The organism is Spirosoma koreense (assembly GCF_054777875.1).
In genome coordinates this window covers 518,521-576,191 of record NZ_BAAHAC010000002.1, presented here as the reverse complement: position 1 = coordinate 576,191, position 57,671 = coordinate 518,521, and the positions used below count along the sequence as shown (strand labels likewise).

General features: G+C 50.9%; 47 protein-coding genes (2 of these 47 only partly in view). 14 read left to right on the top strand and 33 right to left on the bottom strand.

Annotation, left to right across the window (positions count from 1 at the left end):
- On the top strand, positions 1-121 hold the end of the coding sequence (locus tag ACYVC2_RS02975; protein WP_461100790.1) for a M16 family metallopeptidase. Its footprint begins 2,720 nt before the window's first position; only the last 121 of its 2,841 coding nucleotides appear in the window; the start codon falls outside the window, past its left edge; its stop codon occupies positions 119-121.
- Between the two features lie 177 nt (positions 122-298).
- Here the strand turns inward: ACYVC2_RS02975 and ACYVC2_RS02970 are convergent, their stop codons facing one another.
- The 5 genes from ACYVC2_RS02970 to ACYVC2_RS02950 all read right to left on the bottom strand — a co-directional run bounded on the left by ACYVC2_RS02970 (position 299) and on the right by ACYVC2_RS02950 (position 7,862).
- Entirely contained in the window at positions 299-1,702 is a 1,404-nt protein-coding gene (locus ACYVC2_RS02970) for an MBL fold metallo-hydrolase (protein ID WP_461100789.1), read from the bottom strand.
- 42 nt (positions 1,703-1,744) lie between these two features.
- Entirely contained in the window at positions 1,745-2,551 is an 807-nt protein-coding gene (locus ACYVC2_RS02965; RefSeq protein ID WP_461100788.1) for a sulfite exporter TauE/SafE family protein, read from the bottom strand.
- 110 nt (positions 2,552-2,661) lie between these two features.
- On the bottom strand, positions 2,662-4,164 hold the full coding sequence (locus ACYVC2_RS02960) for an APC family permease (protein ID WP_461100787.1): 1,503 nt from the start codon (positions 4,162-4,164) through the stop codon (positions 2,662-2,664).
- A 142-nt stretch (positions 4,165-4,306) separates the two neighbouring features.
- A complete protein-coding gene (secDF, locus tag ACYVC2_RS02955) occupies positions 4,307-7,387 on the bottom strand; it encodes a protein translocase subunit SecDF (protein WP_461100786.1) in 3,081 nt (1,026 codons plus the stop codon).
- Between the two features lie 94 nt (positions 7,388-7,481).
- On the bottom strand, positions 7,482-7,862 hold the full coding sequence (locus ACYVC2_RS02950) for a hypothetical protein (protein WP_461100785.1): 381 nt from the start codon (positions 7,860-7,862) through the stop codon (positions 7,482-7,484).
- Between the two features lie 185 nt (positions 7,863-8,047).
- Between ACYVC2_RS02950 and nadC the strand changes: the two genes are divergently transcribed.
- Positions 8,048-8,881: a carboxylating nicotinate-nucleotide diphosphorylase gene (nadC, locus tag ACYVC2_RS02945; RefSeq protein ID WP_461100784.1), complete on the top strand. Its 834-nt coding sequence runs from the start codon at positions 8,048-8,050 to the stop codon at positions 8,879-8,881.
- 46 nt (positions 8,882-8,927) lie between these two features.
- On the opposite strand, the gene ACYVC2_RS02940 is transcribed toward nadC, so the two are convergent.
- The 4 genes from ACYVC2_RS02940 to ACYVC2_RS02925 all read right to left on the bottom strand — a co-directional run bounded on the left by ACYVC2_RS02940 (position 8,928) and on the right by ACYVC2_RS02925 (position 13,600).
- A complete protein-coding gene (locus ACYVC2_RS02940; RefSeq protein WP_461100783.1) occupies positions 8,928-9,266 on the bottom strand; it encodes a hypothetical protein in 339 nt (112 codons plus the stop codon).
- 236 nt (positions 9,267-9,502) lie between these two features.
- Positions 9,503-10,483, bottom strand: a complete 981-nt coding sequence (locus tag ACYVC2_RS02935) for a pyruvate dehydrogenase complex E1 component subunit beta (RefSeq protein WP_461100782.1) — start codon at positions 10,481-10,483, stop codon at positions 9,503-9,505.
- 194 nt (positions 10,484-10,677) lie between these two features.
- Entirely contained in the window at positions 10,678-12,942 is a 2,265-nt protein-coding gene (gene porZ, locus ACYVC2_RS02930; RefSeq protein ID WP_461100781.1) for a type IX secretion system anionic LPS delivery protein PorZ, read from the bottom strand.
- A 31-nt stretch (positions 12,943-12,973) separates the two neighbouring features.
- A complete protein-coding gene (locus ACYVC2_RS02925) occupies positions 12,974-13,600 on the bottom strand; it encodes a thymidine kinase (RefSeq protein ID WP_461100780.1) in 627 nt (208 codons plus the stop codon).
- 440 nt (positions 13,601-14,040) lie between these two features.
- Here ACYVC2_RS02925 and ACYVC2_RS02920 point away from each other — a divergent pair, with 440 nt between their 5' ends.
- The 3 genes from ACYVC2_RS02920 (at position 14,041) to ACYVC2_RS02910 (ending at position 19,308) form a co-directional block, all read left to right on the top strand.
- On the top strand, positions 14,041-15,375 hold the full coding sequence (locus ACYVC2_RS02920) for a hypothetical protein (RefSeq protein WP_461100779.1): 1,335 nt from the start codon (positions 14,041-14,043) through the stop codon (positions 15,373-15,375).
- 149 nt (positions 15,376-15,524) lie between these two features.
- Entirely contained in the window at positions 15,525-17,621 is a 2,097-nt protein-coding gene (locus ACYVC2_RS02915; protein ID WP_461100778.1) for a ComEA family DNA-binding protein, read from the top strand.
- A 100-nt stretch (positions 17,622-17,721) separates the two neighbouring features.
- A complete protein-coding gene (locus ACYVC2_RS02910) occupies positions 17,722-19,308 on the top strand; it encodes a hypothetical protein (RefSeq protein WP_461100777.1) in 1,587 nt (528 codons plus the stop codon).
- On the opposite strand, the gene ACYVC2_RS02905 is transcribed toward ACYVC2_RS02910, so the two are convergent.
- Together ACYVC2_RS02905 and ACYVC2_RS02900 are read right to left on the bottom strand one after the other, a co-directional pair.
- Entirely contained in the window at positions 19,286-20,032 is a 747-nt protein-coding gene (locus tag ACYVC2_RS02905) for an ABC transporter ATP-binding protein (protein WP_461100776.1), read from the bottom strand. The genes ACYVC2_RS02910 and ACYVC2_RS02905 overlap by 23 nt on opposite strands.
- Before the next feature lie 80 nt (positions 20,033-20,112).
- Entirely contained in the window at positions 20,113-20,844 is a 732-nt protein-coding gene (locus ACYVC2_RS02900; RefSeq protein WP_461100775.1) for an MlaE family ABC transporter permease, read from the bottom strand.
- Positions 20,845-21,004: 160 nt separating this feature from the next.
- On the opposite strand from ACYVC2_RS02900, the gene ACYVC2_RS02895 reads away from it, so the two are divergent.
- Together ACYVC2_RS02895 and ACYVC2_RS02890 are read left to right on the top strand one after the other, a co-directional pair.
- Positions 21,005-21,679: an SDR family oxidoreductase gene (locus tag ACYVC2_RS02895; protein ID WP_461100774.1), complete on the top strand. Its 675-nt coding sequence runs from the start codon at positions 21,005-21,007 to the stop codon at positions 21,677-21,679.
- Positions 21,680-21,798: 119 nt separating this feature from the next.
- Positions 21,799-22,713 carry an ROK family protein gene (locus ACYVC2_RS02890; protein ID WP_461100773.1) on the top strand — a complete coding sequence of 305 codons (915 nt, stop codon included), beginning with the start codon at positions 21,799-21,801 and terminating at the stop codon, positions 22,711-22,713.
- Positions 22,714-22,824: 111 nt separating this feature from the next.
- Here ACYVC2_RS02890 and murB read toward each other — a convergent pair whose 3' ends face one another.
- The gene (gene murB, locus ACYVC2_RS02885; protein WP_461100772.1) at positions 22,825-23,850 is read right to left on the bottom strand and encodes a UDP-N-acetylmuramate dehydrogenase; all 1,026 of its coding nucleotides are present in this window, start codon (positions 23,848-23,850) and stop codon (positions 22,825-22,827) included.
- A 121-nt stretch (positions 23,851-23,971) separates the two neighbouring features.
- Between murB and ACYVC2_RS02880 the strand changes: the two genes are divergently transcribed.
- A complete protein-coding gene (locus ACYVC2_RS02880; protein WP_461100771.1) occupies positions 23,972-24,565 on the top strand; it encodes an SPOR domain-containing protein in 594 nt (197 codons plus the stop codon).
- A 96-nt stretch (positions 24,566-24,661) separates the two neighbouring features.
- Complete coding sequence (gene gmd, locus ACYVC2_RS02875; RefSeq protein ID WP_461100770.1) at positions 24,662-25,774, top strand: GDP-mannose 4,6-dehydratase; 1,113 nt, start codon at positions 24,662-24,664, stop codon at positions 25,772-25,774.
- Positions 25,775-25,872: 98 nt separating this feature from the next.
- Here the strand turns inward: gmd and ACYVC2_RS02870 are convergent, their stop codons facing one another.
- From ACYVC2_RS02870 to nadA, 9 genes are all read right to left on the bottom strand, one after another.
- Positions 25,873-27,393 (bottom strand): Do family serine endopeptidase, encoded by a 1,521-nt coding sequence (locus ACYVC2_RS02870; RefSeq protein ID WP_461100769.1) that lies wholly within the window; start codon positions 27,391-27,393, stop codon positions 25,873-25,875.
- Between the two features lie 345 nt (positions 27,394-27,738).
- Positions 27,739-28,500 carry a ribonuclease III gene (gene rnc / locus ACYVC2_RS02865; RefSeq protein ID WP_461100768.1) on the bottom strand — a complete coding sequence of 254 codons (762 nt, stop codon included), beginning with the start codon at positions 28,498-28,500 and terminating at the stop codon, positions 27,739-27,741.
- A 6-nt stretch (positions 28,501-28,506) separates the two neighbouring features.
- Positions 28,507-29,757 carry a beta-ketoacyl-ACP synthase II gene (gene fabF / locus ACYVC2_RS02860; protein ID WP_461100767.1) on the bottom strand — a complete coding sequence of 417 codons (1,251 nt, stop codon included), beginning with the start codon at positions 29,755-29,757 and terminating at the stop codon, positions 28,507-28,509.
- 149 nt (positions 29,758-29,906) lie between these two features.
- On the bottom strand, positions 29,907-30,146 hold the full coding sequence (locus ACYVC2_RS02855) for an acyl carrier protein (protein WP_018617787.1): 240 nt from the start codon (positions 30,144-30,146) through the stop codon (positions 29,907-29,909).
- A 263-nt stretch (positions 30,147-30,409) separates the two neighbouring features.
- Complete coding sequence (locus tag ACYVC2_RS02850; protein WP_461100766.1) at positions 30,410-31,258, bottom strand: TIGR01459 family HAD-type hydrolase; 849 nt, start codon at positions 31,256-31,258, stop codon at positions 30,410-30,412.
- A 231-nt stretch (positions 31,259-31,489) separates the two neighbouring features.
- A complete protein-coding gene (locus tag ACYVC2_RS02845) occupies positions 31,490-32,530 on the bottom strand; it encodes an aminoglycoside phosphotransferase/kinase family protein (protein WP_461100765.1) in 1,041 nt (346 codons plus the stop codon).
- A gap of 44 nt (positions 32,531-32,574) precedes the next feature.
- The gene (locus ACYVC2_RS02840; protein WP_461100764.1) at positions 32,575-33,948 is read right to left on the bottom strand and encodes a glutamine synthetase family protein; all 1,374 of its coding nucleotides are present in this window, start codon (positions 33,946-33,948) and stop codon (positions 32,575-32,577) included.
- A 189-nt stretch (positions 33,949-34,137) separates the two neighbouring features.
- Positions 34,138-35,733, bottom strand: coding sequence for an L-aspartate oxidase (gene nadB, locus ACYVC2_RS02835; RefSeq protein WP_461100763.1), 1,596 nt, complete (start codon positions 35,731-35,733; stop codon positions 34,138-34,140).
- A gap of 547 nt (positions 35,734-36,280) precedes the next feature.
- Positions 36,281-37,270 carry a quinolinate synthase NadA gene (nadA, locus tag ACYVC2_RS02830; RefSeq protein ID WP_461100762.1) on the bottom strand — a complete coding sequence of 330 codons (990 nt, stop codon included), beginning with the start codon at positions 37,268-37,270 and terminating at the stop codon, positions 36,281-36,283.
- A gap of 182 nt (positions 37,271-37,452) precedes the next feature.
- Here nadA and ACYVC2_RS02825 point away from each other — a divergent pair, with 182 nt between their 5' ends.
- Entirely contained in the window at positions 37,453-38,493 is a 1,041-nt protein-coding gene (locus ACYVC2_RS02825; protein WP_461100761.1) for a 2Fe-2S iron-sulfur cluster-binding protein, read from the top strand.
- A 4-nt stretch (positions 38,494-38,497) separates the two neighbouring features.
- Here the strand turns inward: ACYVC2_RS02825 and udk are convergent, their stop codons facing one another.
- From udk to atpD, 4 genes are all read right to left on the bottom strand, one after another.
- A complete protein-coding gene (gene udk / locus ACYVC2_RS02820; protein ID WP_461100760.1) occupies positions 38,498-39,124 on the bottom strand; it encodes a uridine kinase in 627 nt (208 codons plus the stop codon).
- 124 nt (positions 39,125-39,248) lie between these two features.
- A complete protein-coding gene (gene atpC, locus ACYVC2_RS02815; protein WP_461100759.1) occupies positions 39,249-39,494 on the bottom strand; it encodes an ATP synthase F1 subunit epsilon in 246 nt (81 codons plus the stop codon).
- Positions 39,495-39,564: 70 nt separating this feature from the next.
- A complete protein-coding gene (locus ACYVC2_RS02810) occupies positions 39,565-40,227 on the bottom strand; it encodes a hypothetical protein (protein ID WP_461100758.1) in 663 nt (220 codons plus the stop codon).
- 116 nt (positions 40,228-40,343) lie between these two features.
- The gene (atpD, locus tag ACYVC2_RS02805) at positions 40,344-41,870 is read right to left on the bottom strand and encodes a F0F1 ATP synthase subunit beta (RefSeq protein ID WP_461100757.1); all 1,527 of its coding nucleotides are present in this window, start codon (positions 41,868-41,870) and stop codon (positions 40,344-40,346) included.
- A gap of 290 nt (positions 41,871-42,160) precedes the next feature.
- On the opposite strand from atpD, the gene malQ reads away from it, so the two are divergent.
- Positions 42,161-43,744, top strand: coding sequence for a 4-alpha-glucanotransferase (malQ, locus tag ACYVC2_RS02800; protein WP_461100756.1), 1,584 nt, complete (start codon positions 42,161-42,163; stop codon positions 43,742-43,744).
- Positions 43,745-43,813: 69 nt separating this feature from the next.
- On the opposite strand, the gene ACYVC2_RS02795 is transcribed toward malQ, so the two are convergent.
- Entirely contained in the window at positions 43,814-44,806 is a 993-nt protein-coding gene (locus ACYVC2_RS02795; RefSeq protein ID WP_461100755.1) for an aldo/keto reductase, read from the bottom strand.
- 149 nt (positions 44,807-44,955) lie between these two features.
- Between ACYVC2_RS02795 and ACYVC2_RS02790 the strand changes: the two genes are divergently transcribed.
- Genes ACYVC2_RS02790 through ACYVC2_RS02780 form a run of 3 tightly spaced genes read left to right on the top strand, consistent with a single transcriptional unit; the run spans position 44,956 to position 49,276 of the window.
- A complete protein-coding gene (locus tag ACYVC2_RS02790) occupies positions 44,956-47,976 on the top strand; it encodes a tetratricopeptide repeat protein (protein WP_461100754.1) in 3,021 nt (1,006 codons plus the stop codon).
- 34 nt (positions 47,977-48,010) lie between these two features.
- Positions 48,011-48,541: a hypothetical protein gene (locus ACYVC2_RS02785; RefSeq protein WP_461100753.1), complete on the top strand. Its 531-nt coding sequence runs from the start codon at positions 48,011-48,013 to the stop codon at positions 48,539-48,541.
- 12 nt (positions 48,542-48,553) lie between these two features.
- Positions 48,554-49,276, top strand: a complete 723-nt coding sequence (locus ACYVC2_RS02780; protein WP_461100752.1) for an ABC transporter ATP-binding protein — start codon at positions 48,554-48,556, stop codon at positions 49,274-49,276.
- A 67-nt stretch (positions 49,277-49,343) separates the two neighbouring features.
- On the opposite strand, the gene ACYVC2_RS02775 is transcribed toward ACYVC2_RS02780, so the two are convergent.
- The 7 genes from ACYVC2_RS02775 to ACYVC2_RS02745 all read right to left on the bottom strand — a co-directional run.
- Positions 49,344-50,372 (bottom strand): hemin-degrading factor, encoded by a 1,029-nt coding sequence (locus ACYVC2_RS02775; protein WP_461100751.1) that lies wholly within the window; start codon positions 50,370-50,372, stop codon positions 49,344-49,346.
- Entirely contained in the window at positions 50,369-51,190 is an 822-nt protein-coding gene (locus ACYVC2_RS02770) for a heme ABC transporter ATP-binding protein (RefSeq protein ID WP_461100750.1), read from the bottom strand. The genes ACYVC2_RS02775 and ACYVC2_RS02770 overlap by 4 nt, the downstream gene beginning before the upstream one ends.
- An 11-nt stretch (positions 51,191-51,201) precedes the next feature.
- Positions 51,202-52,305: a FecCD family ABC transporter permease gene (locus tag ACYVC2_RS02765; protein ID WP_461100749.1), complete on the bottom strand. Its 1,104-nt coding sequence runs from the start codon at positions 52,303-52,305 to the stop codon at positions 51,202-51,204.
- A gap of 5 nt (positions 52,306-52,310) precedes the next feature.
- Positions 52,311-53,189, bottom strand: coding sequence for a heme/hemin ABC transporter substrate-binding protein (locus tag ACYVC2_RS02760; protein WP_461100748.1), 879 nt, complete (start codon positions 53,187-53,189; stop codon positions 52,311-52,313).
- Positions 53,190-53,249: 60 nt separating this feature from the next.
- On the bottom strand, positions 53,250-54,632 hold the full coding sequence (locus ACYVC2_RS02755) for an HmuY family protein (RefSeq protein WP_461100747.1): 1,383 nt from the start codon (positions 54,630-54,632) through the stop codon (positions 53,250-53,252).
- A gap of 83 nt (positions 54,633-54,715) precedes the next feature.
- Complete coding sequence (locus ACYVC2_RS02750; protein ID WP_461100746.1) at positions 54,716-57,019, bottom strand: TonB-dependent receptor; 2,304 nt, start codon at positions 57,017-57,019, stop codon at positions 54,716-54,718.
- A gap of 231 nt (positions 57,020-57,250) precedes the next feature.
- Positions 57,251-57,671, bottom strand: partial view of a Gfo/Idh/MocA family protein gene (locus ACYVC2_RS02745; RefSeq protein WP_461100745.1) — the final stretch only. It continues 737 nt past the right edge of the window; the window shows 421 of its 1,158 coding nt (coding positions 738-1,158); the start codon falls outside the window, past its right edge; the stop codon is at positions 57,251-57,253.

The window sequence follows — 57,671 nt, the reverse complement described above, 5'->3', positions numbered from 1 at the left end:
AGTATTACACGAAAATGAACACCTGCAGAAAGTGACTGTCGAAAGTACCAAAGCCGCTGCCAATCAGTATTTCGGACCGAATCTGATTCGGCTTGTGCTGATGCCGGAAAAGAAACAGTAGATGAATGCTCAGGCAATCCCGTTCAACTAAACGGGATTGCCTGAAGATGTAGGCGATTAGTTTATTTCCGTATATTTAGCCAAATCCTCAAAAGCTATGGAAAGTACAGTGCTGCTCCGGCTATACCCGATTTGCAAATGACTGTTCCTGAATTATTTTCGCTTTAGAAATACAGTTTTAGTGAGAAGCGGGCGTATCGGCGGAGATCGGTACGCTCGTTTTTTTGATCGCAGCCATCCCACCGTCTATATTCACGACGCTATCGAAGCCGCGCGCTTTCAGGATGGAGTTGGCTACCATCGAACGGTATCCGCCTGCGCAATGCACATAGACAGGTTCGTTTCGTGGAATTTGGGCCATATGGTCGTTGAGGTTATCCAGAGGAATGTTTTCAGCGCCTTCGATGTGTTCTTCGGCAAACTCAACCGGTTTGCGAACATCGATTACAGCCATATTTGAATGCTGTTGCCAGCGCTCGGCAAACTCCTCCGCCGAAATCGATGCGATCGTGTCGACTTCTTTGCCGGCTTGTTGCCAGGCTTGGAATCCTCCTTCCAGGAACCCGATGCATTGGTCATAACCTACCCGCGCCAGGCGCAACACGGTTTCGCCCTCCTGACCCACAGGAGTAACCAGCGCGATTGGTTGGGCCAAATCCGGAACCAGCGCCCCAACCCAGGGAGCAAACTGACCGTTCAGACCGATATTAATTGAATTGGGGATGAACCCCTGCGCAAAGTCGGCCGCCGACCGAACATCCAGAACCAGCGCCCCGGTTTCGTTGACGGCCGCTTCGAATGCGTTAGGAGATAGGGCCTGGCTACCCCGCTGCAAGACTCGATCGATGGATTCGTACCCTTCTTTGTTCAGGCGGGCATTTTCGGCGAAATAAGCTGGAGCGGTCGTCAGGCCGTCCAGCACTTGGTCAATAAATTCGGCTTTCGATTTTGCCCGTAGCGCATAGTTGAATCGCTTCTGATTGCCAAGGGTGTCCGTCGTCTCTTTGCTCATGTTCTTTCCACAGGCCGATCCGGCACCATGAGCGGGGTACACAATCACGTTATCGGCCAGCGGCATAATTTTGGTATGCAGACTGTCGTAGAGCATCCCGGCTAAATCACGCTCGGTGAGATTGCCCTTGATCGCCAGATCGGGCCGGCCGACGTCGCCGATGAAAAGCGTATCGCCGGTAAAAATGGCGTGATCTTTTCCGGTTTCATCGAGTAGTAGATAAGTCGTCGATTCGGGCGTATGACCGGGCGTGTGCAGCGCTTTTATGGTAACGTTTCCCAGCCGAAAGGCTTCGCCGTCTTTGGCCCGATAGGCAGCGAATTTTGTATCGGCACCAGGGCCATACACAATGGTAGCACCGGTTTTTTGGGCTACGTCCAGATGCCCGGAAACAAAATCAGCGTGAAAGTGAGTTTCGAAAACGTACTTTATTTTCGCCCCATCTTTTTCTGCTTTTCGAAGATAAGGAGCCGTTTCCCGAAGCGGGTCGATAATGGCGGCTTCACCAGCGCTTTCGATATAATAAGCACCTTGGGCCAGGCAACCCGTATACAATTGTTCGATCGTCATAGGATATCGCGGACTGTGGTCCGAATTTCAAGCAGATGCGGACTATAGTCCGTGGTATAATTCCCGGCCGATCATATAAAAGGCGATTACGAGTACAAACCAGCCAAACCCTTTCTTGAGTTTGTTCGGTGCTACAAAACGCGCAAAATACATGCCCACAAAAATGCCGATGATAGATAAACCCGTAAAGGGCAGCAGAAAATTCCAGTTCAGGTCGGTATGGTGAATATCACCCAGGAAACCAACGAACGAATTGACGGCTATAATGACCACCGAAGTGGCGACCGCTCGGTGAACCGTTAGTCCTGCCAGTAATACCAGCATCGGCACAATCAGAAAACCGCCCCCTGCTCCAATGGTACCGGTCAACAAACCCACCGACAAGCCATCGAGCGCCAGGTTTCCGTAACGTGGCCGCCCATCGGCCGCTTCGCCTTCTTCCGGCCGATCGTTGCGAATCATGGCATGGGCCGCTATGATCATAACAATGGCGAAGAAATACAGGATCGCATTGCTTTTCGGCAGAATGAAATTCTCGAACTGAAAAAGCGGATCGGGAAGCGCCGGTAAAAGAAACCGTCGGCTTAAATAGACCGATACAAAGGAGGGGAGGGCAAATGCCAGCGTAATGGGTAAGCTGACCCGTTTCTTCCAGACATGATTGATCGATCCGACCAGCGAAGTAGAGCCGACGACGAACAGTGAATAAGTAGTTGCGAGGACCGTTGGGATATGAAATACATAGACAAAAATAGGAACCGTCAGAATAGACCCGCCACCGCCAGCCAATCCAATCACTAAGCCTACAACAATCGCCGACGCATATCCGAATAGTTCCTCTCCACTCATGAAAAGCAAAACTACAGTTCAAGCACGATAAGTTTACAAGCTCATAAAAAACGCCCTCTACTTTGGCAAGCGGAGGGCGTTTTTGGATTATGCAGGATATCGTGGTCGAATTATTCTTCGGGTTTATTCAAGTGACTATGCTGACGGCTATAGGCGAAATAAACGACTAAGCCTATGGCACACCAGATTAGAAATGAAATTTTAGTGTCGGTGCGCAGATTGTACATCAGATACAGATTGGCACCGATTCCCAGCGTAGCAATGAGTGGTAACACCGGAGTACGGTAAGGGCGCTCCAGATTGGGTTCCCGAATTCGTAAAAGCCAAACTGCTCCGCAAATCATGGCAAAGGCCAGCAAGGTTCCTGAGCTGGTCAGTTCCGATACCTTATCGATGGGCGTCAGAGCGGCTACAATCGAGACAATAAAGCCTACCAGGATGGTGCTTTTCCAGGGGGTTTTAAACCGGGGGTGAATCGAGGCAAACAGGCCCGGTGGAATCAGGCCATCTTTAGCCATACCCAGGAAGACCCGGGTTTGGCCAAGCATCATCACCAGCATTACCGATGTTAGCCCACCCAGAGCCGCGATGGTAATGATGTAAACTGCCCAGGTCAGGCCCTTATCAGCGAACGCCTGCGCCACGGGCGCTTTCAGGTCAAGGGCTTTGAAAGGCACCATACCGGTCAGTACCAGCGAGACTAAAATATAAAGGACTGTGCAAATGATCAGTGAGGCAATAATGGCAAAAGGAACGTCTTTCTTAGGATTGATGGCTTCGCCTGCCTGCGTCGAAACGGCATCGAACCCAATATAGGCGAAAAACACGATGCTGGCCGCTGTAACAATCCCATTGAAGCCATAATGCTGCTGCCCTGTTTTATCGACAATCGTTTCGGGAATAAATGGCGTCCAGTTGGTCGTATCGACATAAAAGGCTCCTACGATGATAACGAAAATAACGACCGCGACCTTCACAATGACGATAATGTTGTTTGTGCTGGCGGCTTCTTTTATACCCCGTACCAGAATATAAGTCACGACCAGCACAATGAGAAACGCGGGCAAATTGATGGCAAACGAAAAATCGGGAACTGCTACACCGGTAGCCCGCAGCGCAGCGGCTTTTTCCTGGGCCGTAATAGGATCGTTCATCAGCCAGATCGGCGGATCGATATGAAAGAGATGAAGGAGCTTCTCAAAATAACCCGACCAGCTCACAGCTACCGTTGTGGCCCCCATCATATACTCAAGAATCAGGTTCCAGCCGATGAGCCAGGCGAAAATTTCACCAACGGTTCCGTACGAATACGCATAGGCTGATCCTTCGACGGGAAGAATGGAGGCAAACTCAGCATAGCAAAGAGCTGCGAATGTACAGGCTACACCGGCCAGCACAAACGACAGGGCCAGCGCTGGGCCTGCCCAATCATGAGCGGCAATCCCCGTCAGTACGAAAATCCCTCCCCCGATGACGGCTCCAATGCCTAATGAGGTTAGTCCCCAGCGTGTCAGTACGCGCTTGAGTTCACTCTTCTTCATGTCGGCTTCATAAGCCGCAAGGGGCTTTTTACGCCAGACACTGGTATCAACTGGTTTCAATTTAGTTTCCATGTAGGAAAATACAGTTTGGTGATTGTGTCGTTTGGAAAAATATTCTTAGGTGAAAACGCCGGGAAAGATACTAAATTCCGTGACATGAACCAGAAAAAGCCGGGTAGTTTTCAGGCTACCCGGCTTTTTGGAACTTGTTGATCTAGGATTGAGAAGGACGAATCAGCGGTTTTTTATCTTTCTTTTCCTTCTTCGCCGTAAACTCTTCGGGCGTGGCCGCTGCTTTCGTGGTGAAATCAGCGGGTATCGCATCATAACCCGTTTTCTTTTCGGTTACAGGCGTGGCTAGCAGCGCCGAATCTTTTTCCTGATCGCGGCTCAGCGCATCGACAACGATCGGCGTTGCCACGAACAGCGACGAATACGTTCCGACAATAACCCCGATCAGCATCGCGAACGAGAAGCCCCGGATGGTTTCACCACCGAAGATGAACAAGACCAGCAGAACCAGAATCGTCGAGAAACCCGTTACGGCCGTACGGCTCAGGGTGCTGTTCAGCGCGTTGTTGATAATCGTCGGGATGCTTTCTTTCTTGCCGCGGTTCTCGTTCAGGTACTCACGCACCCGGTCGAAGACAACCACGGTATCGTTCATGGAATACCCCATAATGGTCAGTAAGGCACCGACAAAAGCTTGGTCGACGTCCAGCGAGAAGGGTAGCCAGCCGTTGAAGAAAGTGAAAATAGCCAGAATGATCAGAACGTCGTGGAACATAGCCACCACCGCGCCATAACCAAACGCCAGTTTCTTGAACCGGATCAGAATGTAAGCAAAGACGACGGCTACCGCCAGCAGGATCGACCATAAGGCCGACGTCAGAATGTCGTAAGCGATGGTCGGTCCAACTTTCTGAGAGCTTTCAATCTTTGCCGGATTACCACTGAGGCTGCTCAGGCCTTTGTAAATAGTGGCTTCGGCTTTCTTATCGGCACCCTGCGAATTGTCGTCGACCAGATAAGGAGTCGTTACTTTTACCTGGTTGGAACCGATACCGGTGCCACCATAGGTTTTCACTTCTGGCGAAGCCCCCAATACGCCTTCCAGCGAGTTCCGAACTTCGTCTGTGCTAACAGCTTTTTCGAACCGGATCACATACGAGCGGCCGCCTTTGAAGTCGACACCCAGGCCGAATCCTTTGAATACAGCCGAGATGATACCCGCAGCAATGATTACCGAAGAAACCGTGTAATACAGTTTCCGTCGGGATACGAAATCGAAGTTCGAATCAGCAAACAGATTTTTAGCCCATGTCGAGCTGAAAGTCAGCGTTTTGCCATTGCGGATATAGTATTCCAGCAGCAGTCGTGTGATGAAAATAGCCGCAAACAGCGAGGTCAGGATACCGATGATCAGCGTGGTAGCAAAGCCCAGGATCAGACCCGTACCGAAGATGAACAAAACAACACCGGTGAGGAAAGTCGTTACGTTCGAGTCGATGATCGACGACATGGCGTTTTTAAACCCGTCGCTAACAGCGGTTTTGAAGGTTTTTCCTTCGGCCAGCTCTTCTTTGATCCGCTCAAATATCAGTACGTTCGCATCCACGGCCATCCCAATCGACAAGACGATACCCGCGATACCTGGCATGGTCAGCACGGCGCCCAGCGAGGCCATAACGCCCAGCAGGAAGAACAGGTTAACCAGCAGTGCAATGTCGGCAATGAACCCGGCGCGGTTGTAATAGAATACCACAAAAGCCAGTACCAGCAAAATGCCGACAAGCGACGAAATAACCCCAGCCGTAACCGCTTCCGAACCCAGAGTCGCTCCCACAACGCTTTCTTCGACGATGTTGGTCGGTGCCGGCAGTTTACCCGCTTTCAGTACGTTGGCCATATCTTTGGTTTCTTCAACCGTGAAATTGCCCGAGATGCTCGACCGTCCGTTCGGAATTTCGTTCTGTACGTTTGGAGCAGTATACACCAGGTTGTCCAGCAGAATGGCTACCGGTCGGCCAACGTTAGCCGCGGTCAGGTTTTTCCATTTACGGCCACCTTCGGCGTTCATATTCATGGTTACTTCCGGCCGGCCCCGGTCATCGTAATCGTTAGCTGCGTCGGTAATCACATCGCCTTCGAGCGGAGCCCGGCCACCTGGTTTTTTCAGGAAATAAAGCGGCAGAATTTCTTTACCATCGGTAGCTTTGAAGGTTTTCCGATCCCAGGCGAAAATGGCATCCGATGGGAAGAGGCTACGTACTTCAGGTGCGTTCAGCACCGCGTTGGCGCGAGCCGTATCTTTCAGGTAAACACCCAGTTGATCCTGGCCAACCGGCAGGAATAATTGCGTTAGCGCCGTACCCTGAGCGGCTGCGGCTGCGGTGTCATTCTTAGCCGTCGAATCTTTCTTTGCGCCTTTCGCCAGCTGCGATTCCAGGCTGGAGGTACCTTGGGCTGCCGAGCCAGCAGATGGGTTCGTGGTTTTCAAAGCCGCTTTCCGAGCGGTTTCTTCGCGCAATAGATAAGCGCCCATGCCTTCGAGGGCAGGAGCCAACTCGTTCAGCCGGTAGACTTCCGTGAATTCGAGTTTGGCTGCGCCGGTCAGCAGTCGGCGGATACGCTCTGGGTTATCGACACCCGGTAATTCGATCTGAATACGGCCCGAGCCCGGTAACCGCTGAATGTTTGGATTGGCAACCCCAAATTTATCGACCCGCGCCTGGATGATCTGGAACGCCCGCGTAGTGGCTCCGTTGACCTCATCATTCAGTAGCTTCCGTACTTCGGTATCCGACGACTGGAAGTTGATTTTACTACGGTTGGCGCTGGTGGCGAATACAGTAGCCAATTTGGTGTCTGGAGCCAGTTTCTTAAACTCATCGGCGAACAAATCCACGAAGCTGGCATTGCTCGTTTTCTGCGCTTCAGCCGCCTGTTTCAGCGCCTGGTTGAATTTCGGATCCCGGTTGTTACCCGACAAGCTCCGCAGAATATCGGCAGGCGACACTTCGAGTACGACGTGCATACCGCCCTGTAGGTCAAGGCCCAGGCCCAGTTCGCGTTCCGTAACTTCCTGAAGGGTGCTACCCAGGTAAACAGGCTCTTTCCAGAGCGAGTCCAGGTAATGTTGTTTTTTGTCACGGTCGACCTGGCCTTGTTTGTTGGTCGCATAAGCCTCCGCGTCGGCCTTGATACCGCGCGAAACGAATGTAAAGGACAGGAAATAGATGCAGATGGCTGCAATGACACCTGTCAGAATGAGAATTCCGGTTCTGTTTTGCATGGGTTATAACGGGCCTGTGGTCCGTTAAGAAAAAATAATAAGGTAAGTACAAAATTAAGATAGGCGGGTACCGGGCCGGAAGCTCGGCAAAACACTAGGGCGCATTCGTAGCTATATGATGCCCAAAAACGTGCTTGAAATAAGAAAAATAGAAATGCGGAAAGGTAAAATGCCGAAGCAGCGGGATGCTTAGCAGCATTAGAATCACGAGCGTGGGCTCGGGAAGCAGAATAGCGGTCTGACCCGAACCGCCTAATTGTATGGCAGGGGTAACAACAGCTTCGAACTGGGCCGCGCTCAGTTGGGCATCCGTTGGGTTGGTCGACTTGCCCGATTTAGTTTGTTCGGTTGCCGGCTTTTTTTTCGTCAGCGTCTTATGCTGCGCCGTGCTGCCATATCCCCACATCGCTGAAAACAGCAATAAGGTGGCCAGCATTAAGCTCGAAAGACGTTGTATGACGCGCGGTTGCTTCATAAATTCCCTTAGCGGATTACAAATTTCGCACCAATTTCGGTGGAATACAAGCGTTTGCCGACACGATTATCCGGATACACAGAATTTTTTCTAAATCAGATGCACGCCACTCCAAATGCGACGCCAGGACGAAATCGCACACATTCTATTAATCCTGTCGAGAAAAAATCTGCTACCTTGCACGCATGAATTTGCATGAATTTATCCAGTTAGCCCTCGCCGAAGATGTTGGCGACGGCGACCATACATCTCGCTCTACCATTCCGGCCGATGCCCAGAAGCGCGCCCGGTTGCTGGTCAAAGAATCAGGAATTTTAGCCGGGGTGGAGGTCGCTCAGGCGATCTTTGCCGAAGTCGACCCCTCGTTTGTGGTCGATGTGCTGCTGCACGACGGAGCCCGCATTAAGCCCGGCGATGTCGTACTGACGGTCAGTGGAAATGCCCGCAACATACTGACCGCCGAGCGGCTGGTGCTGAACTGTATGCAACGCATGAGCGGCATTGCCACCCATACCCACGAACTGGTTCGTCTGCTCGAAGGTACACGGGCCAGATTGCTGGATACGCGCAAGACTACTCCAAATTTTCGTATTTGTGAGAAAATGGCCACCAAAATCGGAGGAGCGGTCAATCACCGCTTCGGATTGTACGATATGATTCTGATCAAAGACAATCACATCGATTACGCAGGAGGCATTGAAGCGGCTATAACCAAAGCGGTTGCTTACCTGAAAGAAACGGGCCGAAACCTGCGTATTGAGGTCGAAACGCGCAACCGTGCCGAAGTAGAAGAGGTCATGCGGGTCGGTCAGGTCGATGTGATTTTGCTGGATAATTTTTCGCCTGATGGCATCCGTGATATGGTCAGGCTTATCAACGGTCGGTTCGTCACCGAAGCGTCGGGTGGTATCGATGAAACCAACCTGCGGGCTTATGCCGAAACGGGCGTAGATTATATTTCCTCCGGCGCGTTGACGCACCAAATCAAAAGCCTGGATTTGAGCCTGAAAGCGTATTGATCGATACCGAGTCAGGTCCTTTGTGGGGTGGTGCGAATAGTCTTTATCAGACCGTCGGATTTTCGTCGATACCTAATCTGGGTAGGGCCGGGTTCAGCACGCGGGGAACGACTTTAATTCGGAAAACGCGCGTTCCGGCAACATCGAAGTCGCAGCCATAAAAGCCGCGTTGTTTTACGCCCCGGTAAACGGCTGTATAATTTACTTTAGGCGGCCAGTTATTCAGGGCAAGTTCGGCGGTAATGGCGTCGACGGCCTTGCGTAAATTCGAAAAAAAAGTGATGGTCGGTTCGCGCTGTCGGATGGTAGTGAGCGATCCGACCGACTGAATAGAAACTTCATAAATAATGCGGCCGGTGGGCTTCAATACTGGGTTTTGTGTCAATGTGTTATTCAGGTTTATGCAATTTTACCCATAAATGGAGATTAGAGAAAAATAATTCTACTATTTTTCTTGTTGTAAACTAAAAGCGATCGTCAGGCGTTTTAACTACAATTGCGTCAATCAACGCCCATCTGTCAGAAGCAGGTGGGCGTTGTTGGTTTACAAAGAAAGCGTCGGCCCAACAGACCGACGCTTTCTTTGTCACTATAGGCTCCATTCGGCACTAGCGAGAGCCCTTATTTTTTATACATCACCGTTTCGACAGCCTGTAACGTACGCTTCACGTTCGGCAGAATGGCTTCGATCAGCGTCGGCGCGTAGGGCAGCGGTAAATCCATGCTGTTGACCCGAACGACGGGTGCATCCAGATAATCAAAAGCGTTGCGCTGGATGTTATAGGTCAGCTCCGAAGAAATAGCCGCCAACGGCCAGGCTTCTTCGACAATGACGCACCGGTTCGTTTTCTTCACCGAATTGATGATCGTTGCGTAATCGATCGGGCGAACCGAGCGCAGATCGATCACTTCGGCCGAAATTCCATTTTTGGTCAGTTCATCGGCAGCGGCAAGTGCCACCTTCATAATCTTACCGAACGACACGATCGTGACGTCGTTGCCTTCCCGCACCACATTGGCCTGGCCAATCGGAATCAGGTATTCTTCTTCCGGAACCTGGCCTTTGTCGCCATACATCAGTTCCGATTCCATAAAGATAACCGGGTCATTATCGCGAATGCAGGATTTGAGCAGACCTTTGGCATCATAAGGATTCGATGGCACGACTACTTTGAGCCCCGAGGTGTTGGCGAACCAGTTCTCAAAGTTCTGCGAGTGTTGGGACGACAGCATGCCGGCGTTACCAGTAGGCCCCCGAAACACAATCGGGCAGGAATATTGCCCGCCCGACATCGACATAATTTTTGCCGCTGAGTTGATGACCTGATCGATCGCTACCAGCGAAAAATTGAACGTCATAAACTCAATAATTGGGCGCAGGCCGTTTATGGCTGAGCCAACGCCAATACCGGCAAAGCCCAACTCGGCGATCGGTGTGTCGATCACCCGCTCGGAGCCGAATTCGTCCAGCATGCCCTGACTGACTTTATAGGCTCCGTTGTATTCAGCCACTTCTTCGCCCATCAGATAGACCAGTGGGTCCCGGCGCATTTCTTCCGACATGGCCTCCCGTAGGGCTTCGCGGAACTGTATTTCTCTCATGCTGAGTGTATTAAATTTCAATTAATGACTTTTTCTATTCACTGGTCATACCAGGTGAAATAGCGAAAAACGGTCAAAATTAGGCAAAATGACCTAATTCGTCAAATCAATCATACGACCTTATTGCTCAATCGATTCGCGGCTTTTAACCTGTAAACCGAATTGGTATAAAAAGAGCCTTGACCAGATAAGTTTTATCGGACAACGGCCAGCTTGCCGGCCAGGCCTGCCGACCCATCGGCGGCCACAACGACGACCAAATAAATGCCGGTCTGAGCTTGGCGACCCCGGTAATCCCGAAGATTCCAGGTGGCAGTTCCCCCCTGCGATTTAGCTTCGAATACCAATTGACCACCCGCGTCCAGGATTTTGACCGTTGCATTTTCGGTCAGACCATTGATGCCAACCGTACCCGTAAAATCAGGGCGGACGGGGTTAGGAAAAATGGTCAGGTTATTCAACACCTGGCTGGGCTCAGTAGCCGGGCCGCGGTACGAACTAAGTCCGTAGGGACGACTGAGCGATCCGGTTTCAAAGAATACCGTTCCGCTAATCGGTTCGATAGCCAGCGCCTGAATTAAGTCGCTGGGCAGAGGGCTACTGTCGGCTGTGAACGTATCGAGCAGTTGCGACCCGTCAGGAGCCACATGATAAAGCCCGCTTTGGGTACCCAGCCACTTGCGATTCCCGCCATCCACAGCGATGGCTGTGACTGCTTCGTTGGCCAGCAACCGACGCCGATTAATAATGGGCGATTGCGCGTCGATTTTACCGTCGATGGCATCGTAAGTGTTATCGATCACCATGGGGCCAGCGTCTGTACCGATCCAAATCGAACCCGTCCGGTCTTTAGCCAAAGCCAGCACCGTCGAACTTAGTAAGCCTCCCTGTCCGGTAGCCGTACCCAGAGATCGGCTTCGATTGGTTTGTGGATCAATCACAAGAATACCACCAGACCCGTTTCGACGAATCCACAAAAAGCCGTTATCGTCAGGAACGATCTGGAGGATAGTCCCCTGATAAATGCCTGTTAAAGACTGCATTTGCCCATCCGCCCGTCGGACGTGTAGGGTCGCCTGCTTCGCAGTTGGATTGGCTGCGGCTATCCATACGTTGCCTACAGCATCGGCGGCCAGGCTGGTGATAAACGAGCCAATGGCAGCAGGCAGTGTCACGACCGTGATTGGTTGCCCTGCGGTCTGGCGCCACAAGCCCTGGCCGAAACTGCCCAGGTAAAGCGTTTGTTCGCTGGGCAGGTAAGCCGCGGAATTGAAACCGCGCGTAATACCTGAATTAGTATTCCCGCTCCACCGCTGATCCGGTACCGAAAAGATCTCAACAGGTGACTGGGCGGGTGTGATGACTGTTGTGTCTGCAGGGCTGTTCGTGAGCGCGACGAGGCTTCCGGGAAAAGCATATAGGTTGGCAAATCGATCCTGTTGTGGGCCTTCAGGCACAATTTGCTCGAACGTACCGGCATTGCCCAGTAGTAAACCGTTCTGCGCATCGGCAACCCACACGCGGTTACCATCAGCTGCTACTTCGCGCGGATCCGTCAGCAATGGCCCTGTAAAAGAACCTGACCCCGGCAGGCTGACTACCTGCTCCGTCGCCAGAATCTGCCCATTGGTTGTTGGAAACTGCCGGATAATGGCATTGGCCAGCGACTGGACTAAAATCCAGCTGCCGTTTCGCCGTTCGTACACTCCTACTTTGCTGGCCGAAACCAGTAATTTATTCTGATCCGACGTAATCGACACGGTTGTACTGATTGGCAGGTTCACTGTACGCCAGTTGGCCGGATCGGCAATGTTGACGGATGAGGACAGGCGGCTGGCGATCAGCCGGAAACTGGTTACCGACGGACCAGCAACCAGTATGAGCGCATATAAGCTGTCAGCCGTAGTGGCCGTGGCATAAACCGGTACCGACGAATTGCTGGTGCTTGTAAAATATGTATCCCGAATCTCGTCTTTGCTAACATCGAGGACAACCAGGCCAAAATCGGTGCTCAAATAGGCATTGTTGCCCAGGCGATTGATATGATTGATCGAACGGGAAGCTGGTAATGAAGTAGAAGACCGAATTGTATTCAGATTCTTTACAGAAACCGGTGTGCCCGTCTCCGATAGGGTAAGGAAGTCCAGATTGCCGTTCTGATAAGAGATGAGTAGCCGCTTCTGGTCTGCCAGATAACACAATCGGCTGATGCCCGCGTCGCTCAATCCCGACGACTTATCGAGTGTGAGAGTTTCGTTACTGGATTTGTTATACTGGAACAAGCCGTTGCGGCTGGCCGCATACACGTAATTCCCCACTACGGCAACCGACTGTCCTGAGCGGTAACTCACGTGCGATTGCCAGGAACCGATTTGAGCGAACGAGCCGTGGACAATGAATAATGTATAATGAACAATGCATAATAAACGGAAAAATTTTCCTGAGAGTCCAGTATTCATTATCCATTGTCCATTATTCATTCCCGAGCTTTCATTGTTCATCGGTGTCCTCGTAAACCCACTCTTTATGTCCCGCTTTTTCTCCGAGCGAAAAACAACGGCGGCACCGGGCTTCATAGCTATCGGTTTCGCCCAGCAAAACCCGTTCGTTGGACGGCACCAGCCGGTAAGAGTAGTGAGCGATATCACCACAGACCACGCAAATAGCATGAACCTTAGTCACATACTCGGCAATACTCATCAGTTGGGGCATACAGCCAAATGGTTTTCCGGAGAAATCCATATCCAGACCGGCGATGATAACCCGTTTACCATCGTTAGCCAGCAGGTTACAAACATCGACGATATCATTGTCGAAAAATTGTGCCTCGTCGATACCGACAACGTCGCAGTTGCCGGCGAGTACCGGAATCTGGCTCGCTGTTTCAACGGGGGTAGAATGAATCGTGAGCGATGAGTGAGACACGATGTTCTGTTCGTCGTAGCGGGTGTCTAAGGCAGGTTTAAAAATTCTGACGTTCAGCTTGGCGATCCGGGCGCGCGTCAACCGGCGAATTAATTCTTCGGTTTTACCTGAAAACATCGAGCCACAGATTACTTCGATCCAGCCGGTGCGAAGATGGGGTGGTTCACGTCGGCGGTTGGGTTCTATAAACATCAGACGTCAGTCGTGGTAAAGGCCGATAAGTTGTTTAAAACCAATTCGCCACCGGCTCATAAACCGAGCCTGTACGACCTGTTGCGCAAATTTAAAGCGGTTGGCAGGCCGTCAGGACGTATGAACGAGCGTAATTGGTATATACAAAAGTAATTTTTTTCGGGCACCGGCTGATTATTCGACCGTCATTTTATCGCGGCCTTCAGTTCTCCAGCGCCTACTATCCCGAAACAGCTTCATCCGATTAGGAATGGAAAAGGGCTTAGCTTCTTTCTGCAACCATGCGTTTTCAGTTGAGTTTATCCAGAAAAATATTCCTGAGCCGAATAGCGCAGGGAAGTAGTTCAAATTGATTTACCCGAATTATCTTTGTTTTGATTGAAAAGAATGAGGGCTCATTTCGTTTCACTGATAACTCATATAAACAACGGCTATTCCTGATGTCGAATAAGTTTAATGCTAACGCCCTGACTGAGTATAGTAAGTCGTATGCGCGTCGTATTGCCACGGATTTTTATCACCAGCATGCAACCATCAATGGGGAGCAGATTTTGTCGCTTACGCCCATTGCTCAGATTAATTTGTTCGTTATCAGTAGCTTGTCGGATAAGTGGAAAGCGGATGCGGAGAAGTTTCGCAGCCATTATTTCGATTTTGCGGATGCCGATGTGCAGGAAGCGTTGCAGAATTTTATGAATGTCGTGTCGCAGCATATTTCGGTTCGGCGCGAACACCTCGAACCGCTGCTGGCCGAAGCTACGCGCCGGACTATCATTCTGCTCTTCGACCCCCGGGCGTATTTCGATGAGATCATACGGGCGCAACCCGAATTTATGCTGACGGCAGCTGCATTGAAGCAAATCACCCGGTTCACGAAGATTAATCAGTTTATTCCGGCCTATATTACCCAACGGACGAAGGATAAGCCGTTCGTGTACGTCAATCAGGCCATCGGCTATCTGGACGAAGCCCTGGCCCAGCGCGGTCACGAGCTGGAACATTATGATAAGTACGTCGCGCTGTTTTCGGAGAAGCTACCGATGGATGTGCCAGCCCTATTGCGGAGCCATGTTCCCGACAGTATCCCGAATGCGCCGTCCCGGTCATTTTTCGATACGGTTGCCGAACCGGCTGTTCCGCCCGCGCCCCTCGTTCCTACCGAAGCGACGCCCACAACCGTTGCCCCGGCAATCCCCCCCCAGGCCGAATCGGCTGTGACTGACAGCGAACCGGAAACCGACAGGCGAGATGCCATTCAGGAAATTTCGGACCATCCCAAACCAGAATCGACCGATTCGGCCGGATCGAATGGGCCGATGTTTCTGGGTGGTAGCCCCGGCCCGGAGCCCGTTGCGCCCATAAGTCAGCCGTCGCAGCTACCAACCGGAGCCATTTCGCAGCCCGCCATATCCGAAGCCAGTCAGCCGCTTATTTCCGTAGAATCAGCACCAACGCTTAACGACGCCTTGCGGGAAACCGTATCGACCGAGTCTGCAGCAGGTCAGGTAACGACGGTGGCCGAAACGTTTCACCGGGCACCCATCGAAAGCGTTGCCCGCAGCATTTCATTAAATCAGAAGTTTCGGTTTATCAATCAACTCTTCAATGGTAACGCCAGTGCTTATAATCAGGCAGTTGAGGAAATTGATACACTCAGCAGCTATGGGCAGGCGCTCGACCTGATTTCCGATCAATATGCATCGCAATATGTCTGGGATATGAACAGCGATGAAGTCAGTGAGCTGATCGAGATCCTGAAACGGCGATTCGCCTGATGTATTTCTCCCTAAAGCCGGTTTGATCACCGAACGTTTATGTAGCCGTTTAGTTGGTAGATGTGTCTTTCTGAATAGGCTTCCGTCTTATAGCGGCCAACTTTATTTAAAGGTTGGCATATCTATCGGACCTTTGACCAAAGAAGACCGTGCAACGGCTTTATCGGCTGATCGTAGCTAGCTGGCTGGGAATTGTTCCCGCATTGGCGCAGACGGGCATCATACCTCGGCCCGAGGGGGATCGGGCTGCGGATATAAGCCGTTCGCTGCAGGATCTGTTTCCGATACAAACCGAGGGTGTCGATTATCAGGGAATCTACGACGCGCTGGCTCAACTGTACGCCAATCCGCTAGATCTGAACCGGGCCACACGCGATGAACTGGAAGCTACCTATCTACTGACGGAGCGACAGCTAAGCAGTTTAGCCGCTTACCGGGCCAGCGCCGGCGATTTATTATCCATCTATGAACTTCAGGCAGTGCCCGATTTCGATCTGCCGACGATTCGGCGACTCCTGCCTTTTGTGACCGTATCGGGTGAAGCCGGCTTATTGGGGCCATTTCCTACCCCGACCGATAATTACCTGATCGTTCGCTTCGAACAGCTACTGGAGCAGCAAAAAGGATTTTCGGAAGCTATACCGGATAAGAAAGGAACCTTGCCGACGCGGTATCTGGGAAACGCTCAGCAATGGTATCTGCGGTATCGGTATAGCCGTCCGAGGGCGTTCAGCATCGGCCTGACCCTGGAAAAAGATCCTGGCGAGCAAATCAGCTGGCAACCGGCGGCACACCAGTATGGGGCTGATTATGTGTCGTTTCACGCACAGCTACAGAATCGGGGGAAATGGAAAAATATACTGCTGGGTGATTATCAGGTGCAGATAGGGCAGGGGTTAATCCTGTCGGCGGGGTTTGTATTGGGTAAGAGTGCCGAAACGGTACAAACGATCCGACGGCCAATGCTGGGGGCACGGCCGTATACATCCCTGACCGAATCGGGCTATTTTCGGGGCGTAACGGCTACCTATGCCTTCCGCCCGACCCTGGACCTGACCATCCTGGCAGCCTGTAACCGGCGTGATGCGAATATAACCACCGATGGGCCTGGGCCGCTTCGAATGGCTACCTCCCTGCAAACTTCAGGGCTACACCGTACCCAATCGGAGATCGACGACCGGGGAAGTCTGCTCGAAACCAACCTGGGGGTTCATTTACTCTACCATAGCCGGCGGCAACTACAACTCGGACTGACCGTATTGCACACGAATTTCGACACTTTCTTCCAGAAGCGTGATCTGGCTTACAATCAATTTGAATTTACTGGCCAGCACAATCTGGTTGTGGGGATTCATGGGGGGTACGTCCGGCGAAACTGGAATCTGTTTGGCGAAATGGCCCGGAGTAGCGGCTCTACAACTAATTCGGGGGGTATCGGGGCAGTTGGAGGAACTTTGGCCAGCCTGACCAAAAGGCTGGATATGGGCCTGGTGATTCGGCATTACGATCGCAATTTCCACAGCTATTACAGCAACGCCTTCAGCGAAGGCACGCGAAGCATCAATGAGTCCGGCGCTTACTTCGGATTAAAATATACCGTCTATCGCACGTTTACCCTGGGCGGCTTTGTCGATTATTTTCACTTCCCCTGGCTAAAGTACCTGGTCGATAAACCGTCGAGTGGATTCGACTTTCTGCTACAGGCCCGCTACACGCCCAACCGGCAAACGATTTTTTATGGTGTATACCACGAGGAACACAAACAAAAGAACCTAACAACTGGCAAACAGACCGATGTGGTCAACACCACGCGTCGGAGTTACGTGCTGAGTGCCGACTATAAACTGATGCGAAATGTATCGTTGCGGTCGCGAGTGCAACTGGGGTCGTTCGGATATGCAAAGCAAAGCCCTTCCCGCGGATTCGCCCTGATACAGGATGCTACACTGGACTTCCGCCCGCTGAGCGTAAGCGGACGGGTTGCTTTCTTCAATACCGACGATTATGATAGTCGGCAGTACGCATACGAGCGCGACGTGTTGTATGCTTTTTCATTTCCGGCTTACTTCTACCAGGGTCTCCGCCAGTTTTTATTGGTTCAATACAGCCTGAATCGCCATCTGGATATCTGGGTGCGTTGGGCGCGCACGAGTCTGCTGAACCGGGATGTAGTTGGTTCGGATCTGGACCAGGTCGACTCCTCCCATAAGACCGAAGTGAAAGTACAGGCGCGGTGGAGATTTTAAGCAGCTTACGGACCGGATAGTAAGGCGATTGCCAGGAGCGGCCTATGCGCTTGGTTTTAGGCTATCTTTGCCTTTGCCTCTTACTACTCAGCATCATCGAATGTTTACCTTTTTACGTGGTGTATACCAGTTTATAGTTCAGCACACCTATGGATTCCTCTGGTCAATTATCGGATTCTTAGGAATAGTAACGGTCTACATCCGGATCAAAGTCATTTATCTGGTAAACCCCGACATCGGCGGGATTGAAAGCAATGTTATCTACAGTGTCCTGCGTCTGATGGCTGGCTACCCACTTTATGAAAACCCTGAACAAGCCCCCTATGCAGTCACTCAATATAGCCCCATTTATTATTACCTGTCCGAGGGCTTTTCGCAGCTTGCCGGGCTGACGCCCGACGATGTATACGGGGTGTATATAGTCGGGCGCTGTATCTCGTTGGTCGCCAATGGGTTCTACGCCTGGGGGATTGGAAAATTAACTCGGACTTTGCAACTGCCGATGTCTGTAGCCGTATTGGTCGGGGTATTGGCTTTCTCATTGCTTCCCCCTCAATCTTACGCCCGGCCAGATAGTTTATACAATGCGCTTGCCGTCTGGACCGTGTGGGCAGTACTGCACTGGCAGGTTCCTAATGCTAATCAATCGATCCGGTACGGGGCTGCCCTGACAGCCTTTCTAGCCTCGCTCGCTTTATTCTCCAAACAATCAGCGCTTTGTTTGCCCATTATTGTGGGTGGTTATGTCATTTTGTTCAGTGGAAAATCACAGCGAATTCTCCCGTTTGTCGGCTGGTTCGTGCTGTTCACCGGCGTCCTCTATGTAAGCCTTTTCCGTCAGGAGGCTACGCTTGTTTATGCGAACGTGGTCCGGGGCGTGAGCAACGGTATTGACTTAGTCAGTTTCCGGTACAATATGGTCGATCATTACCTGCGCCCTTTTGCGTGGCTGGTCGTGCCGGGGCTTGCGATCAGCATTCGGTATATCATTTATGAGCAGGGAGCGCGTCAGTTCATTGGATTGGCGAACCTGGGATTTTTTCTGTTTGCCATGGTTACCGGACTCAAATGGGGTTCGGCGTTGAATTACTTTACCGAATTTACGGGGCTGTCGTGCCTGCTGGTCGTCGATCTGCTCTGGCAGTTGCGCAATACCCATTCCGATTGGGCCGATGTGGGCCGTTTGGGGCTGGTGTTGGGCATTGCCTGGGTTGTTCCGGTCAACGCCATGAACTTCAATTGGGGACGCTCGTTTGGTAAGCCAGTGGATATGACGCAGTACCAGCAGGAGAAAGCTGTTGCCGATTATATAAAGAGCGAACTGAAAAAGTGCCCTGATTGCCTGGTTTATAGCACCTTGTATAATAGTAGCTATCTGAATGCTTTTCTGTTTAGAAACTGCATCGTTCCCCAACAGGATCTAATTATTGGATCGGCCTACCCACTTCGTTCGTTCGATTATACGGACCTTGACCGCGCGGCCCAGGACGGACGTATCCGTTTTCTGGTCAGTAAAGAGGGTGAGACCGAGGCCCCGCTGTCGCCACCCATGTATCTGGCAAACTACCAGCCGATCAAATCCCTGGAAGGCTACACCGTTTACCGATTTAAGTCATCGGGAGCGCAGTTGCCCGACGAGCGGGGAAGAAGAGATCCGTCGAGGGTTATTTCTCCATCTCCCGAATGAGCTTATTGGCGTTGATAAACTCGTTTAATTCATCGACGCCCGAATGGGTGAGCGTAGCGCTGGTACCTTCCCAGAGTTTGTTCCCCTGGTAGAGAAACATAATTTTCTCTCCAATTTCCATCATGGAGTTCATGTCGTGGGTAATCACAACGGTTGTGATCTTGTATTCATCCGTGATTTCGGAGATAAGCTGATCAATTTTGATGGATGTCAGCGGATCGAGTCCGGAGTTTGGTTCGTCGCAGAATAAGTATTTAGGGTTTAGTACAATCGCTCGGGCAATACCGACGCGCTTTTTCATACCACCACTGATTTCGGAAGGCATTCGATCGGCGGCATTCTCCAGCCCCACACGACGCAGACAATCCATTGCCCGGTCTACTTTTTCATGTTCGGCCTGTTCGGTAAGCATGTCGAGCGGAAACCGAACATTTTCCAGCACGGTTTTCGAGTCGAACAGGGCAGATCCCTGAAACAAAACGCCCATCTCCCGGCGAATGGTTTTTTGTTCGTTCAGGTCGGTCGTCAGAAAGTTGCGTCCGTCGTAGAGCACTTCGCCGGAGTCGGGCATGATAAGACCGATCATGCACTTCAGCAGCACGCTTTTTCCGGTACCGCTTCCTCCAATAATCAGGCTGGTGTCGCCTGGTTGAAAGGAGCCGCTGATACCTGCCAGCACCTGCCGATCGCCAAACGTTTTCGATATATTCTTAATCTCGATCATAAGTAAAGAACGCGCGAGAGGAAAGGCGATGGCTGACACAGGGGACCGAAGCACTCAACCAGCCATGACCAGTTCGCTCATTATGTCAGTAGCATCTGGGTCAGGACAAAGTCGGCAGCAACAATGGCCACGCAGCTGTTGGTTACGGCCGCCGTAGAAGCGGCCCCTACTTCCAGCGCGCCCCCCTGTACGTTATACCCTCGGTAGGCCGAAATGGTTGAGATCAGGAAGGCAAATACTACGGTTTTGATGAGGGCAAACGTAACGCCGAACGGTTTGTAATCTACCCGTAACCCCGACACATACTCTTCAGGTGAGATAACGCCCGCCAGGGTACCCGCAATGTAGCCGCCCAGTATTGACAGAAAGCCGGCCATGATCACCAGCAGAGGAAACATCAGGACAGACGCAATCACCTTGGGCAGTACCAGATACGAACTAGAATTGATGCCCATCACTTCCAGAGCGTCTATCTGTTCAGTGATGCGCATGGTACCTAACTCACTGGCGATGTTCGACCCTACTTTACCCGCCAGTACGATACACGACAGGGTAGGGGCCAGTTCCAGAATGGAACTGTCTCGTACGATGAGTGCAATGATGTTTTTCGGCACGAACGGATTCGTCAGGTTATAAGCTGTCTGTACGCACGTAACGGCGCCAATAAACGTGTTGACGAGAGCAACGATGAAAATAGAGCCGACCCCGATGGAGGTGCATTCGTTCAGAATAAGTCCCAGATAAACGCGGAGCTTCTCCCGGTTTCGGAAGAGTGTGCCCAGAAAAATAAAATAACTGCCTATTCGTGACATAAAAGCGTGTAGCGAAACAAATCGGCCTGGCATGGGCCAGGTCAGTATCCTCTATTCGAGAGAACCCTCGTAAAGATAGAATGGTTTCTGACGTAACTTGCGCCATACACTAAACCGCGTACGACGGTCGTCGTTACTGGCGGAATAAGAAGCTTTTTGCATGAATCCATTAATTGTTGTAACGGGCGGTACGAAGGGAATAGGTCGGGCCATTGCCGACCGGTTTGTGAGGGAAGGATTCGAGGCTGTTGTGTGCGCCCGTTCCGTCGATGGGGTGCAGGGGGCCGGGCTGTTGCCTGTGGCAGCCGACCTGTCGACTCGGGATGGTGTCGTGCGCTTGCTGGAGTACCTCTACTCACTTAACCGGCCCGTCGAGGTACTAGTCAATAACGCGGGTATATTTCTGCCTGGCCAGATCCATAATGAAGCGGAGGGGACGTTTGAGCAGGTCATGAATACGAATGTAGCCAGCGTGTATCATCTTACCCGCGGGCTGGTCGGCGGCATGATTGACCGTCGGCAAGGGCATATTTTCATGATGTGCTCAACGGCCAGTATTACGGCCTATACCAATGGCGGCTCCTATTGCATTTCCAAATTTGCGCTGTTAGGCATGAGCCGTGTTTTGCGGGAGGAATTGAAACCGTATGATGTGAAAGTGACGGCCCTATTACCCGGCGCTACGCTAACCGCCAGCTGGGAAGGAACGGACCTACCCGAAGAACGATTCATGAGGCCCTCCGATGTGGCCGATAGTACCTGGGCGGCTTATTCGCTTTCGAAAAGTGCCGTTGTCGAAGAAATTCTGATTCGCCCCCAGTTAGGTGATATCTAAAGCACCATATAAACAATATGCCGGATGACGGTTCGCTGCAGACTCTTTTGTATCTTGCGCCCCACTTCATCAGGTCCAAACTTAATAACTTTTTACTATCAACTAATTATTGCTAACGAATGGCTTCCGTTGAGTATCTGGGTATTGACGTCGGCGGCACGAACGTCAAAATGGGTATTGTCGATGCTAATACCGGTAAAATCTCTAATTTTTATAGTCACGATACCATCAGCTGGCGCCAGTCGGGACATTTCATTGAGCGATTCGGGGATGCTGTTGCTTTGCAGCTCCTTGCCAATAAAGATGTTAAGCAGGTAGGAATCGGCTTGCCCGGTATGATCAATCGTACACGAACGGTTCCTCTGGAAATAACGGCTATTCCCGAAATCAACGGTCTGCCAATGATCGAGTTGTTGAGTACTCGCTTTCCGGGCGTTCAGTTTTTTCTGGAAAATGATGCCAATGCTGCCGCTTTAGGCGAATACTATTTCGCGGAAGAGAAAATTACGGAGAATTACATATTCATTACCCTCGGCACCGGTGTTGGCGGAGCAGCCATTATCAACAAAAAAATTTTTACGGGGGGCGATGGTAACGCCATGGAGCCAGGGCATATTCCATCGCGTAATGGGCGAGTGCTGGAGCGTAACATTGGAAAGAAGGAACTGCTGGATCTGGCCAATGAACGTCGGAACGAATTTAAAAAAGAAACCCAGCTTCCTGCCGACGGTAGCATTTCAACAACGGGACTCGTTGCGGCTGCCGCCGAAGGTGATGAACTGGCCCTGCAAATATGGGCTGAAGTAGGTGAAATCCTGGGCGAAGGGTTAGCTGCGCTGATTAAAATATTGGATATCAAGCAGGTGCTAATTGGCGGGGGGCTGTCGGCTTCTTTCGATTACATTCTGCCTGCCGTAGAGAAAACGCTGGATTACTGGTTGAATGCCTACTACAAAAACGGGCTGAACATCAAGCGGGCCACGCTGGGCAATGATGCCGGTCTGCTGGGAGCTGCTTCGCTTTGTTTTGAATAAACTAGTTATTCGCTGATAGCGATGCCACGGTTTCAACAGGCTTTTCAACGAACCGTAGCATCACTATCAGCGGAATAATAAGGAGACGTGCCCCGTTGTTTTCGCCCCGCTTTACACTACATTCACCTCCGGTGAAATAGAAATTCCAAACTTGTCAGCTACCGACAGTTGAATCTGTTGAGCCAGTTGTAAAATTTCATCGCCCGTCGCTTTCCCATAGTTTACCAGCACCAGGGCCTGTTTGGCATGAACGCCCGCATCGCCGGAGCGGTAACCTTTCCAGCCTGCCTGTTCGATAAGCCAGCCAGCTGGTACTTTTACCATACCCTCGCTCAGAGGATAGCCTGGAAGGGTTGGATGCTGACGTTGTAGATCGTTGAACTGAGCTTCAGGAATTTCCGGATTTTTGAAAAAACTGCCGGCATTGCCAATCTGGGCAGGGTCTGGCAGCTTACTGCGCCGGATATGCATGACGGCTTCGCTGATTGCCTGAATCGATAGCGTACTTTCCGATATACCCATGGCGGTCAATGTTTCCTGAATGGCCCCATAGCGGGTATGAAACGTCGGTTGTTTATCTAGCTGAAACGTAACACTCGTGATGATGTACTGATCCTTTAATTCGCGTTTAAACACACTTTCCCGGTAACCAAACGCACAGTCGGCGTGTAAAAAGGTTCGTTTCTCGCCCGTACGCATATGAACCGCTGTCAATGACTCGAATACCTGTTCGAGTTCAACACCGTAGGCACCGATATTCTGCATGGGGGCCGCCCCAACAGTGCCCGGTATCAGCGAAAGGTTTTCCAGCCCGCCATACCCTCGTTTTACGCAGAATTGGACCAATGCCTGCCAGACAACCCCTGCTCCAGCGGTTAAATAAATATGAGCCTCGTCTTCACGTACGACATCGATGCCCTGAATATCCATTTTGATCACCAATCCGTTGAAATCACGGCGTAACAGAACATTGCTGCCGCCACCAAGAATCAGTTTTGGCGTATCAACGAATTCGGTGAGCTGGAGCAACGTCCGTAAATCATGTTCCTGGCCAATCGTAACCCAATACCGGGCGGTGGCTTCGATGCCGAAAGTAGTATACGGTTTGAGTGATACGTAGCTTTGTATATCCAGCATGTAGGGTACGAAATAAAACACCAAAATTAGCCAAAATCCTGGATGGGTTTGAGGTTGAGTTTGTCTTACTGATTATTAGAATGACAAATTATCTATTTTTGCGTCTGAATAACCGAAGCATATGCGTTTTGGATTAAGTGAATGTTTGGTAATGGGGCTGTTAGTGATGACCGGTTGCGCCAGTAGCCGACCCGTAACCACGGGCCGTACGGTAACTGATTATAATAGCTACAGCGAAGATTTATCGGTAGTACGCCCTGTTTATAACGCTACTTCGTCAAATTTACCCGCTTCCAATAAGCCAGCTGCCCCTGTCAATACGTCGAAAACACCCAGCACAGCGCCAAGGCGAACCGAGCCTCGCAAGCCTACCGCGCCTATCGAAGCCTTACACGTCAATCGGCGCCTGGATATGGTACTCGATACGATTGCTTCTCATAACCGAACCATTCGCTATGCCCCCGGATTTCGTATCCAGATCTACGTAGGCAATCAGCGCTCGGAAGCCGATGCCGCTAAATTGTTGATTTACCAGAATTTTCCGGAACTTAGCCCTTACTTAAGTTATAATCAGCCAACCTATAAACTCAAAGTAGGTGATTTTATGCGTCGAATGGATGCCGAACGATACTTTGCCTCGATCCGACGATTAATTTCCTCGGCCCAATTACAAGCCGATAAGGTAGATATCCGCCGTAGCCTGTTGATCAAATAAAACCTATAGTTACCAGTTTTTTATTTTAATATATTTGGTGTGATTTAAGTTTGAGTATCTTTAATTTAAAGCCCTGATTGTACAGGCTAGTATACTATGAAGAAAGCATTAATAACCGGTATAACCGGGCAGGATGGAGCTTACCTGACAGAGTTGCTCTTAGCGAAAGGGTACGAAGTGCACGGCATCAAACGCCGGAGCTCGCTTTTCAATACGCAACGTATTGACAGTATGTACGAAGATCCGCACGAAAAAGGTGTGCATCTGAAGCTTCACTATGGCGATCTGTCCGATTCGACCAATGTCATCCGGATTATTCAGGAAATTCAGCCAGATGAGATTTATAACCTCGGGGCTATGTCGCACGTGCGGGTAAGCTTCGATGAACCTGAATACACAGCTCAGGTCGATGGTATCGGCACACTGCGCATCCTGGAAGCCGTCCGATTGCTGGGCTTAACCGAAAAAACCCGTATTTACCAGGCATCGACTTCAGAGTTGTACGGTGGGGTTCAGGGCCATGCCCAGTCGGAGACGACACCTTTTTATCCACGTTCGCCCTACGCGGTTGCCAAGCTATATGGTTACTGGATAACGGTCAACTATCGGGAGGCTTACAATATGTATGCCTGCAACGGCATTCTGTTCAACCACGAATCGCCACTGCGGGGCGAAACGTTCGTAACGCGCAAGATCACCCGTGCTGTAGCCCGGATCGGTTTAGGCCTGCAGGACAAAGTATACCTGGGCAATCTTGATTCGCTGCGCGACTGGGGCCACGCAAAAGACTATGTTGAAGCCATGTACCTGATTCTTCAGCAGGACAAGCCGGAAGATTTCGTCATTGCAACGGGTATAACGACTAGCGTGCGGGATTTTGTGCGAATGTCATTTGCGGAAATCGGAGTTGAGCTTACCTTTTCGGGCGAAGGTTCCGATGAAACCGCGGTCGTAAGCAAATCGTCAAATCCCGACTTCCCGGTCGAAGTAGGCAAAACAGTCTTATGCATCGATCCTCGTTACTACCGTCCGACTGAAGTAGATTTGTTGCTGGGCGATCCGACCAAAGCGATGACAAAACTGAACTGGAAACCGAAGTATGATCTGCCAGCTCTGGTGAAAGACATGATGACGGCGGATATCGATCTCTTCCGGCGCGACCAGCTTCTCGCCAAGAGCGGTCACCAGGTGCTGAACTATTTCGAATAGATTGATCGCTTCCTGAAATTTCCAAGTTAATCGATAACAAGAAGGGCCCCCAGAAATCTGGGGGCCCTTCTTGTTATCGATTAACTTGGAATCAATTATTAAACTGGAACGGCGTAATAATACATCCGCGAACTGTTGGGGTACATGCCAATCAGCATCAGACCTTCTCCTTCTTTTACCGAAGACAGAATAGCTTGCAGGTCTTTCGTCGTCTTGACATTCTTACCGTTTGCTTTCACGATGATAAAACCTTCTTCTACGTCCGTTTCAGCCAGTTTGCCATCCGTAATTTTTTTCACCCGAACTCCCCCGGTAACACCCAGTTGTTTGGCATCCTGAGCGGAAAGATCTTCGAAACTGGCGCCCAGTGTGCTTAACGCCGTGTTAGAAGCAGAAATATCAGATTTCTTGATGACATCCCGGCCACCGTTCCGATTGCGAAGTTCTACTTTGAAGTCACGTTCGGTGCCATCGCGATTAACCGTTACGGTTACAACATCCCCCGGGCGACGACGGCCAATGATTTCGCGCATTTGTGCATCCGAATCGAGTGTCTGACCTTCCATCTTCACAATGACGTCGCCTTTCTTCAGACCAGCAGCTTCAGCAGCCCCTTTTTCGACCACGCTTTCTACGTAGATACCACGGCCGATTTTAGCGCCTTTTTCTTTCGCTACCGTGCTGTTCAGCTCGATCGGCAGGATACCGATGTAGCCACGCTGTACATTACCGTATTTAAGTAAGTCAGCGGATACTTTTTTCACCAGCGATACCGGCACGGCAAAGCCATACCCACTGTAATAACCCGTTGCCGAAGCAATTGCTGAGTTGATACCGACCAGTTCACCCCGCAGGTTTACCAGTGCACCTCCCGAGTTACCAGGGTTGATTGCTGCATCCGTCTGGATGAAGGCTTCTACCGGCGAATCAGGTTTAGCGTCGTTTTTATTGATGTTTTGATCAAGAATACCGATCCGACGGCCTTTGGCACTTACGATCCCTGCCGTGACGGTCGATTCCAGGTCGAGTGGATACCCGACGGCCAAAACCCATTCCCCTAATTTCAGGGCATCCGAATCGCCCAGCGTAATAGCGGGCAGGTTGTTTGCCTCTACTTTAATAACGGCCAGATCTGTCAGCGGGTCGGTGCCGATAACTTTAGCTTTAAAGCTACGCTTGTCGGTCATAATGACCTCTACTTCGTCGGCATCCTGAACCACGTGGTTGTTGGTTACGATGTAGCCATCTTTGCTTATAATTACACCTGAACCTGATGCCTGACCCTGCTGACGGCGGGGTTGCCGCTGGCCACCACCAAACTCATCACCAAAGAATTCCCGGAAGATATCCGGTACCTGTTGCTGACGAACCGTTCGAGTCATTGTAGTCCGGATGTGCACAACCGTTGGGGTTACTGCCTCGGCTGCCGTCGAGAAATCTCCCGGGGCCGCCATTGGTCCCCCTGGCATGGAAGCCAAACGACCCGTAATGGCCGGTATTGGCGACGATTCGTTAAAAATTACATCCCGGTTGTTGAATCCCAACAGGTTGTAAGCGGCCAGCGTTATTACACTCGAAAGGAGTGCCATCAACGCTAATAATTTCCAGTTGCTTTTCATGATTAATGGGAAAATCTAATTGCTTTCTTTTTGTGTTGGAGTCGAATTCTGCTCTGCTGATATAACGGAAAGAAGCTTCTGAAAAATCCGGCCTGCAGATGTCCTTAACAAAATTTAACAAGCCTTTGTTAAGGGGCGTATTAGGCTACGGAGCTTCTGATAATCCGCTGATAATTTACAAACAAATGCTATACCACCCCAATTAAATCCACTTCTTTACGCCATCCTGTCATTGTTATCTGGCACTATGGAGCAAAGGGTGGACAACTTGACACAATACAGGCCATGAATTTCTGCCCCGAAAAGCTACTGCGGGCAGATTACTACTGTCAAGATAGGGGGAGGCTATTTTATCGCCAGCAAGTCGAAAGCTTTTTCAGCGGCCGCCTGTTCCGCTTTTTTCTTACTATAGCCGCTTCCGGTGGCAAAGGGTTCTTCATCGACCAGCACCTGAGCAATAAATTCACGGAAATGGCTATTTCCTTTTTCGGAAATGATTTCGAAGCGAATCTCTTTGCCTTCGCGTTGTGCCCACTCGATCAGTCGGCTTTTGAAGTTGCCATTTGTCTGTACGACCGATTCGATATCGTAGTGCGATAACAGGTCTTTGAGGATAAACTGCCGGGAGAACCGAAACCCTTTGTCCAGGTAGATGGCGCCAACAAGGGCTTCGAGCGCATCTCCGTACATCGATGTACGGGCAGGCATACTGCGGGTCCGGCTGCCGTCGTACTCGATAAGTTGATCGAGCCCAATTTTGCGGGCAATGCCATTCAGGGTTTCCCGGTTGACGATACGCGATCGGATTTCGGTTAAGAATCCTTCGTCTTTGTAAGGGTATTTTTTAAATAAGAATTCCGCAATAACCATTCCCAGCACGGCGTCGCCCAGATACTCCAGCCGCTCGTTCGACTCTCGGAAGCCCTCGATAGCAGTTGCTTTTGACGCTGAGGTATGGCGCAGAGCTAACTGGTAGAGCCCCATATTGGATGGGCGCGCACCAATGATGTGGCCAATAGCCCGGCGAAGGTCTTTACGCGAACCAGCATCGCCAGACCGGAACCAACTTAAAGGATTGAACAGCTTACGAGGCAGAGCGATTTGCACGGCGGCTCAGCTAAGTTTACGGAAAATAACGATGGCATTATGGCCTCCAAACCCAAACGCATTACTCATCACCGTCGTCATCGAGCGCGCCTGTGCTTTATTGAACGTTAAATTAAAGCGCTGATCGATTTCGTCGTCGTCCGTGAAGTGATTGATCGTGGGGGGGACAATCTGGTGTTCGAGCGCTTTGATACAGGCGATGGCCTCAACCGCCCCAGCCGCACCCAGCAGGTGACCCGTCATGGATTTGGTTGAGCTGATATTCATCGCAAATGAGTGTTCGCCGAACAACTGATGAATCGCCTTCAGTTCCTGCGGATCACCGATGGGCGTCGATGTACCGTGGGTATTGATATAATCAATTTCCGTTGGCGAAATACCTGCATCGTTCAGGGCATCCTGCATAGCCAGAAAGGCACCCAATCCCTCGGGATGAGGGGCCGTGATATGATACGCATCGGACGACATACCCCCTCCAATCAATTCGGCATAAATTTTAGCCCCGCGCGACTGAGCGTGTTCGTACTCTTCCAGAATAAGGGAGCCCGCTCCTTCACCCAATACAAAGCCATCGCGGTCTTTGTCGTAAGGCCTCGACGCGGTTTCCGGCGAATCGTTGCGCTCCGACAGCGCCCGGTTGGCATTGAAACCACCAATACCAGCCTTCGTGACAGCCGCTTCCGAACCACCAACCACACACATGTTTAACCGGCCCAGCCGAATGTAGTTGAAGGCATCGATGATGGCATTGTTTGTGGAGGCACAGGCCGACACCGTCACGTAGTTTGTGCCGCGGAAACCGTAGCGCATGGAAATCTGCCCCGATGCACTGTCGGCAATCATGCGTACAATAAAAAAAGGATTGATGCGGGGCGTACCGTCTCCTTTCGCGTAATCGATCATCTCATCCTCGAAGGATTTAAGACCACCGATACCCGACCCCCAGATCACGCCGACTTTATTTTTGTCGATGGTGTCGAGGTTCAGGTTCGCGTCGCGGACGGCTTCATCAGTAGCAATGAGCGCGTAGTGCGTAAAAGCATCCATCTTACGCGCTTCCTGCCGGGGAATAAATTGGGTTACGTCCAGCCCTTTAACTTCGCAGGCGAATTGCGTACGAAACTTGCTGGCGTCAAACTTCGTAATGGGACCGGCCCCGCTTACACCGGCGGCTAAATTGTTCCAGTAAGTGGTTACATCATTGCCGATCGGTGTCAGAGCACCGAGGCCGGTCACTACTACTCGTTTGAAAGTCATACAGCGATACTGCGTAATAAAAATAGGAAACAACGCAAACCCAATAGTTGTTAGCGTTGTCTTCCAGATACTTGATGGCTTATTCCAAATACGGCACTTTTGAGCGTATCTGTTGGCAGGTTCAGTCCTGATTCAGTGTCAGCTGAAGACTACTTGCCAATGTGTTTTTCCAGATACTCAATGGCCAAACCAACCGTAGAGATTTTTTCAGCCTCGTCGTCAGGAATGGGGAGGTTAAACTCCTTTTCGAATTCCATGATCAGCTCAACCGTGTCGAGTGAGTCTGCACCCAGATCATTCGTGAAGCTTGCTTCCGGCGTTACTTCTGACTCTTCAACGCCTAATTTCTCAACAATAATATTCTTAACTTTTTGTGCAATGTCCGACATTTTAGTAGTCCGTTGGAGTTTAAAAAACTGCGCAAAGAAAGGTATTTACCTTTGTATTGTCAAACAATTTTTTCGATAACTGATCGTTTTATGAAATCTGTTTTTAATGTATAACTCGTTTATTGTCAGTGTGTTGATCATTAAAATTACACAATAGAGAAGGCAATCGTAGACGAAAGATAAATAGCAGATGCAATAAGTTTTACGCCATTTATTAACAACCCACGCGGTTTATTGGATCAGTAGTGGCCCGATTTAAATGCTTACCGAATCACAACGGATTTGCAAATATGCGTGGGAATAATCCCTGTACTACGGATCAGCATTTCCGCGTCCTGGGGCTGCGTATTTCCGGTAAGAACCAATGCCGTATCCAGTCCGAATTTATTGCCGCCCAGAATATCGGTGTGTAACGTATCGCCCACCATCAGGATGTCTCTTTTGCTGACATGCGAGGCATTCTCCAGCCGCTCGTAGGCGAACATAAATAGCTGAGCGTCAGGCTTGCCGAAACGGATGAACTTCTTGCCAACAATAGTCTCGATCATTTTAGCAACGGCTCCGATGGCAATGGCGATACGGGTTTTAGAAGCAGGATACGTCGCATCGGTATTGGCGACAATCACCGGAATATTTCGCTTGCGCAGTAAATTAACGGTCTTGTTCAAGTCGGTATTCCAGTCGAATCCTTCGTCGTCGAGCAGCACCAACGCATTGATATCGGCGACATCTTTCAAATCGACCTGACTGATGGGGAGCGTTTTCAGGCCGGTTGTTTCCAGGTAATGTGCCGACTTTTCAGTGCCTAAATAAGCTACGGTGCCCTGATGCACTTTCAGGTCGAGATACTCGCGGGCCAGCATTCCGGATGAAATGATCCGTTCGGGTTTGATGGCATAAAAACCCTGCCGATAATAGGATTCCGCTAATTCATGGGGCCCTCTGGAGGCATCGTTGGTCAGGACATAAAAATCTTTGCCGTTCGCCTGGAGCCACTCAAAGGTTGTTTCAATACCGGGTAGAATGCCTTCCGAATTTTTCAGAACACCGAACGCATCGAAGAAGAATACCTTATAGTGAGCAGCTACAGTTTTAAAATCGGCAAGTTGCATAGACACTTAACTCAATAGAATACGGAGATCTAACCATAGATTATTTGTAAAAGTACAACCTTGGCCGAATTTTCGATTAATTTTCTTTTAATGGGTTCAGTGTATCGATAATAAGTTTGTCTGAGATGGGGGCAACTGCAGTATAACCCGCTCGGACTCTGCGATTTTACCCAACGTAGCCTGGGCGCCATCTGACCGCCAAGCTAAGAAAAAGCCGATATCGAAGTCAGATCAGATACCCAGAGCGTTCAAAATTTTGTCGGCGTCGAACTGCTCGATGGATGGGAAATAAGTTTCGTAAGCTTCCCGCTGTAGCTTGGTCGCGTAGGTTCGATGGAAGAAATAGCGTCCGTATTTGATAACGTAGTTAAGAATGAAGAACCGGTAGGCTTCGGGCAAAAACCGAATTTCATTTTCGGTAAGCGGAAAAACACTGTGGTATTCGCGCAGGAACAACAAAAACCGATCTTCCATTAGCGGCCCAATGACATAGCTGAAGACCGTCCGATCGCCGATGTTGGAGACTACCCGGCTGAAAAAGTAAAAATCCATAACCCGGTAACTGATGCGAAACCAGTCGTAATCCCAGCGCGAATACAGTTCCAGGTTTTGCGTAACTGAGAAGTTCCCGATATTCCAGTCTACAAACACGGGCATGGTTTCGACGCTGCCCGCCACGAGCTTCTGGCGATTTGCCAGAAAAAGTTCGCACTGACGTTTCAGTTCTTCGATGTGCATACGGTGCTCAAACTGACCCGATTCGGTATCCAGCAGGTCAAGAAGATCCCAAATGTCTGACCGCAGGGTTTTCGAGGATTTGGGCAGGACCGGACTTACGCGCGAGCAGGCTTTATGGAATTTGGCGATTTGCCGGCCCAGCATCTGGATGTGATGATCCTCTAACCGACGGGGCAGCTTCATCTGAATACGTATGGGATTATAGAACACGACCCAGGCATCGATGAACCGGTCTTTATAGCGATAGGTATAAACCTGCCCATCGTGGACCAGTGATTTCGCCAACACATTCTCGAACGGATATAACAGATTATTCGCCAGGGCATGAATGATGCGGTGATCTTCCAGAAACTGTTCATACCGACCGAAATACGACAGTTTGGCAATAATATGCCCGCCATCTTCGAAGGTAACCCGGAAGACGTGGTTGGTGGATACGCGTGCACTGATGTCTTCGATGGTATGAACCTGCACTGACGGATCAAATTCGGCCCAGGCTTTCTTTATTATACTCGGGTAATCGACAAGACGCATGGTTATAGATGCAGAGACCGCACCGGTGGACTAGTCTCTACAGATTAAATAATTTCAAAATAACGTTTCAACTCCCAGTCGCTGACCTGTCGAATATACTGCCGCCATTCCCAGTCGCGCGTGCGGGTAAAGTGGTCAACAAATTCAGCGCCAAACAGTTCGGCCGCGATTGGCGAATGAGTCATGACCCGCGTAGCTTCGTCGAGATTCGAAGGCAAAGTACCATGCTGCTTATCGGCATACCCATTTCCAACCGAAGCGGCAGTATCAAGCGTAAGTCGGTGGCGAATGCCATACAAGCCCGAAGCCAGTGCAGCCGCAATCGCCAGGTACGGATTGGTATCGGCCCCCGATACCCGATGCTCGACACGGGTGTAAGCCTCCCTGTGGTTCAATACGCGAAGTGCGGTTGTCCGATTATCTACTGACCAGGTTAGGGTGGTCGGCGCCCAGGCGCCCTCGACCAGTCGCTTGTAGCTGTTGATCGTCGGAGCGAACATGGGTGTAATGTGTGGCAGACAAAACAGTTGGCCGGCAATGTATTGCCGCATCAGTTCTGACATACGATCTGGCTTAGTGGTATCGTAGAACAGGTTTCGGGTTTGTTCCGGATTCCATAGACTCTGGTGAATATGGCCACTGCAGCCCGGTAGATCCGCATTCCATTTGGCCATGAACGTAGCGATCACCCCGTGCCGGTAGGCAATCTCTTTCACCGCAGTCTTGAACAGCGTTGCTTTATCGGCGGCCCGAATCACCTCGTCGTGCATAATGGCAGCCTCGTAAACACCCGGTCCGGTTTCGGTGTGCAGTCCTTCGAGCGGAATGTCGAATTGCGCCAGCAGATCGAACAGATCATGATAAAAGGCGCTTTCGAGTGATGGGCGCAGAATCGAGTAACCGAACATGCCCGGAGTGAGCGGTTCCAGTTGCTGAAAGCTTTTCTGCTGGAGTGTCTGCGGAGTTTCCCGAAAATTGAACCACTCGAATTCCTGAGCAAATTCGGGGTGGAAGCCCATTTGTTGGCACTGGCTGGCAATTCGCTTCAACAAACTCCGTGGGCAGGCGGCTACCGAATAAGGCGTTGGCGGGCTGTCTGGGCGCGGTGAAAAGTCGGCCAGAAAAAACGGAATATTATCTTCCCAGGGTAGTTGCCGAAAAGTCGACACATCGATTCGGACGGGCGCGTCGGGGTAGCCCGAATGCCAGCCCGTCGTGCGACCATTATCGTAAGGAGTATCGGCAGAATCCCAGCCCCAGACCACATCGCAGAAGCCGAACCCGTCTGTCAGCCCATCCAGAAACTTTTGTCGATGAATAATTTTGCCGCGTAGAATGCCATCGATATCCGTAAACGCGTATTTAATTTTCGGACTGTCACTTTGGTTGATGAAGTCAATAACATCCTGTTGATTCATAGCATAAGGCCTATCTGCAAAACCGCGACCAGTGGCTAAAGACAGACACGTTGAGCGAAGATAGGCGCGGGAAAGCTACGGATTTTTATTTGATCGTCCAGAGCGGCATAAAATCTACTCAGTGGATAATTATGCACGTTTTCGCAGGGTTTCATGCTGAGCCGGTAAGCGGTATTATAGCATTCAGGTCTATACACCGTGTTTCACGTTATCCAGATTGAAATGCAGCCCGCGGTTTTCACGTCGGGCCATCGCCATTTTGATTACCAGGTAAGCCACCTCGATCATGTTCCGCAGTTCGCAAATGGGCACCGAGACCTTCGACTGACGATATAGTTCTTCGTGCTCCAGATAAATCAGCTCAAGCCGGTCCATGGCTCGTTTCAGCCGCCGGTTTGTCCGAACAATACCGACGTAGTTCGACATAATCGATTCGAGCTCTTTCTTCATTTCAGTTACCAGCACCAGTTCTTCCGGATGCGTAGTGCCTGCATCGTTCCACTCCGGGATGTCAGCCGGTAAAATGGCCTGTTGAAGTAATTCCACGGTTTTTTGGTATGCCCGATGACCGAACACGACAGCTTCCAGCAAGGAGTTGGAAGCCAGCCGGTTGGCGCCGTGCAGGCCCGTGCAGGAACATTCACCCACAGCGTACAGAAACTGAATATTGGTCTGGCCCCATTCATTAACGCGAATACCTCCACAGAGGTAATGCTGTGCCGGCACAACCGGAATGTAGTCTTTCCGTAAATCCAGGCCCAAATGATCGTGGCAATAGGCCGTAATGGTTGGAAAATGCTCAACAAACTTCTCGTAGTCGCAGTGCGTCACATCCAGATAGACATGCGGATCGCCCGATTTTTTCATTTCCGAGTCGATGGCGCGGGCCACAATGTCGCGCGGAGCCAACGACAGGCGGGGGTCATACTGCTCCATGAACGTTTCCCCTTTTTTGTTGCGTAGCACCCCACCAAAGCCGCGTACAGCTTCAGAAATTAGAAAATTGGGTTTCTTACCCGGTTCGTAAAGCGCCGTTGGGTGGAACTGAATAAATTCCATATCCTTACCGATGCCCTTAGCGCGATAGGCCATGGCAATGCCATCGCCGGTGGCAATGTTGGGGTTGGTTGTGCTTTGGTAAATATTGCCGATACCGCCCGTGGCGAGCAGGGTAGTGCGGGCCAGAAACTGTTCGACCTTGCCGGTTTGGGTATTAAGCACATATGCACCAAAGCATTTATTATCGATATCGTATCGATGCACTGTTTCGCCGAGCTGATGGCGCGTAATCAGTTCGACGGCGTAGAAATGCGTGAAGATTTCGATGGATTTGAGCGAGGCCGCTTTTTCGAGCAGCGCCCGCTCGATTTCGGCACCGGTAATATCTTTGAAATGCAGAATGCGAAAATCCGAATGGCCGCCTTCCTTGGCCAGGTCGTAATCAGCACCGTCATGTTCTTTATCGAAGCGTGTGCCGTAATCGATCAGCTCCTGAATCCGAATGGGGGCTTCGCGCACCACAATTTCGACGATATGCCGATCGCTCAGAAAATCGCCCGCCACCATGGTGTCTTCAATGTGTTTTTCGAAGGAGTCATCTTCTGACCAGACGGCGGCAATTCCGCCCTGAGCGTACTTGGTATTGGTTTCGTCGGCCTGAACTTTGGTAATCACACCGATGCGAACCGGTTTCTCCAGCTTTTCAAAGTGCATAGCCAGCTTAGTGGCATAACTTAGGCCGGCGATACCGGAGCCAATAACCAGAAAATCAAATTGATGGGGCATTATAATCAAATTGGTTAAAGCAATCCGGCCTTCTGGAGCCGTTGTTCTAGTTCTTTACGGGTTATTATATCTGCGTCACTTTTGTCATAAACAGATAGAATAATCACACGCTCATCAATAATTTTAACGCAGGTCATTACCCGGGCTCCTCCACTTTTTCCTTTTTGTTTCAAACTAATAGCCAATCTTAACTTAAAACAATCTTTGCAAGGGGTTCACCCTGTGTCGAATTATCTTCCAGCATGGACAACAGCTCACCAAAGTCTTTCTTAAAGAAGGGTATCTTTTACTTAAATATTTAACGTCTATGGCTGCAGTCGTGGCTATTTCTACATTAAAGCTCATTAAGTAATTCGCGGGCTGATTTCAATTTGGTTCCTTCACGCAAAGCAGGTGCTGCTTACGCTTAGCTTTAGATGTCCCATCTGGCGCTTCTATTACTTCCGCTTTTATATTCATTCGCTTCATTAGCTGCGTAACCAACTGAAGTTCCTCCTGATTACGAGGTCGTATGATCACATTCTGCATAGAACTGATCTTCTTAATTCTACTTACTCAACTCCAGCATTCTTGCTACCGATTCGTACGCTTTCAGCCGTACATCTTCCGGCACGATGATTTCCGGTTGTTCGTAGAGCATGCAATTGTACACTTTTTCGAGCGTGTTCATCTTCATGTACGGACACTCCGAACAGGCGCAGGTATTGTTCTGACTAGCGGGGGCTGGAATGATCTTCTTGTGGGGCACAGCCTGGCGCATCTTGTGCAAAATACCCGCTTCAGTACCCACAATGAACGTTTGCTCAGGGCTATCCACTACGTATTTCAGCAATGCCGTTGTAGAGCCGACGTAATCGGCCTCATTTAAAATGTGTTCCTGGCATTCGGGGTGCGCAATGAATTTAGCTTCGGGGTATTCGATGCGGAGCTTATGGAGCTTTTCGAGTGAAATGTCGATGTGAACGATGCAGGCCCCGTCCCACAGCACCATGTCGCGGCCGGTCTTTCTGGAAACGAAACGACCAAGGTTGGCATCCGGAGCGAAAATGATTTTTTGATCTTTCGGCAGGCTTTCAACAATTTTTAGCGCGTTCGACGACGTAACGATAATGTCTGACAAGGCCTTGATTTCGGCCGAACAGTTGATATACGACAGAACGATATGATCCGGATACTGCGCTTTGAAGGCCGCAAATTTGTCAGCCGGAGCTGAGTCGGCGAGCGAACAGCCTGCGTTAAGATCTGGAATGACAACCTTTTTCTGGGGCGATAATACCTTCGCCGTTTCACCCATAAAATGCACTCCGCAAAACACGATCATATCGGCGGGTGTGGCAGCCGCCTGCTGACTTAAGCCGAGGCTGTCACCAATGTAATCGGCCAGATCCTGAATGGCTCCATCTACGTAATAGTGCGCAAGAATGACGGCATTTTTTTCTTTTTTGAGCCGGTTGATTTCGGCCACTAAATCTATGTTCTCGGCAACGGGCTTGTTTACGTAACCTACCCGCTGCACTTCTTCCAGGATCGCTTCCATTGATTATATACGTACTGTTTATTTGTATAAACGATGAAGTGAAAAAAATGTCACAACTACTTCTAAGCCAATAAAGACGAATAGTCAGGTTTGTTGACCGGCGGGACGAATTTCAGGAATCGTTTCGGGCTTTCAAACAACCACGGCAATTTGATTAGTTTTGACGGAAACCCATCGGATTCATGACTGACGATTTTTTGACGTTACGCATCGTTCGCATTGTGCCTGAAAACCCGGAGACCCGCAGTTACTATCTTGAAACACTGACGGGCGAACCTGTTGCCTACCTGGCGGGCCAGTTTCTAACGTTGCTCATTAGGCACCACGGGCATGAAGTCCGACGGTCCTATTCGCTCAGCTCGGTTCCCGGCGAATCGTTGCGGCTGACGATTAAGCGGGTACAGAATGGGGAAATCTCACGCTACCTGCATGATACCCTGCACGTTGGCGATGTAATCACAAGCCTGCATCCGGCGGGCCGGTTCGTATTGGATGAAAGCCAATCCGGTGACCTGATTCTGCTGGGGGCAGGTAGTGGTATAACGCCTTTGCTGGCCCTGATCAAACAGGCTTTAGTTAGTGAATCGCCCCAACGACTGACGCTGTTGTACAGCAACCAGAACGAGCGGACCATTATTTTTCGGAATGAACTCGATGAACTGCAGCGACAATACCCAGACCGATTTCGGCTGCTCTATTTGTTAAGCAACCCATCTGACGATTGGGCTGGTCTGCGTGGGAGGTTAAACAACGTAATGCTCGAACGGCTACTTCCCGATCTCATCAGAACCGCGAACCGAGAAGCCCTGCGCTTTTACATCTGCGGGCCTGGCGATTACATGCGAATGATTCAGTTCACACTCATCTTCAGCGGGTTTCGGCCAAATCAGATCCGTCGGGAAAATTTTGTTGTAGAACCCGTAACGCTTACACCACCTCCGCTTTTAGCCCAGGACCGGACCGTACTGATCCGATTCCGCGGTCGTGAGGTCGAAATACAGGTGCCTGCCTACAAGTCGATTCTGCAGGCCGCGCTGGACGAAGGTCTGTTCTTACCTTATAGTTGTCGGGGTGGTCGGTGTTCGACCTGTGCGGCCCGTTGTCGTTCGGGTCGCGTTCACATGACGATCAACGATGTGTTGACCGACCATGATCTTACCGATGGCTGGGTGCTCACCTGCACCGGTTATCCCGAAAGCGATAACGTGCTGATTGAGCTATAAAGCCCTACTGCACTTTTGTCCGTAAAAAAGCAACTAGCACATCCAGACCCTTCTTATAGTGGTGATTGTTTGGAATAACGATATCGGCTTCGTCTTTGTGTGGTTTTACAAACTCACGATAAGCTGGGCGAACGTGGTGTTTCCACTGGTAATTGATCATTTCTTCCGTAAGGCCCCGTTCGGCCTGATCCCGTACCATGCGCCGATCCAACTTGATCCTGTTTTTCGCTGTGATGTACACTTTCAGGTCCAGCTGGCTGCCTACGTCCGGAAAATGGAAAACGAATAACCCTTCTACAATGATGAGGGGTGTAGGCCGGTAGATGAGCGTTCGGGGAATCGCATTTGGATTGTTGAATGTGTATTCCGGCGTTTCGACGGTCTGACCCGCGTGTAATTGACTCAGGTGCTCGGCAAATAACTCATGGTTGATTGTGCCCGGCAGGTCGAAGTTGTAAACGCCGTTCTGATCGATAGGAATATGATCGAGAGTTCGGTAATAATTATCCTGCGAAATCAGACAAATCTGTTCTTCCGTAAATGCATCGAGAACGTCTTTCAGGAAGGAGGTTTTTCCCGATGCGCTCCCACCGGTAATACCTACTATAAAGGGTTTCTGTTTTAGCGTCATGATGAAGCAAAAAAGCAAAGAAATCGTAAAAGAAGCGAGGCTTGTCAGTGCTGACCGAACAATAAAAAAGCGGTATACCCGCTGATGAGTAGACCGCTTTTTGCCTTGCTAAACTGCGTACTGTTTAGGCAACAATTGCTTCGGCGAGTACCAGCACTTTATTCTGAAGTACCTCTACTACCCCCCCGTCGACCGTAAATGTCTGTTGACCCGAAGTCGTCTGCACAATAATCGGTCCGCTGTCTAATGTACTAACCAATGGGGCATGATTATTTAAAACCTGAAACTGACCTTCGCTGCCCGGAAACGTTACAGCTGTGGCTTCGCCAGAAAACACCTTGCGGTCGGGAGTGATGATATCTACTGTCATGATAATGTACAATGTGTAATGTATAATGAGTGGGCAACGGAGTAGTATCCATTGTACATTATACATTCATTTATAAAGCTCCTTTTACTAAGTTAAGTATGCTGTTTATCTGAGTCTTAGCCGCTGGCTCGGCGGTTTTAGCCACCAGGCCGCCCTGATCGAGTTTGCCCACCGTAGATAAGGCCGTCGAAATAAGCGACTGACCTGAAGACTGTGTGCTGCCACCCAGTGACGATAATGCACTGCTGATGCCGCTCAGACCGCTGGTTAACTGACTGCCTTTTCCCAGTAGCGATCCGGCGGCCAGAATGCCTTCCAACTGATTGCCACCGGAGGCTAGTTTAGCCAGGCTAACTGCTTTACCTAAAACACCATTGCCTAATGCGCCTGTCGGAATCAGCGGAAGCAAGGCCTTCAGCTTGCTGGCCTGAGACAACAACTTGTCTTTGAACGAAGTGGGCTTTTGTTGAGCCTGCGCTTCCAGACCGGCTATGCCAGCTTTAAGTTCCTGCGTAGTCGTACTTTTATCGCCTTTGCCAAGCGCAGCTACAGCCGCATCTAAATGTGAGCTGGCCGAATCATTCTGGGATGGAGCAACCATGGCGACATCCACCGATCCTACTACCGCAACACTCTGAAATAGAGGTGATACCGGCTGGGCCGTGGTGATTGTCGTGATGAAAAGGCTAAATGGTAAAAGTAGCGTGCCTGACTTAAATCGAATCGTTTTCATAAAACTACGTGCGTTTTTTGTTTGCAAACTATTAGACTTAAGTCAGGCAAATAGGTAATCCTCAAATACGGTTAACAAAAAATTAAATTTTGTAGCCGTAATCTGAATAAGAACTACTACTGGCCAGCTTCTTTCAACATCCGCTCGCCTTTAGCCACTGCGTCTTCAATCGTACCGACGAGGTTGAACGCGGCTTCGGGCAGGTGGTCGTATTTACCGTCGATGATCTGGTTGAACCCTTTGATCGTATCTTCGATAGGAACCAGTACGCCTTTCAGACCCGTAAACTGCTCGGCTACGAAGAACGGCTGCGACAGGAAGCGTTGCACCCGACGGGCCCGGCTTACGATCAGTTTGTCTTCTTCCGATAATTCTTCCAGACCCAGAATCGCAATAATATCCTGCAGTTCTTTATAGCGCTGCAGAATTTCTTTTACGCGCTGAGCGGTGTTGTAATGCTCGTCGCCGAGAATTTCGGCGGTCAGAATCCGGGAAGTGGAGTCGAGCGGATCAACGGCAGGGTAGATTCCCAGCTCGGAGATTTTCCGGCTCAATACGGTGGTAGCATCCAGGTGAGCAAATGTAGTAGCCGGCGCCGGGTCAGTCAAGTCATCGGCAGGTACATACACGGCCTGTACCGACGTAATCGAACCCCGCTTGGTCGACGTAATCCGCTCCTGCATGACCCCCATTTCAGTCGCCAGGGTAGGTTGGTATCCTACGGCCGATGGCATCCGGCCCAGCAGAGCCGATACCTCCGAACCCGCCTGCGTGAAACGGAAAATGTTATCGACGAAGAACAGAATGTCACGACCGGCACCTTGCCCGTCGCCATCCCGGAAGTGTTCGGCAATCGTCAGACCCGACAGAGCTACCCGAGCGCGGGCTCCCGGCGGTTCGTTCATCTGACCGAATACGAAAGTTGCCTGGCTCTTGGTCAGTTCCTCGGCATCTACTTTGGTCAGATCCCAGCCACCTTCTTCCATCGAATGCTTGAAGCCTTCGCCATATTTAATGATACCGGCTTCGATCATTTCGCGCAGCAGGTCATTTCCTTCACGGGTACGTTCACCCACACCGGCGAATACCGACAGACCCGAATAAGCTTTTGCAATGTTGTTGATCAGTTCCTGAATGAGTACGGTTTTACCCACCCCTGCACCACCGAAAAGACCGATTTTACCACCTTTGGCGTATGGTTCGAGCAGGTCGATTACTTTGATACCCGTAAACAGCACTTCGGTCGAGGTGGCCAGATCTTCAAATTTAGGAGCAGCGCGGTGAATCGGCAGACCAGCACCCACCGATTGTGGTTGAGGAATTCCGTCGATAGCTTGGCCAACTACGTTGAACAAACGGCCCCGAATGCCTTCACCCGCTGGCATCATGATCTGAGTACCCAGATCAATGACGTCCAGCCCACGGTATAGCCCGTCGGTTGAGTCCATAGCGATAGCCCGGACACGGTCTTCGCCGAGGTGTTGCTGAACTTCCAGAATTACTTCCTGACCATTGCCTTTGGTCACTTTAAGCGCGTCCAGAATGGCGGGAATTCGTGTGCCTTCACCCTCGAAACTCACGTCCACGACCGGCCCGATTATTTGCGTAATCTTACCCGTATTGACTGCCGTTGCGTTACTCATTTGTATGTGGTATTGCTTTATTGAAAAGTTGCCCATTGTTTGGGACTGCAAAAGTAGGAGAAAAACCGCGTAAGGTCAAGGGACAAGTTACCCATTTTCGGGTTGATGGCGTACGGAATAGGTTTGGCAGTTAGGTTTTTACAGAAAAAAGAAAACAAAAGCGGGCTGGCGCAGATTTGTACAAAAAGTAGTTGATCGTTGTCTGCCAAGGGTTGTGCCTGATAAGCCTTGCCAGTTGACAGACGCCTATCGACTCGTTGCCTGCCACCATCAACTACCGACTTCACTACATGCTGCAACAACGTTCAAGTGGTTTATTACTTCATATCACTTCTCTGCCTTCTGCACACGGCATAGGCGACCTGGGTCCGGAAGCTTACCGATTTGCCGACTTTCTGCAAGCTTCCGGTCAGACTTACTGGCAAATTTTGCCGCTGACGCCGGTCGATCCGGGAGCGGGTTTTTCGCCCTACAGTAGTCCGTCGGCCTTCGCCGGAAATATCCTGATGATCAGTCTGGAAAAACTCGTTGACGAAAATCTACTCCATGCTGATGATCTGACAGAGTTGAGCGAACAGCCCGCCCCAGTTGGGGAACCCTCGGAACCTGCCGGTAGTCTGGAGGAAACGACACCAGCTATAGCGGCAGGCCCACTTGTCCAGGCCCCGAACGCCATGCATGCCGTCTGGATGAAAAAACGACCCCTGCTTCAGAAAGCGGCCGAAACGTTTTTGCGGGAGTCGACGCCTGCTCAGCGTAGCGACTATGATCGGTTCTGTAGCTGGCAGGCCGGCTGGCTAAACGACTACGCCCTTTTTACGGCTCTGCAGGAAGATACCGGTGAGCCCAACTGGATTCGCTGGCCAGCCGAACTCGTTCGGCGCGAACCGGCTGCCATAGCCAGGCAGCTCGAATTGCATCACGACCGGATCGAGACCGTTAAGGTTTTGCAGTATTTCTTTCTGCGACAATGGAACGCACTGACGGCTTATTGCTTTAGTAAAAAAATTCACCTGATCGGCGATATTCCCATTTACGTGCAGTTCAATAGCGCCGACGTCTGGGCCAATCCGACTTTGTTTAAGCTGGACGCCAACTTTCAGCCTCTGTTTGTAGCGGGCGCACCCCCCGATTACTTCAGCGAGTATGGTCAGCGCTGGGGTAATCCGATTTACGACTGGGAGGAACACGAACGAACCGGATTTGCCTGGTGGATGCACCGGCTACGGCATCAGATGTCTCTGTACAGCCTGACCCGCCTGGACCATTTTCTGGGTTTCGCCGTCTACTGGGAGATTCCGGCGAGTGAGCCGACGGCTCGCGTAGGTGAGTGGGTAAAAGCACCTATTGAGGCTTTTATGCACGCCATGCACCGCCAATTCGTGCAGTTGCCAGTCATTGCCGAAGACTTAGGGGCGAAAGCGGCTGAGATTCAGCCTTTCCTGCGGCATTATGGGTTGCCGGGCATGCGCGTTGTCCAGTTTGGGTTTGGGCCTGATATGGCTACATCGACGTACGCCGTGCATAATCATGCCGAAAATTTTGTGGTGTACTCCGGTACACACGACAACGACACCACGCTTGGCTGGTTCCGCGAATCAGACGAGGGGCACCGAAAACGCATGAATGAGTATTTTGGCATAAAAATCACTGACAAAAACGTGGTCGATCAGATCTGCCGAATCACGATGCAGTCGGTATGTCGTCTGGCTATTCTACCCGTGCAGGATATTCTGAATCTCGACGAAACTAACCGGATGAACACACCCGGCGCGGGTGGCCGGAGCTGGCAGTGGCGCTTACGCCCCGGCCAATTGACTCGCGACGTAGCTGTTAAATTACTGAAGCTTACCCGAATGACCGGCCGGGGCTAAGGTATTCCGGAATTTATTCCGCTTTGTAGCCAGTAAGCGGAATAAATTCCGGAATACCCGAAGCAGGTATCAAACCAATGTCAGTTGCTGAAGTTGTTCGTCGATGAAAGCCAGTTCATCCGAAGCAAGGGAAACGTCAATGGCTTTGGCATTTTGAATAGCCTGTTCGGCGTTGCGGGCACCGACTAAAGCCGCTGTGATGCCAGGCTGTTCGATCGTCCACCGGATAACGAGCTGGCTCAGGCTTGCTTTTTTAGCATCGGCCAGTGGTTTTAATGTTTCCAGCAGCTTATCGGCCTCAATGATATTTTCCCGTTTGAAAAAACGATAACCCGCCCGATGATCGCCTTCGGCAAACTGATGATCGGGCCTGATCTTGCCCGTAAGCAGTCCTCGTTCCATCGGGCTGTAGGCTAAAATACCCTTCTTATGTTCCAGGCAATATGGCACCAGCGTGTCCTTGATCTGCTGGTTGAGCATGCTGAATGGCACCTGATTAGAAGCCAGCGACAGAACCGTTTCGGCCTGCTTCATCTGCTCGACAGTATAGTTACTGACACCCGCCTGACGTACTTTTCCCTGCTCGATCAGCCGAAGCACGGCCTCCATACTCTCTTCAATGGGCGTGGCTGTGTTGGGCCAGTGCATCTGGTATAAATCGATATAATCGGTTCCCAGCCGCTTCAGACTGTCTTCGCATTCTTTTATGATGCTTTCTTTACCCGCGTATTTGTAAATATCGATCGGGTTGCCGGCATTGTCCTGACTTTTGAAACCGAAATCGCCCCGGGCCAGATCCCAGCGCATACCGTATTTTGTTAGGATCTGTACCTTATCGCGGGGTAGATCTTTGATGGCTTCACCAACAATTTCTTCGCTGGTGCCCTGGCCGTAAACAGGGGCCGTATCGATGGACGTAACCCCTAAATCATAAGCGGCTTTGATGGCCTGAACCGCATCGGTACGCTCGGTGCCGCCCCACATCCAGCCCCCGGCCGCCCAGGCACCAAACGTAATCGCCGAGAGTTGCAGTGTAGACTCACCCAGTTGTCTATAGTCCATGTGTTTTCAGAAAAAGTAAATTTCTCAGTAAAAAAGAAATTGAGGCCGTTTGTTCGTTGAGATGTAAGACGATCTGCCCAATTTTGGCCGCCAATCGTGGCGGTGAGAACCTAAGACACTAACTAAACTGCGGAGTACGTTTCTGTTTCATGTCATCTTTATTTTTCTGGAAGGACTGGGGCCGCACGTATCGGCTTACGTATTTAGCCAGCCTTAGCTGTTTCATTATCAGTATACTAGTGTTCCTTGTTGCCTGGGCTCGTGGCCTCAGTAATGTTGTTCACTGGGATGTATTAAGTGAGCTAAATGAACTGCCCGTTACGTTCCACACCTTCTCGGATGGGTTGCTGGATTATGCCGTAAATGGAAAAGCCTATGCCGTTTCCGAGCAGTTTGTGGCGGGGGCTATGCAGATACGGCCCGGTGTAGCAACGGCTCTTCTAACCGGAATAGGCGTTGCTTTTGTGCTGTTGTTGAGCGCTATTACCCGGTTTGAGCGGCTGCGCTATTTAATCAGCATGGCGATTCTGATTCTGGGAATGGCTTTTTTTCGGTGGGAAATGCTTGAAATACCGGGTCTGGGCAGCAATTATGTGTTTCTTCTGCTGGCTTTTTTGTTTGGCTCACTGAGTTATTATTTCCATGCTTTTCGATCCGAGATTCCCATTGGGATTCGCTTAGGCGCTTTTAGCTTACTGACCCTGTTGGTTGTCGTCGGTCTTGGAGCCTTATCGCCGGTTAAGTTACCCGCGCTGGCGATTGTCAGTTATGGCATGCCGGTCTTACTGGTTTTCAGCGTAGGGTTTATCTTTTTTATCGCTGCCGAAATCATGGCGGGTCTGGTCTGGCTTACGTCGGTAGGTCGGTCGGAGGAGAGTGCCGCTCAGCAAAGCCAGCGGAGAACCCTGGGGATCAATAACTTTCTGTTCGTCAGCTTGTTGTATCTGGTCAATCTCACGCTGATCTGGCTGAAAAATACGAAATCGATCGACTGGGATGTACTGGCCATTAGCCCGTTTTTGCTGTATCTGATCTCGGTAATCCTTGGGGTATGGGGGTTTCGGCGACTCCTCGACCAGCAGGAGGCCATTTCTTTCCGCGATTCCGGGGCCTATCTGTACGCTGGACTGGCGCTGCTGACTACCCTGACCATTGCCTACACATTTGCCACCGCCAACGACCCGCTGGTCGAGTTGTTCGAGGATGTAATTGTGTATACACACCTGGCAATGGGCGTGGTTTTCGGCGCTTACGTGCTGATCAACTTCTGGCCGATTTATAAACAGAATTTGCCGGTTTACCGAATTCTCTACAAACCGAAGCGGCTTGAGCTAAGCCTGTTCCGGATTGTCGGCGTAGTTGGAGTGATCGTACTGCTGGCTTCTGGTGGGCTGATTACCGTTCGGCAGGGGGTAGCCGGTTACTACAACGGACTGGGCGACTACTATACCGTCAGCAATGAATCGGCCTCCGCTACAGCCTTCTATCAGTTGGCGTTGGAGCAGGAGTTCCAGAACCACAAGTCCAATTATGCACTGGCTTCGCTGGCGCTGTTGCAGAGTAACCAGACCGCAGCCGCTTTTTATTTTCAACAGGCGCTACTGAAGCAGCCCCACCCGCAGGACTATGCAGGTCTGAGTCAGACGTATCTCCAGACAAACCTGTTCTTCGAAGCGGTCAAAGCACTGCAACGAGGCATCCGGGCATTTCCAGAAAGTGGCGAGTTGCAGAATAATCTGGGCTATCTATACGCTCGTACGAGCGTAGCCGATTCGGCTTATTATTACCTCAAATCGGCCGCCAGTAACGCCGGGCAGACGGAGGTGCCGGAATCGAACCTACTGGCGTTTTATGCCCGGCATCCAGCCGTTCTTCTGGCTGATTCGACATTGGCAAAAAGCGTCGCGGAATCTTCGTATGAATCCTATCAGGCAAACGCGCTGGTGCTTCGACTGGTACAAAGCCAGGACACCACCCAACCCGCTAAACCTACCTGGTTAGCCGGTGAGTCGGCTAACCAGGGCTTGAGTGTTGGCCGGTTTGCGAGCCTGTACAATTATAGCCTGGCCAATCATCGGGCCGATTCATCGCTGACCGGCGTCCTCAACCGCTTGTCGGTCGATCCGGTCAACCAGGATTTTACGGACGATCTGTTAGTGGCTCGGGCCCTTGCTGAGTACAGCCGGCATCATCACACGGCCGCGCTCGATCTGATGAGCCAGTTAGCCGAAGGCGATCAGCAAAATGGATCAGCTTATCGGTCCATAGCTGGCTTGTGGTTATTGGAGCAGGGCTTGTACCGGCGAGCCGCCGACACGTTCGGGTATAATTCGGACACCACATCGATTTACTACCGGGCAATGGCCTTTACCAAAGCAAGCGATCTGGTACTGGCGCAGTCGTTATGGGAAGTGGCTGGCAGAAACGATCCGGCTGTCAGGGGGCTGAAAGAAGTGCTTTATCAGGAACGGAAACCCCAGAATGACCTGGAGAAAGCTTTTTATACCACCTACCGGATCGACGATCCGAATCGAGGGGCTTACTGGGAAACGATTCAGGAACCGAGTCTGAAAACCGTTGCAGGAGTGGCATTGACGAATGATTTTCTGGATCAGCTACAATGGCGAAACGCCCAACTGGTGTTGGCGGGTCTTCCGGATTCTGCCCAGGTCAATCCCGTGGCTACTTCGTTGCGAACGGTTGCGGCTATCCGGCTCTCGGCTTTCCGCCGAAGTACTGGCTCGGCGGAAACGATGGCCCGGAAATTTGTTCTGCCCAGCTATTACGCCGAACGGGACTACTGGCTGGGTCAGACATACGAACGTACGCGGCACCTGGCACAGGCGCAGCGGGCTTATCGACAAGCGCTGCAGTGGGCTCCGTTGAATGCCCGGATCGTATCGGCAGCCGCCCAGCTCGAACAGCAGCAGAAACGCACCCGGCCGGCTTACGATCTGGTTCTGACGGCCCTATCGTATAACGAGGATAACCCAGAATTGCTTGAGACCTACATTAGCCTGTGTCTGGAACTTAGTTTGTTCGACTACGCCCAAAGCGGCCTGGAAAAGTTACGGGCCGCAGCGACACCTACCGATTATCAGGCATTTGTCGTAACTTATCAGGCAAAACTGGCGTCGATCGAAAACAGCCGCCAAAAATTCCTGCAATAAACTAGCTTTGCTTGTTAACGTACTCGGCCGTCGTATGAGCCAGAAATTAAACTGGGTAAAAGAAGCATTTCACCGTGAGCTGAAAATCAGGCAGGATGGTCAGATTGTTGGCGGAATGCAACGCCACTCGTTTGGCCGGGATGTAGAAGCCTACCTGAACAGTACACACCTGCGTTTCGACGTGACGGGATTTTTAGTTCATTCGGTTAACATTCATGACCTGAACGCCGATAATCGGATTATTGGTCAGATTGAGTTCCGGTTCGGAAAGCGGGCTGAACTAACCCTGACGTCAGGTGAAAGTTTCCTTTGGAAACGCCATAATGTGCTGATGCGCGAGTGGGATATGATTCGGGAGACGACCGATGGAGAGCCTGAAAAAGAAACCATCAATTACGATCTGACACGCCAATTTTTTGAAGACCACGGGGATATTACGGTCAATGAAAACGAACTGACGCCCAGCATCGAAGTGGTTATTTTAGCGGGCCTGTTCGTCCGAAATTATTTTCAACGCCGTCGGCGAATCGCTTCACTGGCCGTTGTCGGAGTCGCTACCCATTAAGCCCTAATGCACATGAATATTATCGAAACCCGCAATATCGCCAAGCGTTACGTCATGGGAACCGAGGTGGTCGAAGCCCTGAAATCCATTACGATCAGCATTAAAAAAGGGGAATATGTCGCGTTTATGGGGCCGTCGGGGTCTGGCAAATCGACTCTAATGAACATCGTCGGTTGCCTGGATTCGCCGACGTCGGGGCAATACATTCTCAACGAACAGGACGTGAGCCGGATGGGTGAGAACGAACTGGCTGAAGTTCGGAATAAAGAAATTGGGTTCGTATTTCAGACCTTCAATCTGTTGCCCCGCCAGACGTCGCTCGAAAATGTTGCGTTGCCTCTGATTTATGCGGGATATAATAAAGCCGACCGTACTGAAAAAGCCATGCTGGCACTTAAAAACGTTGGGCTGGAAAACCGGGCAGGCCACCGACCCAATGAGCTATCGGGTGGCCAGCGCCAACGCGTGGCTGTTGCGCGAGCACTGGTAAACGATCCGAGTATTCTGCTGGCCGATGAACCCACCGGTAACCTCGATACCAAGACATCCTACGAGATCATGGACCTCTTCGACCAGATACATAGCAAAGGAAATACGGTTATTATGGTAACCCACGAAGAAGATATTGCTGAATATGCTCACCGGATCATTCGACTACGCGACGGCCTGATTGAAACCGATCGCCTGAACACAAACATCCGGAAAGCGCAGGCCCTGATGCAGTCGCTGGAGTAAGCGGGCTGATATATTTACACCAAAAGGCCGTTGCAGTGCTGCAACGGCCTTTTGGTAATTTAAGGGGTCAGGAAGCCAGTACATCGTTGACTATCCGCTGCCATTCCTGCATCTCCGGAACACCGGGCTTACGTTTTCCAAATATCAGTGCAATGCTGTTTCCTTGCTTATCGAACAGGTCCAGACCGGTAACGATGCCATCTTTGGTGGGCTTACGCGTGACCCAGACACTGTTGATGTGATCCTCACGCAGGTGCATGTTGAATTCTGGGTCGAGGACGTTGTACCAAGCCCCCATACCAACGAGCTTTTTGACCGGACCGGTATGAATCTGAATGCAGCCCGGACTCGATGCAAAAATCATGATGGGCAGTTCGCGTTCAGAAACGGTTTCGAATAGCCTCTTCAACTGATCGACTGAAATCGAATGAGCATGTCCTTCGGGCGCCAGGCGGATACCCTGCTCCCGGTCGAGTTTATGCTTACGCAGCAGGCCAAAGAATTCATGGGTATCCTGCATGGCCAGCCACTCCTGCTGAAAAGCCTGTACGTCGACATCGTCATTGCTACCTGTCGCCGATGCTTTTTCCGGATAAGGTATCGTAACGATGGGCGCACGCTGATCAACTGCCCGATATTTCTGAACCAGTGCTTCGTAGGCCGCTTCATCAGATTTGTCGGTCAGGTAAATTTTATGTACGGCGGTGCCATCCAGATCAAAAAACTGAAGGCTTCTCCGGCCATTCTCATCGACGGCGAACCCAAAATGCCAGTGCGACATAAACAGGCGCAGATCGATATCGGGCCCCAGCACTAAGCCCGTCTGATCCTTAAACGATACGTTTTCGTACACCCCTTTGCGCTCATGAACAAGGGTATCGTTGCGCGTCAACGCCATGACATAGCCCAGCGTCGATACGTCTTTTAGGAGGTCCCGAAAATCGCCCTCCAGTCGCTGCACTGTTTCGCCCACCAGCGTGGCCAGTAGTTCGGCTTCGCTCACGCCCAACTGGCTGGCGGCATCGCGGATTCTTGTTTTTGGATTTTGTTCTCTGAACGCAGCCCAGCGTTCCTTGAGGCTTTGTGTTGTCGTCATTTTATATTGACAGTTAGATTGGATGGGTAATTGTCGACGGATTGATTATACTGAGGAACCACCAGGGGGCAGCTTATTTCGGGGTGTTCGATGAGCCATACGTTCAGGTTAAAGACGCGCCGGATGTTCTCGGCCGTAATGACATCCCGGGGCGTCCCCATAGCGGCTACCTGACCCGCCCGAAGCATAATTACCTGATCGGCATACTGCGCGGCCAGGTTCAGGTCATGTAAAATAACGACTGCGCAAAAGCCTTTCTGAGTCAGCTCACGCGCAATTTCCAGCATCTGGTGCTGATGGAGCAGATCAAGTCCGGTGGTAGGTTCGTCGAGGAACAGAAGACCCTGCGGTACATCCCAGATCTGCGCCAGCACCCGGGCTAGTTGCACCCGCTGCTGCTCGCCCCCGGACAGGGTCGTAAATACGCGTGACGCAAAAGACCACATGCCTACTTTTTTAAGGGCCATTTCCACAAGCTGGTAGTCGTATTCCGACGGGTGGAAATCGAAGTGTGGATACCGGCCCATCAGCACTAATTCACTAACCAGAAACGGGAAGGCAACCGCGTTCTGTTGCGGTAAAACGGCTCTGAACAACGCCAGATCTTTATCTGAGTAGGTATCAATAGCCTGGTTCCGGAGCAAAATATTCCCTACGGAGGTGCTCAGCTCACGGGTGCACAGTTTCAGGAGCGTCGATTTGCCGGCTCCGTTCGCTCCAACGATAGCCAGCAGTTCGCCCGGTTTTGCCCGAAAAGACACATCGTCGAGCAGAGTTCGTCCACGGATGCAATAAGACAGGTTTCTGACGTCTAACATTAGTTGAAGAATTAAGCTACCGACCGGCCTTTTTCCCGGAATAAGATCCATAAAAAAACGGGCGTACCGATGAGAGCTGTAAGAATACCAATGGGTAGTTCGGCAGGTGCGACCAAGGTTCGGGCCAGCGAGTCGGCCAGCGTCAGAACTATCGACCCGCCCAAAGCCGATCCGATCAGGACACGACGGTGATCGGAACCTACGCCCATGCGAACCAAGTGCGGAACCACCAGACCGACGAACCCGATGATGCCGGCTACGGCGACAGACGTGCCGACGGCCATCGTCGAGAAAATAATTATATGCCGTCTGACGCTTTTCAGGTTAACCCCCAGCATACTGGCCTGACTTTCGCCCAGAGCCAGCAGATTCAGCGACTTAGCTAAACGGGGAATGCCCACGAGCGCACAACCGGTGAACGGGAGAATACCCACAACCGATGTCCAGCTGGCACCGCCCAAGCTTCCCAGGCTCCAGAAGGTAATGTTGCGAAGCTGCTCATCCGTGGCCAGATACGTCATAATACCCGTTAGAGCCCCGGATAGCGCATTGATCGCGATACCGGTCAGGAGCATGGTAGTCATGAGCGCTTTACCTCCCAGCCTCGACATGCGGTAGACCACAAAGGCGGTCGTGCAGGCTCCGGCAAAGGCCACGATAGACAGGGCATACATGCCGACTAGCCCGGTGAGCGTCTGGAAGAATTTCACCTCCAGCACAATCATCAGGACGGCAGCCAGCGACGCTCCCGACGAAATACCGATCAGGCCCGGATCGGCCAGCGGATTCCGGAACAATCCCTGGATGGCGGCTCCGGAAATGGCCAGGCCAGCACCGATCAGAACAGCCAGACACACCCGAGGTAGTCTGATTGTGAGTAAGATAGCCTCTTTCGTGCTGTCGACGTCGACCGTGTGCCCGAATGCTTTGCTAAGGATCAGGCCAATTTCATAAGGCGAAATCCGCATGGCTCCGATACCAACCGACAAGACAATCGTCAGCAGTAATACGATCACCAACACAGGCATCAGCCATGGGTTGATTTCTCGTTTAAAAACCGAGGGCTGAACCGGATGTGTCATCGACGGCGGGCTAACGGTGGCAGTAGCAGCCATTGAGTTTAGACTTTAGGTTTCGAGGTGATTTTCTGAGCTAACTCCTGCAGAGCTTTGCCTAAGCGAGGTGAAAAGCCGCTGAGCAAATGACCATCCATGTCGACGATTCGGCTATTTTTTCCCGCGTTTGTCTGCGTAATCCCCTGTACTTTCAGCAGCCCTTCCAGCCCACCCAGGCTTTCGAGTCCGCTATCGAACAGCAAAATCACGTCTGGATTGGCCGCTACCAGCGATTCGGCCGTAAGCGGTTTGTAATTTTCGAAGTCGGCCGTAGCATTGACACCGCCCGCCAGCTGAATCATTTTATCGACTTGAGTACCCCGGCCCGATACCATCATCGTGCCCGTTCCGCGGGCGTAGATGAACAGAACTTTCGGGCTATTCATTGCTTTTTTTACCTGTGCCAGATCGGCATCCAGTTTTTTAAGTAAAGGTTTCGCTCTCGAACCAACCTGGCAGGTCGTGGCTACGTCCTGAATGAGCTTTCTGGCACCCGCAATGCTGTACTCCTGCTGAAACGAAAGGACGGTTATTCCGGCAGATTTGATCTGCTCAATCACCTCCGGTTTTGTTCCGGCATTTTGCGTGGTTAAAACCAGCGTCGGTTTCAGCGAAATAACTCCCTCCGCCGAAATAGTACGGTTGTGCCCAACTTTCGGTAATTTCTTCAATGATTCAGGATAGGTACTGGTCACATCGACACCAATCAGGTGAGACTGTAAGCCCAGATCGCACAGAATTTCACTGACCGTGCCATCAAGCGAGACGATGCGGACGGGTTCCTCTTTCGGCGGTTGGGCCGCACATACCGATAGGTTAATCGCCAGGAAAAGGCTTACCAGACCGATAAGCCATGATTGCGGAGAAGACAGTTTGTTTAGCATACTTGTAGGAAAATGAAACCGTCCGGTTCCTGAATAGGCGCCGGACGGCGTAGGTATAAATTAAGAGATCTGCTTAACCAGCCTGAATTCAACTTTAGGCTTACCCCGTTCGCCACCATCCTGACTTGTGAAGCTGACGAATTTGAGTTTATAGATGTTTCCGACAGCATCCTTAACCACGTAGAAGCGATCCGTTTTCACCCCAATGGTGCCGGTAGTAGCCCGCCAGTTAGCGCCAATGACCGAGCGGTCGCTCTTAAACGTTGTAGCCGCAATGTTGCTTTCGCTATAAGCATCGTAACTCACCGTGCTGGTCATTACCTCAGCTGCCGTTACACCGGCCAGAAGGTTGATAAATACCTGATCCGAGAAGTAGTACGGAATGTCGTTCGTGCCATCGCTGGTTTTGTAAATAGCGCCGGTCCAGACGATGTCCCAGCTATTTTTAGCCGGTTCGACGCTGACCGCAGCGCCAGTATCGAACGATACAAAATTGAAATTGTAAGCCGCATCTTTCGTAATCGAAACGGTTTTGAAAGTCGTTTCTTTGATACCCGCATATTGCAGGGTATAACCCGTTGTGCCATTGCGCAGTACCCGAATCTTGACCCAGCTTTTGGTGGGCGTCGAGCCACCCGTGCCCCGGTTGATGATGTACACCTTATTGTCGGCATCGGTAGCCGAAACCGCTGAAATGACCGTTTTGGTGATATCGCCCGAGACGTCGTCGATTAGTTTTAAACCCGACGGATCAAAGCCTAAAGTAAGCACCAAGCCCACCGTGTCGGCTGCGGTTACCTGCGTTAAGTCGTTCTTTGTCAAAGCAATAGCGCTCGCACCGGTCATATTGTTAAGAACGACCCGGAAGTCAGCGCCCGAATAGAAACCCAGGTCCCAGCTTGCCCGTTTCACCGTTGTCTGGCCGTTATTACTCAAGTCGACAAACACAGCATTGACGGCACTGGAGCCTCCCGTTCCGCCATCGAGCGTCAGAGTCGTACCCGAAGAGATAATCGAGGTGAATTTGACGGTGAGCTGTTTCGTGTTACCTACCAGCACCGGACTTGTCGCCGATGCAATGGTAAAGCCGACGGTTTCCGTGCCACTGAGGAAAATATTATCTGCCTTGGTCAGTTTGAATGAAGTTTCGCTGCTACCGGCCGGGACAGTCAGCGACAGAACGTTATTGGTGGTAGCAGGCGTAGTTGTAAACTGGGCTCCATAAGTAATACCGGTCGGTGCTAGCTGGACGGTTACAGGAGTAGCCGCATCGACCGCCCGTGATAATTTCAGCTTGATGGTAGCCTCTTTGGTAGTGGCATCCAGACCTTGTTCGGCGCTTTCGAACTGGACTAGGTTGTCGGGTAAGGGCGGGTCATTTTCTTTACAGGCATTTAGTGTACCAACCGCCAGTAGGAGCAGGCAAACAATACTTTTTTTCATGAGCGTATAGTGAATCGTGGAAATTTGATTGTATCAGTTAATTTTTATCGTCGGGGTATGGGCCTGGAATTAGTCAGCGATTCTTAGTTTTTGTACCACTGGAAACTGATCCCCAGAAAGTAAGAGCGCCCATAACTGACCGGTGCCGGGCCACCCGTACTGTGAGCGCTGCCGGTGTCGATGGATGTATTGGCCAGCCGGGTAATATTAATTAGGTTTTTAACCCCCGTAGTAAGCGTCAGAAACCTGGAAATGCTCTTGGTAAACGTGAAGTCGGCCCAATGGAATGGGGCTATTTGGGTGAGCGTGGCTGACATCTGATTATCGGAGTTAACCGTTGCCAGATAGCTGGGGCGTTTTCCCGAATACTTATAAAAGAGGCTAAGTTTGGTGTCGATTTTCCGGAGTGTATACGTAAGATTCGTATTGATCTCGGTCGACCACATGAAAGCGGGCAGCCGCCCTTCGGCGTATCGGGTCGTATCGGAGGTGGTCAACAGGTTATTGTAGCGACCGATATAAGAAAACCCGATAGTGGCCTGCAAATCTCTCCAGGTAAAGACATTTTCCAGCGTACCTCCCGTGGTTTTGAACTTATCGATGTTGATATTCATCGAGATCCGTGGGTCGCTCGGGTCAATGCCATACGTAATCAGGTTACTGAAATCATTGTAGAAGAAACCGAGCGTGGTCTTGAACTTCTGACGCGCCTGCCAGGCCAGCGATCCATTGAAACTGTTCGAACTCTCGGCTTTCAGATTCGGATTTCCCCGGATGGAATGACTGGCATCGAAGAAGTTAAAGTACAGCTCGCGCAGTGCTGGAGAGCGAAACCCGCGGGCATAGGCCAGGCGTAGGTCCAGCGTAGGAGTAAGGGCAAATTTGGTGTTAAGGGAAGGAATAACCGGTGGAGCGTCGTAAACAGAATTCTTAATGAAGCGCAATCCGGGCCGAATACTGATTCGGGAAGTTGGACTGAGCGTCGATGAAACAAAAAAAGCCATATCGTCGATCGTCGGTGATCCCAGAATCCTAGCGCCGGAAGCCGCATCCAGATTAATATCCACACCAGGTTGGAGAGAAACTGCTGTTGAAACTTTGTAGGAAGCCGTAGCCCGGTACGTCTGACTCGAAAACGTCGATAAATCCTGTTCGCCTTCGCCGATCGAGAGTGTTCGCAAACCGGTGGTCAAATCCAAAATCGTCGTTTGAGTTCGGCGTTGGTAATCGGTATAAGACGCCTGGGCATTGAGCTGAAGGCGATCATTCAGTTTCCAGTCTCCCTGTAACTGATGTACATAACGGTGGGTAATGTACTTCTGGTCGCGCGCCTGGCGGGTATTTACATTCTCGGTGCCCTGGCTCAATAAATCTTCTTTTAGGGCATCCAGCCGATAGTAGATAGTTACGGTTTCGTTGTGATAGCCTACCTTACCGTGCCCGAAGAGCTGGTCTTTCGGAAGCCAGTCTTTCACGCGCCCGACCGATTGCCCCTGCCATCCACCGAAGGTATTGTTGGTCGCTCCGGCCGACAGGTTCCAACCTTTTTTCTGCCAGCTGACGCCCGCCGTCTGCAGGTGAAGCCCCTGTTTGGTCAGTAAATTATAGTCTGTATTCGCCGTTTCTTCCTGAATCCGGGCCGTTATCCCCAGCCGCTCAGTGCCCGGTTGTTTGGTGATGATGTTGATTACTCCCGCCAGAGCATCCGATCCATACGAAACCGACATGGGACCTTCAACAATCTCGATCCGCTCGATGCTGTTGATATCGATCTGGTTCAGGCTTTCACGGGTGTCGCCCCGGTCAACCATTGGTAAGCCATCGAGGAGAATTTTCACGCTACGCCCCGACATTCCCATCAACTGCACGTCTGTCGTGCCCAGCGTCAGGTCATTGGAAAACCGAAAGCCCAGCTCGTTATTCAGCACACCCATTACGTTTGTAGCTGCTCGCAGGCGGATGCGTTCACTATCGATTACCCGCACGTTGTAAACCGATTTTTTAATCGACTGTGGTTCGTACTGGCCCGTTACTACTACTTCGTTTAATTGCGTGTTAGCAGCTTTTAAGCGGATAGTCACGAGAGCAGGAGCCCCGTATTCGACCAATACGAGTTGACGAGCAGGATCATGACCCATTACGGAGATTTGTAGTTCGTGTTTACCCAGTGTCAGGTTCGTAATTAGAAAGTGGCCTGCTACATCGGCGACGATAGATTTACGGTTACCCACAACCTGAATGGTGGCGAAGGCGCCGGGCATGCTATCGCTTAGGAGAACTATGCCACGTACGCTACCGACCGCCGTTGGTTGAGCCATTAATACGGATCGGTATGTGCCGATCAACAGGCTTGTCAGAAGCGCCAATTGGGTACATTTATTCTTCATATAACTTACAAGCCAAGAGTAATTAGCTGCGTCTATAGGTATCTATTAATATATAGACTTATTATAAATAATGTGTAAATGTAAAAGAAACCATCTTAAGGAAGCAAGAATTATTTAGAATTTGTCTGAATAAAATTTAATCTGTGTGTTTATTTTGTTTTAGGACAAAAAAAATAGTCCCGCCAGGCGGGACTATTTAAAAAGCTTGTAGAGAGATACTTAAAGAAAAAATCAGGCCTTCAACGTGATTCTACGGCCCGTCTCGGCAGCCTGGTAAATTGCCTGTAGAAGACGAACATCCCGCAAGCCTTCTTCGCCCGTTACATGGTCCGGTAATTTCTTGCCGGCCAGTAAATCCTGGCAAACGCCGTCCATGTGCGCAGCCTGATGGTTGACAACAGGTTGCTCGATAGGCCCTTTGCTGGTGCGTCCTTTAAGAGGTCCGTAACCAAAGGCGGGGGATAACTCAAACCAACCTTTTTCGCAGGAAGCATACAGCCGTTCAACACCTGCAGCATAGCTGGTGGTCGAATTGGAAACGGCACCGCTCGGAAATTGAAATTGCCACATCATGGTTTCCTCGACATCTTTGAATTTCTGCGGATCTGTTTTTGGCGCAAACTGGGCTGTTACCGAAACGGGCTCTTCGCCT

Bases quoted from the DNA above. Each gene is read 5' to 3' on its own strand.
- ACYVC2_RS02850 (WP_461100766.1), bottom strand. From the start codon at position 31,258: ATGCAACTTGCCGATTTTAAAACTGTAGCTGCTCACTATAAGGTATTC.
- ACYVC2_RS02920 (WP_461100779.1), top strand. From the start codon at position 14,041: ATGTCGAATAAGTTTAATGCTAACGCCCTGACTGAGTATAGTAAGTCG.
- ACYVC2_RS02825 (WP_461100761.1), top strand. From the start codon at position 37,453: ATGACTGACGATTTTTTGACGTTACGCATCGTTCGCATTGTGCCTGAA.
- malQ (WP_461100756.1), top strand. From the start codon at position 42,161: ATGCTGCAACAACGTTCAAGTGGTTTATTACTTCATATCACTTCTCTG.
- nadC (WP_461100784.1), top strand. From the start codon at position 8,048: ATGAATTTGCATGAATTTATCCAGTTAGCCCTCGCCGAAGATGTTGGC.
- ACYVC2_RS02880 (WP_461100771.1), top strand. From the start codon at position 23,972: ATGCGTTTTGGATTAAGTGAATGTTTGGTAATGGGGCTGTTAGTGATG.
- udk (WP_461100760.1), bottom strand. From the start codon at position 39,124: ATGACGCTAAAACAGAAACCCTTTATAGTAGGTATTACCGGTGGGAGC.
- ACYVC2_RS02770 (WP_461100750.1), bottom strand. From the start codon at position 51,190: ATGTTAGACGTCAGAAACCTGTCTTATTGCATCCGTGGACGAACTCTG.
- ACYVC2_RS02935 (WP_461100782.1), bottom strand. From the start codon at position 10,483: ATGAGAGAAATACAGTTCCGCGAAGCCCTACGGGAGGCCATGTCGGAA.
- ACYVC2_RS02965 (WP_461100788.1), bottom strand. From the start codon at position 2,551: ATGAGTGGAGAGGAACTATTCGGATATGCGTCGGCGATTGTTGTAGGC.
- atpC (WP_461100759.1), bottom strand. From the start codon at position 39,494: ATGACAGTAGATATCATCACTCCCGACCGCAAGGTGTTTTCTGGCGAA.
- secDF (WP_461100786.1), bottom strand. From the start codon at position 7,387: ATGCAAAACAGAACCGGAATTCTCATTCTGACAGGTGTCATTGCAGCC.
- ACYVC2_RS02775 (WP_461100751.1), bottom strand. From the start codon at position 50,372: ATGACGACAACACAAAGCCTCAAGGAACGCTGGGCTGCGTTCAGAGAA.
- ACYVC2_RS02895 (WP_461100774.1), top strand. From the start codon at position 21,005: ATGAATCCATTAATTGTTGTAACGGGCGGTACGAAGGGAATAGGTCGG.
- nadA (WP_461100762.1), bottom strand. From the start codon at position 37,270: ATGGAAGCGATCCTGGAAGAAGTGCAGCGGGTAGGTTACGTAAACAAG.
- ACYVC2_RS02780 (WP_461100752.1), top strand. From the start codon at position 48,554: ATGAATATTATCGAAACCCGCAATATCGCCAAGCGTTACGTCATGGGA.
- ACYVC2_RS02905 (WP_461100776.1), bottom strand. From the start codon at position 20,032: ATGATCGAGATTAAGAATATATCGAAAACGTTTGGCGATCGGCAGGTG.
- atpD (WP_461100757.1), bottom strand. From the start codon at position 41,870: ATGAGTAACGCAACGGCAGTCAATACGGGTAAGATTACGCAAATAATC.
- ACYVC2_RS02755 (WP_461100747.1), bottom strand. From the start codon at position 54,632: ATGAAAAAAAGTATTGTTTGCCTGCTCCTACTGGCGGTTGGTACACTA.
- ACYVC2_RS02840 (WP_461100764.1), bottom strand. From the start codon at position 33,948: ATGAATCAACAGGATGTTATTGACTTCATCAACCAAAGTGACAGTCCG.
- ACYVC2_RS02970 (WP_461100789.1), bottom strand. From the start codon at position 1,702: ATGACGATCGAACAATTGTATACGGGTTGCCTGGCCCAAGGTGCTTAT.
- ACYVC2_RS02785 (WP_461100753.1), top strand. From the start codon at position 48,011: ATGAGCCAGAAATTAAACTGGGTAAAAGAAGCATTTCACCGTGAGCTG.
- ACYVC2_RS02950 (WP_461100785.1), bottom strand. From the start codon at position 7,862: ATGAAGCAACCGCGCGTCATACAACGTCTTTCGAGCTTAATGCTGGCC.
- fabF (WP_461100767.1), bottom strand. From the start codon at position 29,757: ATGACTTTCAAACGAGTAGTAGTGACCGGCCTCGGTGCTCTGACACCG.
- ACYVC2_RS02870 (WP_461100769.1), bottom strand. From the start codon at position 27,393: ATGAAAAGCAACTGGAAATTATTAGCGTTGATGGCACTCCTTTCGAGT.
- ACYVC2_RS02925 (WP_461100780.1), bottom strand. From the start codon at position 13,600: ATGTTTATAGAACCCAACCGCCGACGTGAACCACCCCATCTTCGCACC.
- porZ (WP_461100781.1), bottom strand. From the start codon at position 12,942: ATGAATACTGGACTCTCAGGAAAATTTTTCCGTTTATTATGCATTGTT.
- ACYVC2_RS02750 (WP_461100746.1), bottom strand. From the start codon at position 57,019: ATGAAGAATAAATGTACCCAATTGGCGCTTCTGACAAGCCTGTTGATC.
- ACYVC2_RS02760 (WP_461100748.1), bottom strand. From the start codon at position 53,189: ATGCTAAACAAACTGTCTTCTCCGCAATCATGGCTTATCGGTCTGGTA.
- ACYVC2_RS02810 (WP_461100758.1), bottom strand. From the start codon at position 40,227: ATGAAAACGATTCGATTTAAGTCAGGCACGCTACTTTTACCATTTAGC.
- gmd (WP_461100770.1), top strand. From the start codon at position 24,662: ATGAAGAAAGCATTAATAACCGGTATAACCGGGCAGGATGGAGCTTAC.
- ACYVC2_RS02910 (WP_461100777.1), top strand. From the start codon at position 17,722: ATGTTTACCTTTTTACGTGGTGTATACCAGTTTATAGTTCAGCACACC.
- ACYVC2_RS02765 (WP_461100749.1), bottom strand. From the start codon at position 52,305: ATGGCTGCTACTGCCACCGTTAGCCCGCCGTCGATGACACATCCGGTT.
- ACYVC2_RS02960 (WP_461100787.1), bottom strand. From the start codon at position 4,164: ATGGAAACTAAATTGAAACCAGTTGATACCAGTGTCTGGCGTAAAAAG.
- ACYVC2_RS02890 (WP_461100773.1), top strand. From the start codon at position 21,799: ATGGCTTCCGTTGAGTATCTGGGTATTGACGTCGGCGGCACGAACGTC.
- ACYVC2_RS02795 (WP_461100755.1), bottom strand. From the start codon at position 44,806: ATGGACTATAGACAACTGGGTGAGTCTACACTGCAACTCTCGGCGATT.
- ACYVC2_RS02900 (WP_461100775.1), bottom strand. From the start codon at position 20,844: ATGTCACGAATAGGCAGTTATTTTATTTTTCTGGGCACACTCTTCCGA.
- murB (WP_461100772.1), bottom strand. From the start codon at position 23,850: ATGCTGGATATACAAAGCTACGTATCACTCAAACCGTATACTACTTTC.
- nadB (WP_461100763.1), bottom strand. From the start codon at position 35,733: ATGCCCCATCAATTTGATTTTCTGGTTATTGGCTCCGGTATCGCCGGC.
- ACYVC2_RS02845 (WP_461100765.1), bottom strand. From the start codon at position 32,530: ATGCGTCTTGTCGATTACCCGAGTATAATAAAGAAAGCCTGGGCCGAA.
- ACYVC2_RS02855 (WP_018617787.1), bottom strand. From the start codon at position 30,146: ATGTCGGACATTGCACAAAAAGTTAAGAATATTATTGTTGAGAAATTA.
- ACYVC2_RS02790 (WP_461100754.1), top strand. From the start codon at position 44,956: ATGTCATCTTTATTTTTCTGGAAGGACTGGGGCCGCACGTATCGGCTT.